Source organism: Streptomyces sp. ATexAB-D23 (assembly GCF_000373645.1).
GTDB classification, from domain to species: Bacteria; Actinomycetota; Actinomycetes; order Streptomycetales; family Streptomycetaceae; genus Streptomyces; species Streptomyces castrisilvae.
The window spans coordinates 1-57,671 of sequence record NZ_KB892006.1; the positions used below are offsets into that span (position 1 = coordinate 1).

At 72.1% G+C, this 57,671-nt stretch carries 46 protein-coding genes (1 of these 46 running past the window's edge); 23 read left to right on the forward strand and 23 right to left on the reverse strand.

Translation table 11 applies throughout. The annotated features are described in order from the left end of the window. From B082_RS39785 to ptsP, 3 genes are all read left to right on the forward strand, one after another. Positions 1–326, forward strand: a 326-nt coding sequence (locus B082_RS39785; RefSeq protein ID WP_234018128.1) for a hypothetical protein, incomplete at its 5' end; no start/stop codon positions are given. A 278-nt stretch (positions 327–604) separates the two neighbouring features. Next, on the forward strand, positions 605–1,054 hold the full coding sequence (locus B082_RS0107825; RefSeq protein WP_026249538.1) for a PTS sugar transporter subunit IIA: 450 nt from the start codon (positions 605–607) through the stop codon (positions 1,052–1,054). A 79-nt stretch (positions 1,055–1,133) separates the two neighbouring features. Continuing rightward, positions 1,134–2,804 (forward strand): phosphoenolpyruvate--protein phosphotransferase, encoded by a 1,671-nt coding sequence (gene ptsP / locus B082_RS0107830; protein ID WP_026249539.1) that lies wholly within the window; start codon positions 1,134–1,136, stop codon positions 2,802–2,804. 83 nt (positions 2,805–2,887) lie between these two features. Here the strand turns inward: ptsP and B082_RS0107835 are convergent, their stop codons facing one another. Together B082_RS0107835 and B082_RS0107840 are read right to left on the reverse strand one after the other, a co-directional pair. Next, the gene (locus B082_RS0107835; protein WP_018551261.1) at positions 2,888–3,832 is read right to left on the reverse strand and encodes a hypothetical protein; all 945 of its coding nucleotides are present in this window, start codon (positions 3,830–3,832) and stop codon (positions 2,888–2,890) included. A gap of 40 nt (positions 3,833–3,872) precedes the next feature. After that, entirely contained in the window at positions 3,873–5,849 is a 1,977-nt protein-coding gene (locus B082_RS0107840) for an acetoacetate--CoA ligase (RefSeq protein ID WP_018551262.1), read from the reverse strand. A gap of 255 nt (positions 5,850–6,104) precedes the next feature. Here B082_RS0107840 and B082_RS0107845 point away from each other — a divergent pair, with 255 nt between their 5' ends. Further along, entirely contained in the window at positions 6,105–8,456 is a 2,352-nt protein-coding gene (locus tag B082_RS0107845) for a glycoside hydrolase family 31 protein (RefSeq protein ID WP_026249540.1), read from the forward strand. A 6-nt stretch (positions 8,457–8,462) separates the two neighbouring features. Here B082_RS0107845 and B082_RS0107850 read toward each other — a convergent pair whose 3' ends face one another. After that, positions 8,463–8,972 (reverse strand): NUDIX domain-containing protein, encoded by a 510-nt coding sequence (locus tag B082_RS0107850; RefSeq protein ID WP_018551264.1) that lies wholly within the window; start codon positions 8,970–8,972, stop codon positions 8,463–8,465. Between the two features lie 157 nt (positions 8,973–9,129). Between B082_RS0107850 and B082_RS0107855 the strand changes: the two genes are divergently transcribed. Together B082_RS0107855 and B082_RS0107860 are read left to right on the forward strand one after the other, a co-directional pair. Beyond that, positions 9,130–9,936, forward strand: a complete 807-nt coding sequence (locus tag B082_RS0107855; protein WP_018551265.1) for a M15 family metallopeptidase — start codon at positions 9,130–9,132, stop codon at positions 9,934–9,936. A gap of 119 nt (positions 9,937–10,055) precedes the next feature. After that, positions 10,056–10,436 carry a DUF962 domain-containing protein gene (locus B082_RS0107860; RefSeq protein ID WP_018551266.1) on the forward strand — a complete coding sequence of 127 codons (381 nt, stop codon included), beginning with the start codon at positions 10,056–10,058 and terminating at the stop codon, positions 10,434–10,436. 31 nt (positions 10,437–10,467) lie between these two features. On the opposite strand, the gene B082_RS0107865 is transcribed toward B082_RS0107860, so the two are convergent. From B082_RS0107865 to B082_RS0107880, 4 genes are read right to left on the reverse strand one after another with little or no spacing between them, the layout of a single operon-like run. Further along, positions 10,468–11,082 (reverse strand): GTP-binding protein, encoded by a 615-nt coding sequence (locus B082_RS0107865; RefSeq protein ID WP_026249541.1) that lies wholly within the window; start codon positions 11,080–11,082, stop codon positions 10,468–10,470. Continuing rightward, positions 11,063–11,485 (reverse strand): DUF742 domain-containing protein, encoded by a 423-nt coding sequence (locus tag B082_RS0107870; protein ID WP_018551268.1) that lies wholly within the window; start codon positions 11,483–11,485, stop codon positions 11,063–11,065. Before B082_RS0107870 ends, B082_RS0107865 begins: the two co-directional genes overlap by 20 nt. A gap of 9 nt (positions 11,486–11,494) precedes the next feature. Continuing rightward, on the reverse strand, positions 11,495–11,938 hold the full coding sequence (locus B082_RS0107875) for a roadblock/LC7 domain-containing protein (protein ID WP_018551269.1): 444 nt from the start codon (positions 11,936–11,938) through the stop codon (positions 11,495–11,497). Beyond that, on the reverse strand, positions 11,935–14,739 hold the full coding sequence (locus B082_RS0107880) for a nitrate- and nitrite sensing domain-containing protein (RefSeq protein WP_051094595.1): 2,805 nt from the start codon (positions 14,737–14,739) through the stop codon (positions 11,935–11,937). Before B082_RS0107880 ends, B082_RS0107875 begins: the two co-directional genes overlap by 4 nt. Positions 14,740–15,139: 400 nt before the next feature. Here B082_RS0107880 and B082_RS0107885 point away from each other — a divergent pair, with 400 nt between their 5' ends. Then, the gene (locus tag B082_RS0107885; RefSeq protein ID WP_078622526.1) at positions 15,140–15,610 is read left to right on the forward strand and encodes a hypothetical protein; all 471 of its coding nucleotides are present in this window, start codon (positions 15,140–15,142) and stop codon (positions 15,608–15,610) included. A gap of 21 nt (positions 15,611–15,631) precedes the next feature. Here B082_RS0107885 and B082_RS0107890 read toward each other — a convergent pair whose 3' ends face one another. From B082_RS0107890 to B082_RS0107915, 6 genes are all read right to left on the reverse strand, one after another. Continuing rightward, positions 15,632–20,443: a hypothetical protein gene (locus tag B082_RS0107890; protein WP_018551272.1), complete on the reverse strand. Its 4,812-nt coding sequence runs from the start codon at positions 20,441–20,443 to the stop codon at positions 15,632–15,634. Between the two features lie 72 nt (positions 20,444–20,515). Further along, entirely contained in the window at positions 20,516–21,436 is a 921-nt protein-coding gene (locus B082_RS0107895) for a hypothetical protein (protein ID WP_018551273.1), read from the reverse strand. A 109-nt stretch (positions 21,437–21,545) separates the two neighbouring features. After that, positions 21,546–23,072 carry a hypothetical protein gene (locus tag B082_RS0107900; RefSeq protein ID WP_018551274.1) on the reverse strand — a complete coding sequence of 509 codons (1,527 nt, stop codon included), beginning with the start codon at positions 23,070–23,072 and terminating at the stop codon, positions 21,546–21,548. Between the two features lie 145 nt (positions 23,073–23,217). Beyond that, positions 23,218–26,847 (reverse strand): hydantoinase B/oxoprolinase family protein, encoded by a 3,630-nt coding sequence (locus B082_RS0107905; protein ID WP_018551275.1) that lies wholly within the window; start codon positions 26,845–26,847, stop codon positions 23,218–23,220. Between the two features lie 100 nt (positions 26,848–26,947). Next, positions 26,948–28,369, reverse strand: a complete 1,422-nt coding sequence (locus B082_RS0107910) for a hypothetical protein (RefSeq protein WP_018551276.1) — start codon at positions 28,367–28,369, stop codon at positions 26,948–26,950. A gap of 218 nt (positions 28,370–28,587) precedes the next feature. Further along, positions 28,588–28,980, reverse strand: a complete 393-nt coding sequence (locus tag B082_RS0107915) for an ankyrin repeat domain-containing protein (protein WP_018551277.1) — start codon at positions 28,978–28,980, stop codon at positions 28,588–28,590. Between the two features lie 310 nt (positions 28,981–29,290). Between B082_RS0107915 and B082_RS0107920 the strand changes: the two genes are divergently transcribed. Both B082_RS0107920 and B082_RS0107925 read left to right on the forward strand, forming a co-directional pair. Beyond that, on the forward strand, positions 29,291–29,485 hold the full coding sequence (locus B082_RS0107920) for a hypothetical protein (protein WP_018103962.1): 195 nt from the start codon (positions 29,291–29,293) through the stop codon (positions 29,483–29,485). Positions 29,486–29,520: 35 nt separating this feature from the next. Further along, positions 29,521–31,122, forward strand: a complete 1,602-nt coding sequence (locus tag B082_RS0107925) for an ATP-binding protein (protein WP_018551278.1) — start codon at positions 29,521–29,523, stop codon at positions 31,120–31,122. Positions 31,123–31,176: 54 nt separating this feature from the next. On the opposite strand, the gene B082_RS0107930 is transcribed toward B082_RS0107925, so the two are convergent. Further along, positions 31,177–32,676, reverse strand: coding sequence for a PLP-dependent aminotransferase family protein (locus tag B082_RS0107930; RefSeq protein WP_018551279.1), 1,500 nt, complete (start codon positions 32,674–32,676; stop codon positions 31,177–31,179). 100 nt (positions 32,677–32,776) lie between these two features. Between B082_RS0107930 and B082_RS0107935 the strand changes: the two genes are divergently transcribed. From B082_RS0107935 to B082_RS0107950, 4 genes are all read left to right on the forward strand, one after another. Then, positions 32,777–33,439, forward strand: coding sequence for a YczE/YyaS/YitT family protein (locus B082_RS0107935; RefSeq protein ID WP_018551280.1), 663 nt, complete (start codon positions 32,777–32,779; stop codon positions 33,437–33,439). Further along, complete coding sequence (locus B082_RS0107940) at positions 33,436–34,215, forward strand: glycerophosphodiester phosphodiesterase family protein (protein WP_018551281.1); 780 nt, start codon at positions 33,436–33,438, stop codon at positions 34,213–34,215. Before B082_RS0107935 ends, B082_RS0107940 begins: the two co-directional genes overlap by 4 nt. 32 nt (positions 34,216–34,247) lie before the next feature. Continuing rightward, positions 34,248–35,621: an MFS transporter gene (locus B082_RS0107945; protein WP_018551282.1), complete on the forward strand. Its 1,374-nt coding sequence runs from the start codon at positions 34,248–34,250 to the stop codon at positions 35,619–35,621. A gap of 275 nt (positions 35,622–35,896) precedes the next feature. Next, entirely contained in the window at positions 35,897–36,271 is a 375-nt protein-coding gene (locus B082_RS0107950) for an RNA polymerase-binding protein RbpA (protein ID WP_003959706.1), read from the forward strand. A 147-nt stretch (positions 36,272–36,418) separates the two neighbouring features. Here B082_RS0107950 and fxsA read toward each other — a convergent pair whose 3' ends face one another. From fxsA to B082_RS0107970, 4 genes are all read right to left on the reverse strand, one after another. Then, positions 36,419–37,009, reverse strand: a complete 591-nt coding sequence (fxsA, locus tag B082_RS0107955; RefSeq protein WP_018551283.1) for an FxsA family membrane protein — start codon at positions 37,007–37,009, stop codon at positions 36,419–36,421. 71 nt (positions 37,010–37,080) lie between these two features. Next, on the reverse strand, positions 37,081–37,848 hold the full coding sequence (locus B082_RS0107960) for a polyprenol monophosphomannose synthase (RefSeq protein WP_018551284.1): 768 nt from the start codon (positions 37,846–37,848) through the stop codon (positions 37,081–37,083). Between the two features lie 527 nt (positions 37,849–38,375). After that, on the reverse strand, positions 38,376–40,016 hold the full coding sequence (locus B082_RS0107965) for an amidohydrolase (protein ID WP_018551285.1): 1,641 nt from the start codon (positions 40,014–40,016) through the stop codon (positions 38,376–38,378). 73 nt (positions 40,017–40,089) lie between these two features. Next, on the reverse strand, positions 40,090–40,530 hold the full coding sequence (locus tag B082_RS0107970) for an Lrp/AsnC family transcriptional regulator (protein ID WP_018103953.1): 441 nt from the start codon (positions 40,528–40,530) through the stop codon (positions 40,090–40,092). Positions 40,531–40,732: 202 nt separating this feature from the next. Between B082_RS0107970 and B082_RS0107975 the strand changes: the two genes are divergently transcribed. After that, the gene (locus tag B082_RS0107975; protein ID WP_018551286.1) at positions 40,733–41,134 is read left to right on the forward strand and encodes a hypothetical protein; all 402 of its coding nucleotides are present in this window, start codon (positions 40,733–40,735) and stop codon (positions 41,132–41,134) included. A gap of 391 nt (positions 41,135–41,525) precedes the next feature. Here the strand turns inward: B082_RS0107975 and B082_RS0107980 are convergent, their stop codons facing one another. Next, complete coding sequence (locus B082_RS0107980; protein WP_018551287.1) at positions 41,526–42,698, reverse strand: acyl-CoA dehydrogenase family protein; 1,173 nt, start codon at positions 42,696–42,698, stop codon at positions 41,526–41,528. Between the two features lie 383 nt (positions 42,699–43,081). Here B082_RS0107980 and B082_RS0107985 point away from each other — a divergent pair, with 383 nt between their 5' ends. Then, the gene (locus B082_RS0107985; protein ID WP_018551288.1) at positions 43,082–44,356 is read left to right on the forward strand and encodes a glycoside hydrolase family 18 protein; all 1,275 of its coding nucleotides are present in this window, start codon (positions 43,082–43,084) and stop codon (positions 44,354–44,356) included. Positions 44,357–44,464: 108 nt separating this feature from the next. On the opposite strand, the gene B082_RS38820 is transcribed toward B082_RS0107985, so the two are convergent. Together B082_RS38820 and B082_RS0107995 are read right to left on the reverse strand one after the other, a co-directional pair. Further along, positions 44,465–44,614, reverse strand: coding sequence for an SCO1431 family membrane protein (locus B082_RS38820; RefSeq protein ID WP_018551289.1), 150 nt, complete (start codon positions 44,612–44,614; stop codon positions 44,465–44,467). A 114-nt stretch (positions 44,615–44,728) separates the two neighbouring features. After that, positions 44,729–44,974 (reverse strand): hypothetical protein, encoded by a 246-nt coding sequence (locus tag B082_RS0107995; protein WP_018551290.1) that lies wholly within the window; start codon positions 44,972–44,974, stop codon positions 44,729–44,731. A gap of 538 nt (positions 44,975–45,512) precedes the next feature. Here B082_RS0107995 and B082_RS0108000 point away from each other — a divergent pair. Together B082_RS0108000 and B082_RS0108005 are read left to right on the forward strand one after the other, a co-directional pair. After that, positions 45,513–47,393: an FAD/NAD(P)-binding protein gene (locus B082_RS0108000; RefSeq protein ID WP_026249543.1), complete on the forward strand. Its 1,881-nt coding sequence runs from the start codon at positions 45,513–45,515 to the stop codon at positions 47,391–47,393. 66 nt (positions 47,394–47,459) lie between these two features. Continuing rightward, entirely contained in the window at positions 47,460–48,629 is a 1,170-nt protein-coding gene (locus tag B082_RS0108005; protein ID WP_078622528.1) for a putative PEP-binding protein, read from the forward strand. 245 nt (positions 48,630–48,874) lie between these two features. Here the strand turns inward: B082_RS0108005 and B082_RS35800 are convergent, their stop codons facing one another. Both B082_RS35800 and B082_RS0108015 read right to left on the reverse strand, forming a co-directional pair. Further along, a complete protein-coding gene (locus B082_RS35800; RefSeq protein ID WP_078622529.1) occupies positions 48,875–49,753 on the reverse strand; it encodes a helix-turn-helix transcriptional regulator in 879 nt (292 codons plus the stop codon). A gap of 1,103 nt (positions 49,754–50,856) precedes the next feature. Then, entirely contained in the window at positions 50,857–51,630 is a 774-nt protein-coding gene (locus tag B082_RS0108015; RefSeq protein ID WP_037709687.1) for a DUF6008 family protein, read from the reverse strand. A gap of 484 nt (positions 51,631–52,114) precedes the next feature. On the opposite strand from B082_RS0108015, the gene B082_RS0108020 reads away from it, so the two are divergent. From B082_RS0108020 to B082_RS0108045, 6 genes are all read left to right on the forward strand, one after another. Further along, on the forward strand, positions 52,115–52,939 hold the full coding sequence (locus B082_RS0108020; protein ID WP_018551295.1) for a p-hydroxycinnamoyl CoA hydratase/lyase: 825 nt from the start codon (positions 52,115–52,117) through the stop codon (positions 52,937–52,939). Beyond that, positions 52,936–54,486, forward strand: coding sequence for an AMP-binding protein (locus B082_RS0108025; RefSeq protein ID WP_018551296.1), 1,551 nt, complete (start codon positions 52,936–52,938; stop codon positions 54,484–54,486). The genes B082_RS0108020 and B082_RS0108025 overlap by 4 nt, the downstream gene beginning before the upstream one ends. 36 nt (positions 54,487–54,522) lie before the next feature. Continuing rightward, positions 54,523–55,221, forward strand: coding sequence for a DUF899 domain-containing protein (locus B082_RS35805; RefSeq protein ID WP_018551297.1), 699 nt, complete (start codon positions 54,523–54,525; stop codon positions 55,219–55,221). 140 nt (positions 55,222–55,361) lie between these two features. After that, positions 55,362–56,108, forward strand: coding sequence for an SDR family NAD(P)-dependent oxidoreductase (locus B082_RS0108035; protein WP_018551298.1), 747 nt, complete (start codon positions 55,362–55,364; stop codon positions 56,106–56,108). A gap of 273 nt (positions 56,109–56,381) precedes the next feature. Next, complete coding sequence (locus B082_RS0108040) at positions 56,382–57,335, forward strand: alpha/beta fold hydrolase (RefSeq protein ID WP_018551299.1); 954 nt, start codon at positions 56,382–56,384, stop codon at positions 57,333–57,335. A gap of 26 nt (positions 57,336–57,361) precedes the next feature. Beyond that, positions 57,362–57,671, forward strand: partial view of an acyl-CoA dehydrogenase family protein gene (locus tag B082_RS0108045; protein WP_018551300.1) — the 5' portion only. It continues 875 nt past the right edge of the window; 310 of the gene's 1,185 nt are visible here — the first part of the coding sequence; the start codon lies at positions 57,362–57,364; its stop codon lies beyond the right edge, outside the window.

The following is a 57,671-nucleotide window of genomic DNA, read 5'->3' on the forward strand; positions in this document are numbered from 1 at the left end:
CCTACCAGGTCAGTGACCTCGTAGGACTTTTCAAAGGAACCACCAACCTGCCGAAGCAGGCCGGGGTATCAACATATCTGGCGTTGACTTTTGGCACGCTGTTGAGTTCTCAAGGAACGGACGCTTCCTTTGTACTCACCCGCAGAACACTTTCTGGGGCTTTCCTCCGGGCGCTTCCCTTCGGTCTTGCGTTTCCGACTCTATCAGACTCTTTCGTGTCCGATTCCCGGTCGAAGCGGGCCGTGCTTTTCCGCTTTCCAGTTCTTCGCTTTCGCGTTTCCCTTTTCGGCGATTCAGACTCTATCAAACCTTTCCGCTCCCCCTGACCGGCCCCCCGCAGACATGCGGGTGCCCGATTTCGGGTTAGGGTTTGGGCTCAATAGCCGCCGCCGACCCCCGACTCAAAGTCGCGTTGGGGCCAGGCAGGAGTACGACAGTACAGGCTGCCGGGAGTCGAGGCAAATCGTTTCCGGTGCGCCCCTAGGTCCTCGAACCGCCAGGACTCGGGCGGAACCGGGACTTCCTATGACTTAGTCTGCTGAGCAGTACGCCGTCCTCCAATCAAGCCGCGGCGGCACCTTCGAAGCTCCACTGGGAGGCCCCCATGACCACTGTGACGTCCCCTCTTGCCGGACGCGCCATTGGGCTCGCTGACGTACCCGACCCAGTCTTCGCCGGGGCGATGGTCGGTCCCGGCACCGCCATCGACCCCGTGCGCGAGCCCTCCGAGGCCATCGCACCCGTCGACGGGATCGTCGTCTCCCTGCACCCGCACGCTTTTGTAGTGGTCGACAGCGAGGGGCACGGTGTGCTGACGCACCTCGGCATCGACACGGTCCAGCTCAACGGCGAGGGCTTCGAGCTGCTCGTGAGCAAGGGCGACACCGTCGCCCGCGGCCAGGCCGTCGTCCGGTGGAACCCGGCCGCCGTCGAGGCGGCCGGCAAGTCGCCGGTGTGCCCGGTCGTGGCGCTGGAGGCGACCGCCGATTCCCTCGGCGCCGTCGTGGAGAGCGGCGAAGTGGCGGCCGGCGACGCACTGTTCAGCTGGCAGTAACGCGATCGGCGCAGTGACAGCCGACTGGATATCCACCACCGCGGAGGCAACGGCCACCGCACGACCGGAGACGGGTGAAATGGAGACAACGCTGCGGGGCGTAGGCGTGAGCCACGGTGTGGCGATCGGCGAGGTACGGCACATGGGCACCGCGGTGCTCGAACCGCCGGCCAAGCAAATCCCTGCCGAGGAGGCGGAGCGCGAGCAGGGCCGGGCCCGGCAGGCCGTGGAGGCTGTGGCCGCCGACCTCATCGCGCGCGGCAACCTGGCCGGTGGTGAGGCCCAGCACGTGCTGGAGGCCCAGGCCATGATGGCCCAGGATCCCGAACTCATCGCCGATGTCGAACGGCGCATCGCCGTCGGGAGCACCGCCGAGCGCGGTGTGTACGACGCGTTCGCCTCGTACCGGGCGCTGCTGGCGGGCGCCGGCGAATACCTGGCCGGCCGGGTCGCCGACCTGGACGACGTGCGCAACCGGATCGTGGCCCGTCTGCTCGGCGTGCCGATGCCCGGTGTGCCGGACAGCGACGAGCCGTACGTCCTCATCGCGCGTGACCTCGCGCCCGCCGACACGGCACTGCTGGACCCGGCGCTGGTACTCGGCTTCGTGACCGAGGAGGGCGGGCCGACCAGCCACAGCGCGATTCTGGCGCGGGCGCTCGGTGTGCCCGCAGTCGTGGCGCTGCCCGGAGCCGGCGAGCTGGCCGAGGGCACGCTGATCGCCGTGGACGGCAGCACCGGCGAGATCTTCGTCGAGCCGAGCGCAGCGAAGCGTGCGGAGATGGAGAGCGCCGCCGCCGCGCGCAAGGCCGCGCTGTCGGCGTCGACCGGTCCCGGCGCCACGTCGGACGGGCACAAGGTGCCGCTGCTCGCCAACGTCGGCGGTCCCGGTGACGTGCCGGCGGCCGTCGAGGCGGGTGCGGAGGGCGTGGGCCTGTTCCGTACCGAGTTCCTCTTCCTGGACGACAGCACGCAGGCGCCGTCCGAGGAGAAGCAGATCGCCGCGTACCGCGCGGTGCTGGAGGCCTTCCCCGAGGGCCGGGTCGTCGTGCGGGTGCTGGACGCCGGGGCGGACAAGCCGCTCGACTTCCTCACGCCGGCGGACGAGCCGAACCCGGCGCTCGGTGTGCGCGGGCTGCGCAGCCTCCTGGACCACCCGGACGTGCTGCGTACCCAGCTGACCGCGCTGTCCAAGGCGGCCGAGGGGCTTCCCGTCTACCTTGAGGTCATGGCGCCGATGGTCGCCGACCGTGCCGACGCCAAGGCCTTCGCCGACGCGTGCCGTGCGGCCGGGCTGAACGCGAAGTTCGGTGCGATGGTCGAGATCCCGTCCGCGGCGCTGCGGGCGCGCTCGGTGCTGCAGGAGGTCGAGTTCCTGTCGCTGGGCACCAACGACCTGGCGCAGTACACCTTCGCCGCCGACCGTCAGGTGGGTGCGGTGTCCCGGCTCCAGGACCCCTGGCAGCCCGCGCTGCTGGATCTGGTCGCGATGTCGGCCGAGGCGGCCAAGGCCGAGGGGAAGAGCTGCGGTGTGTGCGGTGAGGCGGCCTCCGATCCGCTGCTCGCCTGTGTGCTGACCGGTCTCGGTGTGACGTCGCTGTCGATGGGCGCGGCCTCCATTCCTTATGTGCGCACCACGCTGGCCAAGTACACGCTCGCCCAGTGCGAGCGGGCCGCGTCGGCCGCGCGTGCGGCGGAATCCGCCGAGGAAGCGCGCATCGCGGCGCAGGCGGTGCTGTCGGGCGAGTAGGTCCGCGCCGGCGGCGCGAGAGCCGGCAGAACGAGAGGGGAAGGGGCTTCCCGCCGGGAGAGGCGGGAAGCCCCTTCGGCGTGTCAGCGGTGCTGTTCCGGCTCGTCGGCCCCGATGTCGAAGCCCGCGCAGTACTCCACGCCGGACTCCGGGGCGACCGGTTCACCGGTGTCGGCGTCGGTGCAGTAGGCGCTGAAGACCTCGCCGGCGGTCAGCGGGGCGAGGCAGCCTCCATCGAGCCGCCAGCCGTGTACCCGGTCCGGGGCGCCGGGCGCGCTGGTCCGCAGGACGACTCCGCCGTGGCTCTCCAGGGCGATACCGACGGCCAGCACGCTGACGAATTCGGCGCCCTCCGCGGAGTCGAGGCAGGCCGGGCCCGTGCCGTCCCGGTCGGTGTGCAGGGCGGCGAGCAACTGCTCGTGCCGCGTGGGTGTGCTGCACACCAGGTGATGGGTGCCGGGACCGGCCGCCGCCAGGGTGCGCTCCAGGAGGTGGGAGGCGCGGTCGAAAGCCGCGCGCCCGATGTCCTGGCCGCAGTCGGCGCACTCGCCGAGGCCGGCCAGCAGCATGGTGGCGTACTCCCAGGTGGCCCGGCGGACCGCCCGGCCGACGAGGGCCGGGATCAGGGCGTCCATCGGCTGGCCCGCGTAGGCGACGGTGGCTCCGCAGGCGGCGATCTCCGCGATGAAGCGGCTGCGGCCGGCCGGGGTGTCGGGGGCGATTCCCGCCTCCGCGCAGTACTCCGCGTACTCCTGCGGGTCGAAGAGGGCGACCGTAGTGTGCACGCCCTGGGCGGTGAGGGTCCTGAGGAGGCCTTCCACCTGCTTCAGGTAGACGCCGTGGTCCTCGAAGGTGAAGGTGCGGTAGCGCCGCATCGCCGCGAAGTCCTGTTCATCGGTCAGCAGGCCGATGGTGGTCGGTGCTTCGCGGCGCAGCGTGCGTCGCATGGTGGTGCCGGTCCGTCCGTGGACGGTGGTCCGCTTGTTCCTGGTGTGCGCCATGACTTCCCCCAGTGCGCTGTCGAACATTGCTCACTCAGAGTAGCCATGGGTACTGACAGTGGCGGGTTCAGCGGCGTTCGCGGGCGAGCTTCTCGTAGAAGTGGAGGAGTTCCAGGTTGTCGATCGAGCCGGGGTTGACGGCCTTTTCCAGGGCCGTTCCCTGGAGCAGACGCTTGACCGGAACCTCGATGCGTTTGCCGGTGAGGGTGTGCGGGATGCCGGGGACCTCGATGACCTCGTCGGGGACGTGGCGGGGCGAGAGGTTCTCGCGGATGGTGCGCTTGATGCTGTCGCGGAGGGCGTCGTCCAGGGTGGCGCCTTCGGCGAGGTGGACGAAGAGCGGCATCCAGTAGCCGCCGTTCGGTTCCTCCAGGCCGATGACGAGGGATTCGCGGATCTCGGGGAGGCGTTCGACCGCCTCGTAGATGTCGGCGGAGCCCATGCGGACGCCCTGCCGGTTGAGGGTGGAGTCGGAGCGGCCGTGGATGACGACGGCGCCGCGCTCGGTGATGGTGATCCAGTCGCCGTGGCGCCAGACGCCGGGGTACACGTCGAAGTAGCTGTCGTGGTAGCGGCTGCCGTCGGGGTCGTTCCAGAAGCGGACCGGCATGGAGGGCATCGGCTGGGTGACGACGAGCTCGCCGACCTCGCCGGTCAGGGGTTCGCCCGCCGGGTCCCAGGAATGAAGGTCCACGCCGAGGCTGGCTGCCTGGAGCTCGCCGATGTGGACGGGGAGGGTGGGCACCGCGCCGGCGAAGCAGCTGCACACGTCGGTGCCGCCGCTGACGGAGGCGATCCAGAGGTCGTCGGCGACCTCGTCGTGGAGCCAGCGGAAGCCGTCCGGCGGGAGCGGGGAGCCGGTGGTGGCTACGCACTGGACGCGGGAGAGGTCGAAGTCGCGTCCCGGGTGGATGCCGGCCTTGCGGCAGGCCATGACGTAGGCGGCGGAGGTGCCGTAGAGGGTGGCGCCGGTCTGTTCGGCGACGCGCCACTGGGCGCTGACGTCCGGGTAACCCGGGCTTCCGTCGTACAGCACGACAGTGGCGCCGGTGAGGAGGCCGGAGACGAGGAAGTTCCACATCATCCAGCCGGTGGAGGTGTACCAGAAGAAGCGGTCCTCGGGGCCGAGGTCGCAGTGGAGGCCGAGCTGCTTGAGGTGTTCGACCAGGATGCCGCCCTGGGACTGGACGATGGCCTTGGGCAGGCCGGTCGTGCCCGAGGAGTAGAGGACCCAGAGCGGGTGGTCGAACGCGACCTGCTCGAAGACGGGCTCGGTGTCGGCCGCGACGAGGGCGGCCCAGTCGAGGGCGCCTTCCGGGGCCTCGGTGCCCAGCAGCGGGATGTGCACGACGGCGCGCAGGGTGGGCAGTTCGCGGCGGAGCTCGGCGACGGTGTCGGCGCGGTGGTGTTCCTTGCCGCCGTAGCGGTAGCCGTCGACGGTGAACAGGACGACGGGTTCGACCTGCTGGAAGCGGTCGAGGACGCTGCGGGCGCCGAAGTCGGGGGCGCAGGAGGTCCAGACGCCGCCGACGGACGCGGTGGCGAGGAAGGCGACGACGGCCTGCGGGATGTTGGGAAGGTAGCCGCTGACGCGGTCGCCGGGGGTCACGCCGAGTGCGCGGAGTTCGGCGGCGAGCGAGCCGACCTGGCGGCGCAGCTCGGACCAGGAGGTCGGGGCCTGGGTGTGGCTCTCGTCCACGTGGAGCAGGGCGGGCGCGTCGGCGCGCAGGGGGTCCTCGGCGGCGCGCAGCGCGTGCTCGGCGTAGTTGAGGGTGGCGCCGGCGAACCAGGTGGCGCCGGGCATCGTGCGGTCACCGATGACCTGCTCGTACGGGGTGGAGAAGCGCACGTCGAACCATTCGGCGACGGCCTTCCAGAAGCTGTCGAGGTGGTCGACGGACCAGCGGTGCAGACTGGCGTAGCCGCCCTCGGCGGGGGCGCCGTGGTGTTCGGCGGCCCAGCTCTGGAAGCGGGTGACGGCTGCGGCCGCGATGCGGTCGGGGCCGGGCTGCCACAGGGGGGCTTCGTCGGCTGCTGAGGTCATGGGGCGGCTCCCTGGCTGTAGCGGGTACGCGGTGTGTGCGCAGGTCGCGCGCACGGGCTGGGGTGTGCGCGTGAGGCGACGCCACGGACGATGCCATGTGATCGTCTCTCGCACCAGGGTTGCCCGTACATGCTCTCGTGTCCCGGTATGTGGTCCGGGCACGTACGGGCGCGGGTCGGTCGGTCGCGGTCCGGCGCGGGTGAACGGAAGTTGAACGGGGCCTGTTCGCGCCCTCGCGGGTGGCAGGGTGACCGCATGAACGGTCGTGACCTGGTGCGCTCGGTGAAGCTGGTCGGTTCGAAGCGGGGGCTGCGTACGGTGCGCTCGGCGTGGCGCCGGGTGCGTGCGGACGCGCGGGCGTTGCCCTCGCGCGGTCCCGAGCGGGCGCGGGTGCCGGGGCCCGTGACGGGGGCGGAGCCTGGGCCGGCGGGCGGTGTGGTGAGGTTCGCCCGTTCGGAGCTGCGGATCCGGGTGGCGGTGGGCGGTGCGGTGTTCTGGGGGTGGGACGGGGCGGAGCCGCTGCCGTCGTACGCGTTGCCCGGGGAGGCGCCCGGCGCCGATCCGAGGGCGGTGCTGGAGCCGGGTACGGACGGTGGCTGGCAGGTGGTGTCGGAGCGGCTGACGGTCGCGGTGTCCCGGCACGGGGCGGTGGAGCTGCGGACGCCGGGCGGGGTGGTGCTGCGCCGGGAGCTGCCGCCGAGGTGGTGGGAGCCGGTGGGCGGCGGGGACGCGCGGTGGGTGCAGCGCTCGGAGGTGCCGGCGGACGCGCGGTTCTTCGGGCTCGGCGGGCGGGCTTCGGGGCCGCGGCTGCGGGACGGGTCGTACGGGTTGTGGAACACGGATCCGGGCGGGCGGTTCGGTCCGGGGGACGATCCGCTGTATCTGACGATGCCGGTGCAGGTGGTCGTCTCGGACGCGGGGACGCATCTGGTGTTCCACGACAACTCCTGGTCGGGCCGGGTGTCGTTGCGGGAGGGGAAGGAGGGGGCGGGGTCCGGGCACGACCGGCCGGGGATGTCGGAGGTGCGGATGGACGGGGGGCCGCTGCGCTGCTGGGTGGTGGCGGGCACGCCGGCCCGGGTGCTGGCAGGTTGGTCGGCGCTGACGGGGGCGGCCGCTGTGCCGCCGTCCTGGGCGCTGGGGCCGCAGCACGCGCGGTGGGGGTTCGGGAGCGAGCGGGAGGTGCGGCGGATCGCGGCGGGGTACCGGGAGCGGGGGCTCGCGCTGTCGGCGCTGCATCTGGACATCGACCACTTCGACGGGCACCGGGTGTTCACGGTGGACCGGGAGCGTTTCCCCGATCTGCCCGGCCTGGCGAAGGAGTTGCGGGAGGACGGGGTGCGGCTGGTGTCGATCGTGGACCCGGCGGTCGCGGCGGTGGCGGGGGACGAGGTCCACGACTCGGGCCGGGCGGTGGGCGCCGCGGGCGCGTTCGTCCGGGATGCCCGGGGGCGGGTGGTGCGCGGGGAGGTGTGGCCGGGTACGTGCGTCTATCCGGACTTCACCGATCCGGACGTGCGCGCGTGGTGGGGCGGGCTGTACGAGGAGCGTCTGGCGCGGGGTTTCTCCGGGGTGTGGCACGACATGAACGAGCCGGTGTCGTTCACGCCGTTCGGCGATCCGTCGCTCCCCCGCTCGGCGCGGCACGCGCTGGAGGGACGCGGCGGCGATCACCGCGAGGCGCACAACGTATACGGCCTGGCGATGGCGCGTGCCGGGTACGAGGGGCTGGCCCGGCTTCGGCCGGACGAGCGGCCGTTCCTGTTCTCGCGCTCCGGCTGGGCGGGGATGCAGCGTTACGGGGGCACCTGGTCCGGTGATGTGGCGACGGGCTGGCCGGGGCTGCGGGCATCGCTGGCGCTGGTGCTGGGTCTCGGTCTGTGCGGGGTGCCGTACTCGGGTCCCGACGTGGGCGGGTTCGACGGGTCGCCGTCGCCCGAGCTGTATCTGCGGTGGTTCCAGCTGGGGGCGTACCTTCCGCTGTTCCGTACGCACGCGGCGATCGACGCGGGCCGCCGGGAGCCGTGGGAGTTCGGGCCCGTGGTGCTGGCCGGTGCGCGGGAGGTGCTGGAGGAGCGGGAGCGGCTGCGCCCGTACTGGGTGACGCTGGCGCGGCTGGCCCGGCTGACGGGGGCGCCGTATGTCCGTCCGCTGTGGTGGTCGTCCCCAGGGGACCGGGCGCTGCGCGACTGCGAGGACGCGTATCTGCTGGGTGACGCGTTGCTGGTGGCTCCGGTGCTGGAGCCGGGGGTTTCCGAGCGGGCGGTGCGGCTGCCGCCGGGGCGCTGGTACGACACGGTGAGCGGGGCGGTGTACGAGGGGCCGGGGCAGGTGGTGGTCCAGGCGCCGCTGTCGCGGGTACCGGTGCTCGCGCGGGCCGGGGCGGTGATTCCGGTGCGGGGCGCGGACGGCGGGGTGGAGCTGGAGGTGTGGGCCCCGGTCGTGGGGCGAGGCGGTGGCGGGACGGTGGTCGGGGACGCGGGTGACGGCTGGGAGCCGGTGGAGGTCGAGCGGTACACGACGCGGCTGGTGGACGGGCGGGTCGTGGTGGAGCGTGACGGTGAGGAGGGCCTCGTGGAACGGCCGGTGCGGGTGCGGGGGGTGTGAGCGGGCTCAGTGGTAGCGGCCGGCGAACCAGGCGTCGGCGGCCTCGGTGTGGAGGGGGAAGGCGAGTGGGGCGGGGGCGCGCAGGAGGGTGTAGCCGGTCGTCTCGTCGGTCGGTGCGGACGGCGGGAGGGCGGTGGCCGGCCGTTCGGGGAGCAGTCCGAACAGGAGGAGGTGCCCGTCGGGTGAGCTGAGGGCGTCGGCGAGGCGGACGTCGTCGGGGCGGGCCTCGATGCCGGTCTCCTCGCGCAGTTCGCGTACGACCGCGTGTTTCCAGTCCTCGGTGTGGTCGATGAAGCCGCCGGGGAGCGCGAGGCCGCCGAGGGCGGGTTCGATGGTGCGGGTGATGACGACCAGGCCGGTGGTGTTCCCGTCGGTGACGGGGAGCAGGGCGACGGCGACCGGGAGCGGGTTGCGGTAGGCGGTGTCACCGCAGGCGGCGCAGGTGCGGGGCCAGTGGTCGGGGGACGCGAGGCCGGTGTACGGGGCTCCGCAGTCGCCGCAGTGGGAGTGCTTCACGGGGTTCTCCGTTTCTCGTGCCGGCCGGGCCCCGCCGTACGCGCACCGGCCGGGTGTCTCCCGCAATCGTGGTGGCCGGGCGCAAAGACGGTGGCGGACACGCGCGGACTGTATCGGATCGGCCTCCCGGCGGGACCGGCCGTTGGAGGATGTGCTCATGACAGGTATCGCGACCGTATTCCGTACCCTGGCAGCCGCTGCCGCCGCCCTGCTCGCCGTGACCGTCACCGCCCCGGTGGCGCAGGCGCGGCCCGAGCCGAAGGCGCCCGGGGAGTTCGTCTCGCTGCGTTCGGTGGACCCCACGATCATCCAGGAGATGCGCTACCCGACCGCCCACGACTTCATGGGCGAGCCCGTGGACGGCTACCGCCAGTCCCTCTGCATCCTGACCCGGCCGGCCGCCGAGGCCCTGCACCGCGCCCAGCTCCGGCTGCTGCGGCAGGGGTACTCGCTGAAGGTGTACGACTGCTACCGCCCGCAGCGGGCCGTCGACCACTTCGTGCGGTGGGCGAAGGACCTCGACGACCAGAAGATGAAGGCCGAGTTCTATCCGCGGGTCGACAAGACCCGGCTGTTCGCGGACGGCTACATCGCGGAGAAGTCCGGACACAGCCGGGGCAGCACGGTGGACCTGACCCTGGTCCGGCTGCCCGCGCTGCCGACCAGGCCGTACCGGCCGGGCGAGAAGCTCGCACCCTGTTACGCGCCGCGGGCGGAGCGTTTCCCCGACAACTCGGTCGACATGGGCACCGGCTTCGACTGCTTCGACACGCTCTCGCACACGGACGACCCGCGCGTCCAGGGTGTCCAGCGCGCCAACCGGCAGTTCCTCAAGGAGACGCTCACCGAGGCCGGTTTCGTGAACCTGGCCGAGGAATGGTGGCACTACACCTTCCAGCCCGAGCTGTTCCCCGACACCTATTTCGACTTCCCGGTGACGCGGAGGTCCGTCGCCGGACACTGAGGCGCCGGGGCAGTGGAAAAGGCGGCCGGGACCACCCCCGTGGGTTCCGGCCGCCCTTTCTTCCTTTCGGACGCAGCCGGGCCGTTTCCGGTTGCCGGTCCAGCCATTACGGTTCCCGTATGTCACAGCAGACGTTCGAGTCGTACGAAGAGTTCTGGCCGTACTACGTCGCGATGCACTCCCGGGCCGCGACCCGCTGGGTCCATCTCACCGGCACGCTGACCGGCCTCGCCGTGACCGCGTACGGGCTGGCGCGCGGCCGCAAGCGGTACGCGGCCGCGCTGCCGCTGATCGGCTACGGGACGGCCTGGCCCGCCCATTTCCTGATCGAGAAGAACAACCCGGCCACCTTCGGCCACCCCGCCTGGTCGCTGCGCGGCGATGTGCAGATGATCCGGATGATGCTCGCCGGACGCGACCACGAGCTGGCGCGGACCGCCGCGAAGTGGCTCGCCGAGAACGGCCGGGAAGCCCAGACGGTCACGGAACCCGAGTCGTAACGGAGCCCGGGTCGTAACGGAACCCGGGCCGTCACGGAGCCTGGGTCGTCACGGGCTCGCGCCCCCGGCCCGCGCGGGACAGCGCGTGCTCGACGACGGCCACCAGCACGTCCCGCGCCGACGGGCGGTCCCGCGCGTCGCACGTGAGGAGCGGCACCTCCGGGTCCAGGTCGAGCGCCTCCCGTACGGTCGCCTGCGGGAAGCGGTCCGTGCCCTCGAAGCAGTTGACCGCGACCGCGAACGGGATCTTGCGCCGCTCGAAGTAGTCGATCGCCGCGAAGCAGTCCCCCAGGCGCCGGGTGTCCGCCAGGACGACCGCGCCCAGCGCGCCCTGGGCCAGCTCGTCCCACAGGAACCAGAAGCGGTCCTGCCCCGGCGTGCCGAAGAGGTACAGCACCAGGTCCTCGCGGAGCGTGATCCGCCCGAAGTCCATGGCCACCGTCGTCGTGGTCTTCGCCTCGACGCCGTCCAGGTCGTCCACCGGACGCCCCGCCTCGGTCAGCCTCTCCTCCGTGCGCAGCGGCCTGATCTCGCTGACCGCGCCCACCAGCGTCGTCTTGCCCACGCCGAAGCCGCCCGCCACCAGGATCTTGAGGGTGACGGGCTCCACGGACCGCCTGCTGCGGCTAGAGCGCCCGAAGGCCATTGATCACCTCACGGAGAATGTTCACGTCCGGCAGCTCGGCCGGCGGAACGGGACGGGTCACATGCACCAGTTCGTCCTCGACGAGGTCCCCGATCAGGACCCGGACCACCCCCACGGGGAGGTCCAGGGCCGAGGCGAGTTCGGCGATCGACTGGGGCAGCTCACTGCAGAGTTCGACGATCTCCACATGCTCCGGCGAGAGCATCTGGTCCCTGCCCGGGTCCTCGGCCGCGGGTTCGGGCACGACGATCGCGATCAGGTCGAGACGGTGGCGGGACGCGCTGCTGGTACGCCCGCGGGTCATCGCGTAGGGGCGGACGACCGGCCCCGCGTCGGCGTCGTACCAGCGCGGGGCCCGCGGCCTTGCCGGGGTCTCCGGGGAGCCGGGCGATTCGGCGCTCATGCCGTCCGCTCACCCCCCGGAGGGATGACCGGTCGTCCGGGGCGCGTTGGCCAGGTGGGCGCCCACGCGCTTGACCATCAGCGTCATCTCGTACGCCACCTGCCCCACGTCCGACTCGGACTCGGCCAGCACGGCGAGACAGCTGCCGTCGCCGGCCGCCGTGACGAACAGGAACGCCTCGTCCAGTTCGACCACGGTCTGACGGACCCGGCCCGCGTCGAAGTGCCGGCCCACGCCCTTGGCCAGGCTGTGGAAGCCCGAGGCCACGGCGGCCAGGTGCTCGCTGTCCTCGCGCGTCAGGTCCTTGGACGCGCCGGTGGCCAGGCCGTCGCTGGAGAGCACCAGCGCCTTGCGGATGCTGGCGACGCGCTCGACGAGTTCGTCGAGGAGCCAGTTCAGTTCGCCGGACCCCTGGCGTGCGGAGTCGGGTGCTGCGGCGTTCGGTGCGGTCATGGACCGTCCCCTCCCGGAGTGGTTCCTTGTGCTGTGTCACCGTGGCCGGTCACGTCCTCGGCGTTCTGCTGGCGGCCCCGCTGCCAGCCGCGCTGGAGCGAGGCCATACGGCTGCGTACCTCTTCCGCGTCCCGCTCGATGTCGTCGGGGGCCGCCACCGGGTCCGGTCCGGCCGTGCGGCCGTCCGGTCCCTCGCGCAGCTGAGCGACGAGGCTGGCCTGCCGGACGCGGCGGGGCAGTCCGCCCACCGTGTCCGCGGCGGGCCGGGGCGAACGGGGTGCGGGCACCGCGGGTTCGGCGGGCTCTGCGGATTCGCGGAAGCCGGTGGGCTGCCGGGGCTCGGCGGCGCGGCGCCGGTCCGCCGGCGGAACCGGGCGGACCGCTTCGGGATCGTCGGCGCCTGGGTGCGCCCGGCCTGACTCGTCGACCCGGCGGCCCCGGTCCGCGACCAGCGTCGGCGGCCTGCGGCGACGGGGCAGCGGCCGGATGCCCTCGGGACGCAGCGCCCGGACGCCGTCGGAGTCCGCGAGGTGGTCGGCTGCCTGCTGGTGCTGCTCGCGGTCGCCGTCGCGGCGCAGTTCGCGGGCGCGGAAGATGCCGCCGCGCTCGCTCTCGGTGTCCTCCAGGTCGGACACTCCGTCGAGTACGGGGTCGAGCCCGGGTCCGGCCACCGCTTCGAGGACCGGGTCGCGGGTGAAGTCCAGGGGTCCCTCGGGGCCTTCGAGCTCGACGGGCCCGTCCAGCAGGGCCGGGTCGACCAGTCCTGTCGGGACCGGGGACAGGCCGCCGGGGCGGCCCGGCACGGGTCCGGATCCGGGCTCGTGGAGCGCGGCTTCGCCGCCCGCCCTGCCGGCGATGGCCTTCTCGGACCTGCGGTCCAGGCGGAAGCCGGTGCCGTGCGATTCGGGGGCGTCCGTGAGGAGTGCGGCGGGGATGAACACCACCGCGGTGGTGCCTCCGTACGGGGACGTCTGGAGGGAGACCCTGACGTTCTGGCGCTGGGCGAGCCGGCTGACCACGAAGAGGCCGAGGCGGTCGGTGTCGGAGAGCTCGAACTCGGGGGTCTCGGCGAGCCGGAGGTTGGCGTCCAGGAGGACGTCGGGGGGCATGCCGAGCCCCCGGTCGTGGATTTCCAGGGTGAAGCCGTTGGCGACCCGCTCGCCGAGCACCTGTACGGCGGTGTGCGGGGGCGAGAACACCGTGGCGTTCTCCAGGAGTTCGGCGATCAGGTGGGTGAGGTCGGCGACGGCCGGGCCGCCCACCCCGATGCGGGGCAGTCGGCGGACCTCGATCCGTTCGTAGTCCTCGACCTCGGCGACGGCTGCCCGCACCACGTCCATCAGCTGGATGGGCTTGCGCCACTGCCGCGACGGGGCCGCCCCGGAGAGGATCACCAGGCCCTCGGCGTGGCGGCGCATGCGGGTGGTGAGGTGGTCGAGGCGGAAGAGGTCGGCGAGCTCTTCGGTGTCCTCCGTGCGCCGCTCCATCGTGTCCAGGAGCGTGAGTTGGCGGTGCAGCAGGACCTGGTTGCGCCGGGCGAGGTTGACGAAGACCTCCGAGACGCCCCGCCGCATGTCGGCCTGCTTGACCGCGGCTTCGACGGCGGCGCGTTGCAGGGTGTTGAGGGCCTGGCCGACCTGGCCGATCTCGTCGCGCTCGTACTGGAGGTGCGGGGACTCGGTCTCCACATCGACGTGCTCGCCCGCGGCGAGCCGGCGCATCACGCTCGGCAGGCGTACCCCGGAGACCTCATGGGCGTCCTTGCGCAGCCGGGAGAGGTCGCGGACGAGCTCGCGGCCGATGCGTACCGAGACGAAGACGGAGACGAGGAGGGCCAGGAAGCCGAGGACGCCGGCGATGCCCGCCTTGATCAGGACTCCGTAGCCGGCGGGTTTGCCGCGGTCCTGGAAGCGGTTGTTCATCTCGGTCGAGTCGTTGGCCAGCCGTTCCAGGGCGGGCGGGGCGACTTCCTGCCAGCGTGCGGCGTCGACGGCGCGCGGGCTGGTGGTGGGGCCCTGGCTGATGATCTTGTCCTCGGCGGAGCGCAGCGGCTCGCTGTCCGGGCCCTGCCAGTACTGCTGGACGCGCCGGCGTTCGGAGGCGGGGAGCAGGTCGAGGTTGATCTCGTTCAGCAGTTGGCGCTGGGCGACGAGATCGGAGATCTGCCGGAGTTCGGGGGCTGTGAGGCGGCCCGCCAGCAGGCCCGACGCGATCAGGGCGTCTTCCCTGGAAAGCATCTCGCGGGCGCGGGACAGTCCGGTCAGCGCCCGGACCTGCTGGTCCATGGTGACGTTCTCCATGGTGTGCAGGCCGGTCAGGAAGCGGTAGCAGGGGTCGATGAGGCGGTTGTAGTAGGCCATCGCCTTGAGCCGGCCGATGGTGCGTTCGTCGACGGAGTCGCGCAGGGCGTCCAGTCCCTCGACGGCGCCGAGTATCGAGGCGAGCTGGGTCTCGGCGCTCGGGCCGAGCGCGTCGCGGATGTCCTTCTGCTCGGCGCTGCGGCTGACCTCGGCGACGACCCGGTCGGTGGCGGCGCGCCGGTTGCGCAGCAGGGGCAGGGCGTCGGAGGCGCGCGGGTCCGCGAGGAAGACGAGGGTCTGGCGGCGCTCGCTCTGGATGACCCGGACGGTGTCCTCCAGGGGGTGGCCCACCTTCTCCACGATGGCGCTCGCACTGAGCAGTTTCCCGGCCTCGCGCCCCGTGAGGTAAGTGGCGAAACCCCACAGCGCGGTGAGGGAGACGAGCGGCACGAGCAGCAACGCCACGATCTTCCTGCGGATGGACTTTCCGCGAAAGCGCATGGCCTCCCCCAGCTCGCCCCCGCGGGGCGGGGATGGTGTTTCGTCAACAAACGGCGCGAGCCTACTACCGACACACAGACAACTCGAAGGCACGTCCGGACGATTTTCGGCCGCCTTACCTGGAGTTGACCATGACTTGTCCTGGTATTCCTGGAGATGAAATTCACGAAAGAGACGGAAGAGGCCCGGGGGACCGGCACGTTCCTTCCCGTCCCGGTTGGCTGGAATTCTTCGTTTCGTGACGGCTGGGAGGAATCTTCACCGCGGGCCACTCGTCCATCAGTACGGGGGTAGGGGGACTGCGGGGGCACGCTCGGCAGGACGGGACGGACCGTCCGCGTAGAAAGGGTGTATGCCGGGCAGCAACCCTGAAGTCGGACAGCGGTGGGAGTGAAGGGCCTTGGACACACAGGAACGTCGTGACGCGGCGGAGGCCGGGGCGGCAGAGGGCGTGGGCGAGTGGGAGGGGGCGGCTGTTCCGCGCCAGCCGCTCTGGGTCGAGGAGCCGGCGCTGCGGCGGCGGATGCCGGACCCGGTGCGCACGGCGGCGGTCCGGGCGGTGCTCATCATGTCGTTGACGATGATTCTGGCGATGGTCGCCTTCCTGACCGCGCTGGCCGGGTCCTGGCTGTCCTTCCCGATGGTGCTGAGCGGGGTGGCGAGCACGGTGGTCGCGACCTGGTCGGTGCTGGACGTCTGGGTCACCCGCCAGGTGTGGAACCAGCGCAACGGCGTCGTCTCCATGCCCAGCAGCTCGGCCCGGCAGCTGCGCCGCGAACGCCGCAGGGCGCGACGGGCGGCCCGTGCCGCGCAGCGGGATGCCTCCCGGATACGCCGCGGGAGCGCCGACAGCCGTCTCTCCCGCGCCTGACGCTCCCCGCTACCCCGGAAGCTACCGCGCCGTGCGGGTCTCCTCGGCGGGCTCGGAGGCGGCCTGCGCCGGCAGCGTCCGCGGGGCCGGAGCGCCGCGCTTGAACATGCGGGTGGCGGTGATTTCGCCGTGCACGGTCTCGCTGCCCGGGTCCTGCTGCGGCAGTCCGGGGCGCAGGTGTTCCTCGACACTGATGTATTTCAGGCCCGCCCGCAGGTCCGCGTCATTGCGCAGCCTGATCACGAGCGGGAATTCCGCGAGGGCCGTCGTGTCGAACAGCCCGGTGGTGTACAGCAGTTGTACGCCCAGCGCGTCGGAAACCGCGCGCTGGAGCTCCAGCAGATAAGCGGCGTTGGCGCGGCCGATCGGATTGTCCAGGAAGAGCGTGCCCGCGTGGCGGTGCTGGGCGCGGTCGCGTCCCCGGTCGTTGCTGCGCAGGGCGGCCATCGTGCAGTACAGGGCGATGGCCGCGGTGAGGAGCTGGCCGCCGGAGAAGACGTCGCCCATCTGTCCGACCGGTACGCGCTCGGCGCGCAGGACGGCGTCCGGCTTGAGGATCTCCACCGCGATGCCCCTGGGCTCCAGGGCCGCCCCGACACCGCGCAGGAGCAGGGACATCCCGTCCCGGCGCAGGTCGGAGTTCTTCTTGAGGGCCGCCTTCGTCGCCTCGTCGATGACCTCTCCGAGCCGTTCGGTCAGGGTGGCCTGGTCGGGTTCCTCGAAGCGGATGCGGAGGAATTCCTGCCCGGACCACTCCCCCAGGCCCTCGGGGAGCCGGGAGAGCCGCTGGGCGGAGCGGAGCGTGGTGAGCGCGGACTCCACGAGGCCGCGCAGCCGGTCGACGATGGAGTCGCGGTTGCGTTCCAGCTGGGCCAGCTCGTCGGTGAGGACCCGCAGCCGGGGCGCGAAGGCGGTGGCCCACTTCTCCGCGTGCTCGGGGAGCGCCGCCGCGGGCAGCTCGCGGATCTGCTGGCGGGCGGGGGTGCGGACCTGTTCGTAGCGGGTGGAGTTGGCGTGCCGTACGAGGACGTCGCTCGCCTCCCGTACGGCCGCTTCGGCGGCGGACAGGTCGGCGGCGCAGCCGCGCAGGGAGCGGCGGGCCTCGGCGGCGGACTGCCGGGCCTCCTCCAGGCTGCCGGGGTACGGCTCGGGGCTCTCCGGGTCGTCATCGGCGCCGTGGTCCCTGAGCAGGTCGCGCAGCAGGGCGGCGGTCTCGTCGAAGCCGCCCGCCGAGTCCTCGGCGGTGCGGTGGGCGTGGAGCAGCTCGGTGTGCGCGGCGCGGGCGGTGTCCAGTGCGGCGGTCGCGGAGGCCAGCTCGGCGGTGGCGGTGCGCAGGAGGGCCTGGGCCTGTTCGGCGTCGGCGGGCACCTGCTCGGCGGGCAGTTCGGTGTGCAGGCTCTCGCCGTCGGCGGGCGCCAGGCGTTCGGCCTCTCCGCGCAGCCGGCCGAGCTGCTCGCTGGCCGTGGAGGCGCGGGTCTCCAGGAGCTGGACGAGGGACTCGGCGCGGGCGGCGGCGGCCTGCCGGGACGGGCCGTCGGCGCCGTCGGTGCCCTCCAGGAGCTGGGCGGCCCGGGTGCGGACCTTGTTGGTGAGCCGGTCCAGCTCGGCGAGCGCGGCGCTCTCGTCGCTCTCGGCGCGGGCCTGTTCGGCGCGCAGGTCGGCGCCGACGCCGACCTTCTCGTAGAGCTGGGAGGCCGCGCGGTAGGCCTCGCGCAGGGCGGGCAGGGCCTGGCGCGGGGCGTCGTCGCCGAGGTCCGGGATCGTTTCGGGAGCGCCGGCGATCTCGGCCCGTTCGGCGCGCAGGGCGCGGGCGGTGCGGCGGGCGTCGTCGGCGGCGCGCTGGGCGGCCCGGCGGTCCTCGTCGGCGACCCGGGCCCGCTCCAGGAACACGGTGGCGCGGGCCTCGGACTCCGCCGCCTCGTCGGTCAGTTCGCGCAGCTTGGCCTGCCAGCCCGCCCGTTCGCGGAGCCGGAAGGCGAGTCCGGCGAGCGCGTCGGCGGCCCGGCGGGCGCGCTGGGCGGCCTCCTGGCGCTCCTCCCGGACGCGGGCGGTGTCGGCGGCGGCCTCGTCGGCCTCGGCCCGGACCGTACGCGCCTCGGCGAGGGCGGCCTCGGCCGTCTCGGCTGCCGTGCGGGCGGCGTCGGCGGCTTCGGCGAGCTCGGCGAGCATGCCGGGCGGGCAGTCGGCACGCCAGGAGCCGATGCGGGCGGCGAGCGCGCGGTCGGCGCCGAGACGGGCGGCGAGCACCCGGATGTCCTCGTCGCGGGCGGCGGCCCGGCTCCGCAGGGCGTGGCGTTCCTCGTCGGCGGCGTGCTCGTCGTGCATGGCCGGGTTCGGCGGTACGAGGAAGACCCCGTCGCCGTCGGCGTAGGGGCCGGTGCCCGGGTCCGGCACGGGGGCGAGCAGGGCGGCCGCGGTGCCGACGGCGACGGCGGAGCGCGGCAGCAGGGCCGCGGCGCCGAGGACCTCGCGGGCGCGGGCGTGCGCGTCGGGGTCGGTGATGACGACGCCGTCGACGAGCTCGGGCCGGGCGGCGAGGACGGCCGCGTGGTCGGCGGGGTCGACGGCCTGGGCGAGGTAGCGCCAGCCGGGCAGGGCGGGGATGCCCTGCTCGCCGAGGTATTCCACGGTGGCGAGCACGTCGGGTCCAGGTGGCAGGAGGCCGCCGTCGCCGAGGGCGCCCAGGATGCGTGAGTCGTCGGCCGCCGCGGTGCGCAGTTCGAACAGGCGTCGTTCGGCGGCGCCGACGCCCTGGTCGAGCAGGTCGCGCAGCTCATCCGCGCTGCGGTCGAACTCGTCGGCGGTGAGGGCCTGTTCGGCAGTCCGTGCGGCGGTGGCGGTGGGCGTGCCGTGCGGGGCGGGATCGGCTCCGTCCGGGGCGGCAGGTCCGGAGCCGGGGCCCTCGTCGTGCCGGTGCTGGTTGTCGGCGCTCTGCCCGGTCCCGGGGGCGGCTGCCTGCCGGGGCCTGGGCACCCCGCCGGCCCGGTCGGCGGGCAGCCCGAGCAGTTCGGCGAGGCGGGGCTCGGCGGCGATCGACTCGGCGGCCCTCAGCTCGGCCTCGTAGGCCTGTTCGGCGGCTCGGGCGCCGTCGGCGGCGCGCGCCGCCGCCAGTTCGGCGCGGCTCTCGTCGGCGGTGGCCTGCCTGGCCAGGTCCGCGGCGGCGCCGGCTGCCTCGCGGGCGGTGTCCCAGGCGGCCACGGCGGCCTGTTCGGCGTCGTTGGCGGCGAGGGCTGCCCTGGCCGGGTCGGCGTGGGGTGCGGTGTCGTCCAGCCAGCCGGCCCGGACGGCCTCGGCGGTCTCCTGCTCCACCTCGGCCAGGCGCTGGCGCAGATGGCCGGCCTCGCTGCGGGCACGCTGGGCCTCGGTGGCGGCGGTGGTGGCGTCGCGGTGGGCGGCCTCGCCGGCACTCTGGAGGGTGTCGGAGCGCTCCTCCTCCTCGTTGGCCCGGCTCTCGCCCGCTTCGGCGGCGGTGTGCAGGGCCCGTACGAGGTCGGCCGCCGCACTGGCACGGGCGGCGAGCGCGGGGGCGGCGTCGCGCTCGGCCTCCCGGATCGCCACGGCGACGCGCGCGGAGCGGTCGGCGGCGGCGCGGTGGCGCAGGACGGCTTCGGCGGCCTGCCAGGCGGAGTGCAGGGTGCGGGCGTCGCCCAGCTCGCGGCGCCCGGCGGCGGCGCTCTTCTCGGCGGCGGTCAGGGCCAGCGACGCGTGCCGGTAGGCGAGTTCGGCGGCGATCAGGGCGAGGCGGCCGCGGGTCTCCTCGGCGCCCGTGACGGTGTGGGCGGCGGCGGTGACCTGCTGGGCGAGCTCGGCCGCCCGGCCGCGTTCCTCGCCGGCGCGGGCGGAGAGCCTGCGGGCCAGGGTGCGGGTGCGGCGCTCGGCGCCGGCGTGGATGTCGCGGGTGCGGGCACGGGTCCCGGCGGCCTCGACGATGCGGCCGAGCAGGTCGACGGAGCCGGCGGTGAAGTCGCGTTCCGCGGTGAGTTCGGCGCGGCGGCCCAGTTTGTTCCCGAAGCCGCTGACCAGATCGGCGAGGCCGTCCGTGTCGCGGGTGTCGGTGACGGCGCGCAGCAGCAGGTCGGTGAAGTCGGAGTCCTTCTTCACCGCGAAGAGGCCGGCCGCCTCGCCCTCGTCGGCGTTCATCTCGCGCTGGTAGCGGAAGAGTTCGGGGTCCAGGCCGAGTTCGCCGAGGTGTTCGTTCCAGCGGTCGTGGATCTCTTCCCAGTGCACGTCGAGGTGCTGGTAGAACTTGCCGGCCTCGGTGAGCGCGTCCCGGAAGCCCTTCATGGTGCGGCGCCTGCCCCGGGCGCCGGAGACGCCCTCGGCGGGGCGGCCGACGGCGGTGGACTCCGCGACGGGCAGCGAATCGAGGCCGAGCCCGGGTCCTGGCCGGAAGGAGTACCAGGCCTCGGCGAACTTCCGCGGGTCGTTGGAGACCTGGCGTCCGCGCCACTCGCTGACCTTGCCGACGACGACGCACTCGCCGGTCAGCGTGTGCTGCCACTCCAGCGCGACATGGCCGCAGTCGTCGGCGAGCAGGAATTTGCGCAGGACGCCGGAGCTGGCGCCGCCCAGGGTGTTGCGGTGGCCCGGCAGCATCACCGAGAAGATCAGCTTCAGCAGGACGGACTTGCCGCCGCCGTTCTCCAGGAAGAGCACGCCGGCCGGGGCGGGCCTGCGCGGCGGGCCGACCGGCTCCTCCTCGAAGAACTCCGCCTGCGCCGGGGCGGGGTGGGGCACGGGCTCGCCCACTCCGCGCAGGTCGAGCACGGTGTCGGCGTAGCGTGCGCCGGCAGGTCCGATGGAGTAGAGGCGGACCCGGGACAGCTCGTACATGGCGGCGGACTCTCGTCGTTCGGGAAGCGGGGGGGGAAGGACGTCGGGGCGGGGCGGACGGCCCGGCGGTGGTCAGCCGTGGAAGGGCAGGCCCGCGTCGGCCGCCAGTTCCAGGTCGTCGGGGTCCGGGGGCGGCAGCAGGGTGGCGCTGCCGTCGGTGACGGGGACGACGCCCAGCTCCAGGAGTTCGGCCATGGCGGCACTGCCCGCCATGTCGCGGACCTGGAGCTGGTAGCGGGCGGTGGTGCGGTAGGTACCTCCGGCGTCGTCTCCGGTGCGCTGGAGGAAGCCGGAGTCGGTGAGGAAGGCGACGGCCTTTCCGATGATGCCGGTGGTGGAACCGGCGAGCCGGCGGGCGTCCTTGGTCGCGCCGGTGGCGCTGCGCCGGGCGTAGACGCGCCAGCCGGCCTCCAGGCCCGGGGCCTCGCTGACCGGGTCGGTGTTGTCGCCCTGCTCCTCGGCGCGCTCCTCCAGGCGGTTGCACGCCTGGCGGACGAAGGCGTCGACGCCGTTGACCGTGATCCGGCCGATGTACGCGTCGTCGGCGAGGTCCTCGGGGCGCGGGAAGGCCATGGCGGCGACGGCGAGGTGGGCGAGGCCGTGCAGGAAGCGGTCCGCGGAGTCCGATGAGGCGCGGCGGGCGTAGTCGCCCATGCGGACGGCGAAGACCGAGTCCTCGCCCGCCGTGACGGCCATGCCGGCCCGGGGGGAGACCTCCAGGACGATGAGGCCGAGACCGGTGGCCACGGCGTCGGCGAGCCGGGCGAAGGCGGTGTCGTCCCGGTAGCGGCGCAGCAGTTCGGCGTACTCGGCGTCGCGGGCGGGCAGCAGCTTGGGCTGGAGGCCGAAGGCGACGAGCCGGGCGGCGTCGGCCGCGTCCGCCGGGGTGACGGCGGCCGGTGCGGGCGTGGCCCGGTCGGGCTCGTAAGCGGAGGCGGGCCGGTCGGCGGGCTCGCTCCACGCGTCGGTGTGCTCTGCGCGGTGGTCGCTCACGACACTCGCTCCTTGCTGCGGAAAGTCCGGTGAAAAATGCTGCGGAGGGGCCCGGGGCAGGACCTGTGGAGGGTTCTGCGGGCGGGCCCGGGAAGGGGTGGGCGGGAGGTCATGACGCCTCCGAGCGGTCCGCCGCCATGCCGGCCGCGTCGAGCAGTGCGGTGCCCACGATCAGGTCGGCGCCGCCGAACTCGTCGTCGTCCAGCGGGGTGCCGTCGTCCACGGAGAAGAGCAGACGGCGCTCGCCCTGGCGGTAGGCGGTGCCGACCGGGGGGCTCGCGGCGTGCACCGCGAGCAGGGCGACCAGGTAGGGCAGGTCAGGATCGCTCCGACGGGCGTCGGCCAGGAGCCCGGACAGGCGGCGCGGCGCGTCGTGCTCCAGATCGAGCAGTTCCATCGCGGCGGCCAACTGCTCCTCGCTGAACCGGCTGTCGTCCGGGGTGGCGATCAGGTCCGGCTCGGGCATCTCGGCGCCGAGGTGTTCGCGGGCCGGGGGCGGGCTCAGGAGCAGGTCGACCAGGTCGCCCACCCGGACGGAGACCGGGGTGCGCAGGCCCGTGCCACGGGCGAAGAAGGCGTCGGTGGCCCGGGTCGCCTGTTCGACGGGGAGCGGCAGCAGCGGGGCCAGGAGCTGCCCGTACAGATCGAGGCCGGTGCGGGCGGCGGGCGCGGCGAAGGCCTGCCGGTCCTGTTCGGCGCGGAAGAGGGGGCCGGCCTCCAGCAGCCGGGACTGGAGCTGGGTGTGGCGGCGGATGCAGTCCTTGACGATGTCGACCAGCTCGGCGGCGCGGCGCTTGTGCTCGGGGTCCTCGGCCTCGTCGCGGGCCTTGCGGATGTTGGTGAGGATCGCGTTCTCGTGGCGGTAGCGGTCGGCTACGTGGTCGAGCGCCTCGGCGATCATGTCGGGCACGGTGTTGAGCCAGTCGACCGCGCGGACGTTGCGCCGGGTGGCGTCGAGCGTCCTGCGGAGGGTCTCCGCGTACTGCACGGTCCGGTAGCGGGCCTGCTCGGCGGCGAGCTGGGCGTCGGCCAGCCTGCCCCGGCTGATCAGGACCTCCAGCTTCACCTCGGCGGCGATCTGGGCGCTGGTGACGTCCGTGTCGAGGGCTCCGACCAGGACGTTGACCGCTTCGTCGGTGGCCCTGAGGTAGACGCTGCCGCCGTGCCCCGGGACCTCCTCGATGAGCTTGAAGTCGTAGTCGCGGCGGACGTAGACGCCGTCGGGCCCGAACGTGCCGTAGACGGCGCGGAATCCACGGTCCACGCTGCCGACGTTGATCAGGTTCTCCAGGACCCAGCGGGCGACCCGTTCGTGTTCGGCGGCCGGGCGGCCGGGGGCCTGGGCGGCGACGCGCGGAAGGAGCCTGGTCACTATCTGGTCGTGGTCGGCGCCGGTGTCGAAGTCCATGTTGAGCGTGACGTGGTCGATGGCCGCGAGGGCGACCTCGGCCATGGCGTAGCCGCTGTACTCACCGGCGAGGTTCGCCTTGCGGACGTCCAGGTCGTGCAGCGGCGCCGTGCAGGCGAGCGCGCGCAGCCGACGCGAGAGCCCCTCGTCGGCGGCCGGGCCCGGTGCGGGCCGGGGCCCCGCGCTGAGCTGGGGCGCAGCGTTGTCCGTGTAGGCAGGCGAAGTCACGCTGCACAGATTAGGTCCTCGGACTGACAACGGTCGAAACGGCGCAGAAGGGCCCGCCTGCCCCGGAGTCGGTCATGCCCCGCCGCCCGCTGCCCGGAGTCGGTCACGCCCCGCCGCCCGCCCGTGCCGCCCGGCCGTCCGGCGCTCAGCCGCCCCCGGCGTCCTCGGCCGGCTCCCCGTATCCGCCGCCTCCGGGGGTGCGCAGGACGAGCACGTCCCCGGCGCCGGTGTCCGCGCTGTCGCAGCCCTTGAGCGGGGTGCGGCTGCCGTCGGGGTGTTCGATGTGCTGGCTGCCCAGTGCGCCGGGTGCGCCGCCCGCCATGCCGTACGGCGGGACGCGCCGGTGTCCGGTGAGCAGGGCCACCGTGACCGGTTCGAGGAAGCGGATGCGGCGTTCCACCCCGCGGCCGCCGTGGTGGCGGCCCGCGCCGCCGCTGCCTTCCCGTACCCGGAAGCTCTCCAGCAGGACCGGGTAGCGCCACTCCAGGATCTCGGGGTCGGTGAGGCGGGAGTTGGTCATGTGGGTCTGTACCGCGTCGGTGCCGTCGAAGTCCTCGCCCGCGCCCGATCCGCTGGCCACCGTCTCGTAGTACTGCACCCGGTCGTTGCCGAAGGTGAGGTTGTTCATGGTGCCGGAGCCCTCTGCCTGGACGCCGAGGGCGGCGTAGAGGGCACCGGTCACGGCCTGCGAGGTCTCGACGTTGCCGGCGACCGTGGCGGCGGGCGGGGCGGGCGCCAGCATGGAGCCCTCGGGCACCCTGATCTCCAGCGGGGTGAGGCAGCCGCTGTTGAGCGGGATGTCCTCGGCGACCAGGGTGCGGAAGACGTAGAGGACGGCGGCCATGACGACCGAGGTGGGGGCGTTGAAGTTGCCCGGCTGCTGCGGGGAGGTGCCGGTGAAGTCGATCACCGCGCCGCGGGCCTCGCGGTCGACGGTGAGCGTCACCTCGATCACGGCGCCGTTGTCGGTCTCGTACCGGTAGCGGCCGTCGTGCAGCCCGGCGATGATGCGGCGTACCGACTCCTCGGCGTTGTCCTGCACATGGCCCATGTAGGCGTCCACGGCTTCGGGGCCGAACTGCTCGACCATGGCGCGCAGTTCGGCGATGCCCTTCTCGTTGGCGGCGATCTGGGCGCGGAGGTCGGCGAGGTTGGTCGCGGGGTCGCGGGAGGGGTACGCGGCGGTGGTGAGGAGTTGCCTGGTGGCGTCCTCGCGCAGGGTGCCGTCCCGCACCAGGAGCCAGTTGTCGAAGAGGACGCCCTCCTCCTCGACGGTGCGGCTGAAGGCGGGCATGGAGCCGGGGGTGATGCCGCCGATCTCGGCGTGATGGCCGCGCGAGGCCACCAGGAACTTCAGCACCGGGGTGCCGCCGGACTCGTCGAACACGGGCGTCACGACGGTGACATCGGGCAGGTGGGTCCCACCGTGGTACGGGTCGTTGATGGCGTACACGTCGCCGGGGCGCATGGTTTCGGCGTTGCGGTGGAGCACCTCCTTGATGGACTCCCCCATGGAGCCGAGGTGCACCGGGATGTGCGGGGCGTTGGCGATCAGGTTGCCGTGCGCGTCGAACAGCGCGCAGGAGAAGTCGAGCCGTTCCTTGATGTTGACGGAGCGGGCCGTGTTCTCCAGGGTCACGCCCATCTGCTCGGCGATCGACATGAAGAGGTTGTTGAAGACCTCCAGCATGACCGGGTCGACGCGGGTGCCGACGGCCTGCCGGGCGGGGCGCGGGCGGGCCCGGGTGAGGATCAGGTGTCCGGTGGCGGCGAGTTCGGCCTGCCAGCCCGGGTCCACGACGGTGGTGGCGTCGGCCTCGGCGATGACGGCGGGGCCGGTGACGGTGTCGGTGGCCCTGAGGCGGGTCCTGAGGTGGAGCGGGGCCTCCTGCCACCGGCCGTCCGCGAACATCCGCGCGGTGTCGTGCGGGCGGGGCGTGGTGGGGGCGCCCTCGTCCCGCTCGGCCGGCCGGATCTCGGCGTGCGCGCCGGCCGTTCCGGTGGCCTCGACGGAGACCGTCTCCACGATGAGCCGCCGGTCCGCCGTGAAGCCGTAGCGGGAGCGGTGCTCGTGCGTGAACGCCTCGGTCATGGCCGCCGCCGTGTCCAGGGCGACGGGGAGGCTCGCGTCGGTGCCCTCGTACCGCAGCAGGACCCGGGCCCGGGTGCTGATCGCTTCGTCGGGGACGCCGTCGGCGCGCAGGTCGGCCCGGGTGCGGGCGGCGAGCTCGTCGCAGAGTTCCCGTACCCGGGTCACCGCCCCGCCTTCCAGGGCGGCTTCGAAGGACTGCTCGCGCATGGCGGTGGCGTCGGCGAGGCCGATGCCGTACGCGGACAGCACACCGGCCAGCGGGGGTACGAGGACCGTGTCGATGCCGAGCGCGTCGGCGACGGCGCAGACGTGCTGGCCGCCGGCCCCGCCGAAGCCGGTGAGGGCGTAGCGGGTGATGTCGTGTCCGCGCTGCACGGAGATCTTCTTGACCGCGCCCGCCATGGCGAGCACGGCGATCTCCAGGAACCCGGCGGCGGTCTCGGCCGCGGTGCGCTTGGTGCCGGTGGCCCGCGCGACGTCCTCGGCGAGTTCCTCGAAGCGTTCGCGCACGATGTCCGCGTCGAGGGGCTGGTCGCCGTCCGGCCCGAAGACGGCGGGGAAGTGCGCGGGCCGGATGCGGCCCAGCATGACCTGGGCGTCGGTGACGGTCAGCGGCCCGCCCCTGCGGTAGCAGGCGGGACCCGGGACCGCCCCGGCCGAGTCTGGGCCGACCCGGTAGCGCCGGCCGTCGAAGTGCAGGACCGAGCCGCCGCCGGCCGCGACGGTGTGGATGTTCATCATGGGGACGCGCATCCGCGCGCCCGCGACCTCGGTGCCCAGTTCGCGTTCGAACTCGCCCGCGAAGTGCGAGACGTCGGTGGAGGTGCCGCCCATGTCGAAACCGATGACCCGGTCGTGGCCGGCCTGCCCCGAGGTGCGGACCATGCCGACGACCCCGCCCGCGGGTCCGGAGAGCACCGCGTCCTTGCCCCGGAAGTGTGCTGCCTCGCGCAGGCCGCCGTTGGACTGCATGAACATCAGCCGGATGCCGGGCAGTTCCGCGGCGACCGAGTCGACGTACCGGCGCAGGATCGGTGAGAGATAGGCGTCCACGACGGTGGTGTCCCCGCGCGGGACGAGCTTGATCAGCGGGCTGACCTCGTGGGAGCAGCTGATCTGGGTGAATCCGGCGGCCCTGGCCTCGGCGGCGACGGCCTGCTCGTGGGCCGGGTGGCGGTAGCCGTGCATCAGGACGACGGCCGCGCTGCTCAGCCCGTCCTCCCGGGCGGCGCGCAACCGCCCGGCCACGGCCTCCCGGTCCAGCGGCGTGACGGTCCGGCCGTGGGCGTCGATGCGCTCGGGGACCTCGATGACCCGGTCGTACACGGCTTCCGGGAGCAGGATGCGACGGTCGAAGAGGCGGGGGCGGTTCTGGTACGCGATGCGCAGGGCGTCCCGGAAGCCTTCGGTGATGACCAGGACGGTCGGTTCGCCGCGCCGCTCCAGCAGGGCGTTGGTGGCGACGGTGGTGCCCATCTTCACGGCGTCGACCCGGTCGGCGGGGACCGGGTCGTCCGGTCCGAGCCCCAGCATGAGCCGGATTCCGGCCACGGCGGCGTCCCGGTAGCGGTCCGGGTCGTGCGAGAGGAGCTTGCGGGTGACGAGTTGCCCGTCGGGGCGCCGTCCCACCACATCGGTGAACGTGCCGCCACGGTCGATCCAGAATTCCCAGCGCCCGGTCATGCCCCCATCTTGGCCCGCTGCCGGGTGATCACGGAACAGGCCACGGCGCCGGTCGCGGAATGTGCGCCGGCGCCCGTCCCGCGCAACGGCTCGCGGCGTTTCAGACCGCCGGGGCGTCCGGACCGATCCTGCTGCGTACCGCCGACTGGACCTCGGCCTCCTCCGCGGGGTCGGCGGCCAGTCTGCGCAGTCGCTCGGCCACCCTCAGGTCGCCGGTCTCGGCGTGCAGCGCGGCGACCTCGCGGGTCGTCTCCTCGCAGTCCCACAGGCACTCGACGGCGAATCCGGTGGCGAAGGACGGGTCGGTGGCGGCCAGTGCCCGAGCGGCCCTGCCGCGCAGCTGGGAGGAGGACGTCTCGCGGTAGACGTGGCGCAGCACGGGGGCGGCGCAGGCGATGCCGAGGCGGCCGGCGCCGTCGACCAGGGCCCACAGCCGGGGCGCGTCCGGTCCGTCGCCGCGTACGGCTGACCGCAGGGCGCCGAGCACCGAGGGGGCGTCCTGCGGTCCTCCGCGGCCGGCGAGCACACCGGCCGCGGAGGCGCCGAGCGCGTCGGGCCTGCGGGCCCAGCGCCGGGCGCGGTCCACGGCCTGCTCGCCGCACATCCGCTCGAAGGCGGCGACGGCGGCATCGGCGACAGGGCCCCGGGGGCCCGCGGCGGCGGCCTCGATCAGGTCGAGGACGACGGGGTCGCGGACCTCGGCGGCGAGATAGTGGAGCGAGGCGCAGCGGGCGGCTTCCGGGCCGCCGCGGGCGGCCTCGACGATCACGGGCCGGTCCTCGGCGCCCGCGACGGCGGCGAGGCAGCGGGCGGCCGGCACATGCAGGGCGCTGCCCCGGTCGAGCCCTTGCTGGGCCCAGTCGAAGACGGCCTGGACGCTCCACCCGGGGCGGGGGCCGCCGGGGCGCATCTGGCGCTGCCAGCGGTCGAAGGAGCCCTGTTCGGAGGCGGCCCGGACCCGGGCGCCGACCGCTTCGCGCGGGTCTTCGGCCCACAGGCGCCAGGGCCGGGGCTCGTAGGCGTCGCGCACGGTCGCGGCCAGCTCGGCGCGGCCGTCGGCGTCGTCGGGGAAGCGGGCGAGCACGGGCACGGCGAGGGAGCGGAGCCCCGCGTCGTCGTCACGCAGGGCCAGTTCGTCGAGGGCCCAGGCCCAGTTGGAGCCGGTCGCGGCGTAGCGGCGCAGGAGGACGAGGGCGTCGTCCCGTCCGTAGGAGGCGAGGTGGCCGAGGACGGCCAGGGCCAGGCCGGTACGCGAGTCGTCCGTGTCGAGGTGGTCCTCGGGGTCGGACAGGTGCCGCTCGATCTCCTCGATGCCGCCGTCGAGATCGAGATAGAGGCGCGCGTAGTACAGGGAGCGGTTCTCCACCTGCCAGTCGTGGCGGGGGTCACTGAGTACGCAGTGGTTGAGAGCCGCCAGGGCCTCGGAGCGCGGTGCGGCGAGCGCGTGGAGCGTGCCGTCGCCGCGACCTCTCTGCAGCAGGCCGAGCAGGGTGCCGCTCGGCGCTATGAACGGATCAAACATGGGAAAGCCTCACATCAAGCTGTCGACGCAACCGGGACTGTGCAGTTCCACGTGCTGGGTGAGCACTAGGCCGCGCAGCAACAGGATTCGCCGACCGCCGTCTTCTGCCTGGTGTAGAGCATCTTCCTCTGCCTCTCGTCGGGTGGCCCGAATCGGACCCTCGACGTCATGATGACCCAGCCATTTCGCCACCGCGACCACATTTATGGCGATCCCGTTCAGCGGGCGCCGAAGAGTTCCAGCAGGTCGGCCTTGCCGAACATGCGTGCGGTGTCCAGTGCGGAGGGTGTTCCGGCGGCGGGATCGGCACCGGCGTCGAGCAGGGCCCGGACCACGGTTTCCTCGCCCTTGAAGACGGCTCCGGCGAGCGGGGTCTGGCCCCGGTCGTTCGCCCGGTCCGGGTCGGCGCCGCGGGCGGCGAGGGCGGTTACGGCCGCGGCGTGCCCGTGGTAGGCGGCGAGCATCAGCAGGGTGTCGCCCCGGTCGTTGGTGAGGTTGGCGGGCACCCCGGCGTCCACATAGGCCGCCAGCGTGTCCGCGTCGCCGCCGCGCGCCAGGTCGAAGACCTTGGACGCCAGCTCCACCACCTCGGGATCGGGGGTTTCGCTCATCGGGTGGACCGCCTTCCATAACCGTTCGTGCCGCTGCCGGCCTGCCGGGACACACACGGCGGGGGCCGTGCGAGTGAACCGACAGGGTACTGCCGCTGACGGGCCCGTGGCCCTCCCCGCCGGGGGCGGGGAATCACACCGGGTGGCGCCGGACCGATACGGCCCCGGGACCCCTGTCCACCCACCCTCTTGTCCGCTGTTCAAGTGAATAATCCGCCTTTTCACCCGATTACGCCTTTTATCCTATGGATACTTGGGGTGAGCCTGGAAGGACTCATGGTGACTGTCCCCCCGACCAGGAGAACCACTCATGATCCTTTCCATGTCAGGCGTCGTCATCCTCGGCATCATCGTCTTCCTGTTCTTCAGGAAGGACGGCCTCAAGGCGTCGCACGCCCTCGTCACCGCCCTGTTCGGCTTCTACCTGGCCGGCACCGCCATCGCACCGAGCATCACCGCGGGCGGAGCGAGCCTGGCCGGACTCCTGGGCGGGATCAAGTTCTGACCCTCCGCCCCCGCACCGACCTTCAGGAGACAGACGTGGCCCGGCGACCACTCCCCCGCATTCTGAGCAGCGGCAGCGCTTCGATCACTCGCAGTCGCGAGTTCGCGCGCACGGCCGCCGACAGCGCCACCGACGTGCTCCATCCGCTGATCACGCTCACGCGCGGTCTGCGGCTGCTGGCCGGCGCAGGACGGCACAAGTGGGCCGCGACGCCCAAGGACCGGCGTGGTCCCACGCTGTTCCTCGTCGCGGCCTGCGTACTCGTGGTCGCGCTCATCCCGTACGGGCCGCTGCTGGCCCTCGTCGCGGTGATGGGCGCAGCCGCATGGAAGGGACGGGGCCGCACCCCCGTCAAGACCGGCCCCGACGAGGCGGAGACCGCCCGCCTGCGGGCCCTGTACGAGGCCCTGGTCCCCTACTTCTCCGTGGCCGAGGACCCCGGCCCGCTGTTCACCCACGGCGGCGAGTGGGACAAGGTCTTCAGCGGTTACGAGTTCGACGGCGACGGCCGCGTCTCGCGGCTCCACATCAGCTACCCCGCGTACTTCACCGACTCCGAGCCCGAGTCCCGGGCCCGGATCGAACAGTTGCTGCACGCCAAGTCGGGCCGCGGGCGGGAGTACCACTTCGGCTGGGACGAGGAGGGAAACCGCCTCGTGATGAGCGTGCTCGACTCCCTGCCCACCTCCCTGACCGCGCAGCGCTTCGTCACCGCCCCCGGCGAGACCGTCCTCGGCTTCACGGACGAGGACGCGGTGCGGCGCACGGTGCCGGTGAACGACGGCACCACCACGCGCGACGCCCCCGGCGTCGTCTGGCGCACGGGCGCCCGCTCCACCGAGCCGCACCTGCTCGTCGCGGGACAGCCCGGCAGCGGCACCACCTCCCTGCTGCGGTCCATCGCCCTCCAGGCGCTCCAGCAGGGCGACATCCTGATCATCGAAGGCAGCGGCACCGGCGAGTACGCGTGCTTCACCGGGCGCGAAGGCGTCCTGGCCGTGGAGTGCGGGCCGGCCGGCGCGCTGTCCACCCTGGAGTGGGCGGCCAACGAGACGGAACGCCGGCTGATCGAGGCGAACCGGGCCCGGCAGGCCGGCGACCCCGTCCCCGAGGACGTGACGCGACCGCTCTGGATTCTGCTGGACCGTCCGAGCGCGCTGCGCCGCCCGCCCGGCGACAGCGGACCGGGCCCGCAGGAGCTGCTCCAGGTGCCGCTGCGGCACGGCAGGGCCGCCAACGTGATCGTGGTCCTCGCGGAGGTGTTCGACAGCCTGGACGGCCTCGGCGAGACCGTCCGCACCCACACCCGGGCCCGGGTGGTGCTCGGCCAGTGCTCCGCCGGCCAGATCGAGTCCGTGCTCGGCACGGGGCCGCACACCACCCCGCCCCCGGACGTCCCGCCCGGCCGCGGCTACGCCCGCTTCGGCACCGGCCCGGTCCTGCGCATCCAGGTGCCGGCCACGCCCGACCCCTACGACGACGCCACCAGCGAGGCGCAGCGCAGGGCGGTGCTCGGCCTGCTGCCGGAGCGGCGCCAGGCGGTCGAGGCGGGTGTGCCGGAGCCGGTGGAGGTGGAGGTGGAGGTGGGGAGCGTGGCCGTCGGCGCCGGGGTGGAGAGCATGGCTGTCGGCGACTGAGGCGTGCGACCGATGAAGGAGGGCCCGGCCATGGAGCGGGCCCTCCTTCGCCGTTCAGGCCACGAACGTACGCGGGGACTCGGCTCCGGCCCCCGCACCCGCGCCGACCAGCCGGGCGGCCGCCGCGAGCCGCTGGGCCGCCTCGTCCGCCACCGGCCCGCCGACCGTGAACGGCAGCCGTACGTACCCCTCGAAGGCGCCGTCGACCCCGAACCTGGGCCCGGACGGCACCCGTACGCCGACCCCTTCACCGGCCACCGCGAGCCGGGAGCCGGACAGGTCGCCGGTGCGCACCCAGAGGGTGAGCCCGCCGCCCGGTACGGAGAACTCCCACCCCGGCAGCTCGCGGCGCACGGCCGCGACGAGCGCGTCGCGGTTGTCCCGGGCCTGCTCCCGGCGCAGGCGCACGGCCTGTGCCCAGCCCCCGGTGCGCATCAGCCAGTTGATCGCCAGCTGTTCGAGGACCGGGGTCCCCATGTCGGCGTAGGCGCGGGCGGCGACCAGGCTGCGGATGACGTCCGGCGCGGCCCGCACCCAGCCGATCCGCATGCCGGCCCAGAACGCCTTGCTGGCCGACCCGACGGTCAGGACGGTGCTGCCGGCCGGGTCGAACGCGCAGACCGGGCGCGGCATCCGCACGTCGTCGTCGAGGTGCAGCTCCCTCATCGTCTCGTCGACGACCAGGACCGTGCCGGCCGAGCGGGCGGCGTCCACCAGCGCCCTGCGCCGGTCCTCGCCGGCCAGCGCCCCGGTGGGGTTGTGGAAGTCCGCGACGACGTACGCGAGCCGGGGCGCCGCGTCCCGCAGGACCTGGCGCCACCGGTTCAGGTCCCAGCCGCCGAGCCCCTCCTCCATGGCCACCGGCACCAGCCGGGCGCCCGCCTCCCGCATCAGCTGGAGGATGTTGGCGTAGCTCGGGGACTCCACCGCGATCCGCTCGCCGCGGCCGGCGAAGAGGTGGCAGATGGCGTCGATCGCGCCCATCGCGCCGGTGGTGACCATGATCTGTTCGGGCATGGTCGGGATGCCGTCGCCGGTGTAGCGGTCGGCGATCATCTGCCGCAGGGCGGGCAGCCCGGCCGGGTAGTCGCCGTGCGTGTGCGCGTACGGGGGCAGTTCCTCCAGCGCGCCCTGGACGGCCCGGGTCAGCCAGGGCTCGGGGGCGGGCAGCGAGGCGCATCCCAGGTCGATCATGGAGCCCAGCGCCTCGGGCGGCAGCGGCTCCAGGCCGCGGGCCGGGAGCGGGTTGCCCGCGGGCACCGCCGTCCAGCTGCCGGCCCCGCGCCGGGACTCCAGGAAACCCTCGGCCCGCAGCGCCTCGTAGGCGGCGGCGACCGTGGTGCGGCTGACGGAGAGGGCGAGGGCCAGCTCCCGTTCGGCCGGGAGCCGGGCCGCGACGGCGACCCTGCCCTCCAGGACGAGCAGCCGGATGCCGTCGGCGAGCGCGCGGTAGGCCGGCGGCCTGCGACTGCCGGGGCCGGCCGGGCGGGTCTGCTGGGCGTGGAGCTGGCGGGCCAGCTGGGCCGCCCCGACCGCCGAAGTCCACTGCGCCATGATAATCAGTCCACCTTCCTCGGATTGGCCATGGTTGGCGGCCAATCCCCTGCCACAGAGTGACACGAAGCAGCCACACCACCACATCAGGGGGCACCACTTGTCCATCACCCCGGTCCCGCAAGGGGCGCACCTCACCCGCCGGCTGGTCCAGCTGTACGCGGGGCTCGCGCTGTACGGGGCGAGTTCGGCGCTGCTGGTCGCCGCCGGGCTCGGCCTGGAGCCGTGGGGTGTGCTGCACCAGGGGCTCGCCGAGCGCACCGGGATCAGCATCGGCGTGGTCTCGATCATCATCGGCGCGATCGTGCTGCTGCTGTGGATTCCGCTGCGGCAGCGGCCGGGGCTCGGCACCGTCTCGAATGTGTTCGTGGTGGGGCTGGCGATGGACGGCACGCTCGCGCTCGTCCCCGAGGTGAACGGGCTGGTGGCCCGGTCCGGGGTGATGGCCGCCGGGATCGTGCTCAACGGTGTGGCGACGGGGCTCTACATCACCGCCCGGTTCGGCCCCGGCCCCCGGGACGGCCTGATGACCGGGCTGCACCGGCGGTCCGGCCGCTCGATCCGGCTGGTCCGCACGGCGATCGAGGTCGCGGTCGTGGTCACCGGGTTCCTGCTCGGCGGCTCCCTCGGCGTGGGTACGGTCCTGTACGCCCTGGCCATCGGCCCGCTCGCCCAGGTCTTCCTGCGCGTCTTCGCGCTCCCGGGCGGCGAGGGCACCTCGGCCGACGCGCCGGCGTCCCGGCGGTCCATACTGCGGCGGTGACTTCCGAACCCCACCCCTATCTGGACCATCCCGGCCCGCTCGCCTTCGCCCACCGGGGCGGCGCAGCGGACGGGATCGAGAACACCGCTGCCGCCTTCCGCCGGGCCGCCGACGCCGGTTACCGCTACTTCGAGACCGATGTGCACGCCTCGGCGGACGGCCGCCTGGTGGCCTTCCACGACGCCACGCTGGACCGGGTGACGGACGCGGCGGGCCGGCTGGCGGAGCTGCCGTGGAGCGAGATAAGCCGGGCCCGGGTCGCCGGGCGCGAGCCGTTGCCGCTGTTCGAGGAGCTGCTGGAGGCGTTTCCCGGGGCCCGGTGGAACGTGGACATCAAGGCGGAGGCCGCACTGGAGCCGCTCATGGAGCTGATCCGCGCGACGGACGCCTACGACCGGGTGTGCGTGGGTTCGTTCTCCGAGGCGCGGGTCGCCAGGGCACACCGCCTGGGCGGCCCGCGCCTCGCCACGTCGTACGGCGTGCGCGGCGTCCTCGGGCTGCGGCTGCGTTCGTACGGCATCCCGGCGGCGCTGCGGGCGGGCGCGGTGTGCGCGCAGGTCCCCGAGCGCCAGGGCCGCGTACGCGTCGTCGACCGGCGCTTCGTCCGCGAGGCGCACGCGCGCGGGCTCCAGGTGCACGTCTGGACGGTGAACGAACCGGAGCGGATGGCCGCGCTCCTGGACCTGGGTGTGGATGGCATCATGACCGATCACATCGAGACGCTGCGCACGGTGCTGAGCGACCGGGGGGCCTGGGCCCGGCCGCCGGCCGGGTGACGTCTCCACGGGGAGACTTCGAGGGGGGCGCCATGACCGCCGAGACCGCAGACACCGCCGAACCGGCGGGCGGGGCGACGGGCCCCGACGGCCCGGCCGAGCGGCGCCGGGAGCAGCGCGGCTGGTACTTCTACGACTTCGCCTGTTCCGTCTACTCCACGAGCGTCATCACGGTCTTCCTCGGGCCGTATCTGACGTCGGTCGCCAAGGCGGCGGCCGACGCCGACGGCTTCGTCCACCCGCTCGGCATCCCGGTGCGCGCCGGGTCGCTGTTCGCGTACTCGGTCTCGGCCTCGCTGGTTCTCGCGGTCGTCCTGATGCCGATCGTGGGCGCCGCGGCCGACCGTACGGGCCGCAAGAAGCCGCTGCTCGCGGCCGCGGCCTACACCGGGGCCGCCGCGACGACCGCGATGTTCTTCCTGGACGGCCACCGCTATCTGCTCGGCGCCTTCCTGCTCATCGTGGCGAACGCGGCGACGGCGATCGCGATGATGCTGTACAACGCCTTTCTGCCGCAGATCGCGGAGCCCGACGAGCGGGACGCGGTCTCCTCCCGGGGCTGGGCGTTCGGCTACACCTCCGGGGCACTGGTCCTCGTCCTCAACCTGATCCTGTACTCGGGCCACGACTCCTTCGGCCTCTCCGAGTCCGAGGCCGTGCGGATCTGCCTGGCGTCGGCGGGCGTGTGGTGGGGCGTCTTCACCGTCGTACCGCTGCTCCGGCTGCGCGACCGCGGGGTCCCGAGGGCCGGCCGGGGGGCGACGGGCTCCGGATGGCGGCAGCTGAGGGCGACCCTGTCCGACATGCGGCGCCACCCGCTGACCCTGTCCTTCCTCCTCGCCTACCTCGTCTACAACGACGGCGTGCAGACGGTGATCTCACAGGCTTCGGTGTACGGCTCCGAGGAGCTGGGCCTCGGCCAGACGACGCTGATCACGGCGGTGCTGCTGGTGCAGGTGCTGGCGGTCGCGGGGGCACTGGCGATGGGGCGGATGGCCCGGGTGTACGGCGCGAAGCGCACGATCCTCGGCTCGCTGGTCATCTGGACGCTGATCCTGGTCGCCGGCTACTTCCTGCCCGCCGGTTCGCCCGTCTTCTTCTATCTGCTGGCCGCGGCGATCGGCCTGGTGCTCGGCGGCAGCCAGGCGCTGTCGCGCTCCCTGTTCTCGCATCTGGTGCCGCGCGGCAAGGAGGCCGAGTACTTCTCGGCGTACGAGATGAGCGACCGCGGACTGAGCTGGCTGGGGCCTCTGGTGTTCGGCCTCGCGTACCAGCTGACCGGCAGCTACCGGGACGCGATCGGCTCGTTGGTGATCTTCTTCGTCATCGGTTCGGTACTGCTCGCGCGGGTGCCGGTGAGACAGGCGGTGGCGGCCGCGGGAAACCCCGTACCCGAGCGGATTTAGACGTTGAAGTAAAAGGGCGGTAGTGTACGCCTTTGGCCTGCCCCGGGCGACCGTTACTACGAGTGGAAGTCTCCGCACCGTTGGGTGACAACTTCCACCAAAGGTGACAAACCGGGTATGGGTGGGTACCTGAACCCTGGGAAACCTGAAAATCAGCGGCACGACGGGCGACGCATGACCGGCAACGGGAATCTTTGCCATCGACCGGACGTTGACCGATTGACGACGACAGCGACACCTTGTCCTGTGGGCGACAAGCCCGGGAGGCACGATTCATGAGTGAGCGAGCTCTCCGCGGCACGCGACTCGTGGTTACCAGCTACGAGACGGACCGCGGCATCGATCTGGCCCCGCGCCAGGCGGTGGAGTACGCATGCCAGAACGGACATCGATTCGAGATGCCGTTCTCGGTAGAGGCGGAAATTCCGCCGGAGTGGGAGTGCAAGGCGTGTGGCGCCCAGGCACTCCTGGTGGACGGGGATGGCCCCGAGGAGAAGAAGGGCAAGCCTGCGCGTACGCACTGGGACATGCTCATGGAGCGGCGCACGCGTGAGGAACTGGAAGAGGTCCTGGCCGAGCGGCTGGCGGTCCTGCGCTCCGGAGCGATGAACATCGCCGTGCATCCCCGGGACAGCAGGAAGTCTGCCTGACCCGGTAGCACCGCGCCGAAACAGAGCCGCGGGCCGCGACACCTCGTGTGTCGCGGCCCGCGGCTCTTTGCCGTGGGACGGGCCGTCGTGGGACGGGCCGTCGTGGGACGGGCCGTCGTGGGACGGGCCGTCGTGGGAGGGGCCGGGTTACGGCGTCAGCGGCGGGCGGGGCTCGTCGTCCGGTCGGGCGTCCCGCGGCGAGGGTTCGTCGCGGATGACCTCGCCCTGGACGACCTTGCCGTCCGGGCGGTGGATACGGGCCTGCTGGAAGGCGTCCGAGAAGCCGCCGGGGGCCGCCACGCGCATGCGCCGTTCCAGTGACTTCTCCGCGTACCTGCTGAGCGCCGAGCGGACCGGCGGGACGAGCAGCAGCAGCCCGGCCACGTCCGAGACCATGCCCGGAATCATGATCAGCAGTCCGCCGAGCATCAGGAAGCCGTTGCCCCGGCCGCTCGGAGGGACGGGAGAAGAGGAGCCGTCGGCGCCCGGCTGCCCCGGCATCTGCTGGAGCGTCTCGGTGAGATTGCGGAAGGCGCGGCGGCCGGCCCGCTTGATCACGGCGGCGCCGAGGACGATCCCGGCGGCCAGCAGGATCACGACGGTCAGCCCGCCCGCGACGTCCGCCACCAGGATGAGCAGCCAGATCTCCAGCACCGCCCAGGCGGCGACGGCGAGGGGTACGAGGGTCCGGGCGCGGGAGCGCCTGCGGGCGGTCGGGGGCGGTGTGCCGGTCGTCATGCCCCCAGTGTGCCTGGCCGCGCGTCCGTACGCCGTAAGGGGGGCCGGACGCGGGACGGGTGGCAGGGGGGTCAGGGTGTGCGGCGGCCGAGAGCCCGGTTGGTACGGCTGGTGACGCCCCACGCCGTCACGCGCCAGAGCGCCTCGACGAGGATGTCCCGGCTCATCTTGGAGTCGCCGACCTCGCGGTCCACGAAGGTGATCGGCACCTCGACCACATGGAAGCCGGCCTCGACCGCGCGGCGGGCCAGGTCGACCTGGAAGCAGTAGCCCTGCGAGGCGACCTCGTCCAGTCCGATGCCCTTGAGGGTCCCGGTGCGGAAGGCCCGGTAGCCGCCGGTGACGTCCCGCGTGCGCAGCCCCAGCATCAGCCGGGAGTAGGTGCTGCCACCGCGGGAGATGATCTCGCGGGACTTGGGCCAGTTGACCACCCGGCCGCCGGGCACCCAGCGGGAGCCGAGGACCAGGTCCGCGCCCTTGAGCGCGGTGAGCAGCCGGGGCAGTTCCTCGGGCTGGTGGGAGCCGTCCGCGTCCATCTCGACCAGGACGCCGTACTCGTGTTCCATGCCCCACCGGAAGCCGGCGAGGTAGGCCGCGCCGAGCCCTTCCTTGCCCTTGCGGTGCAGGACGTGGACCTGGCCGTCGGCGGCTGCCAGCTCGTCGGCGAGCTTGCCGGTGCCGTCGGGGCTGTTGTCGTCGGCGACCAGGATGTCGGCCTCCGGCACGGCCGCGCGCACCCGGCTGACGATCGGCTTGATGTTCTCGGCCTCGTTGTAGGTCGGAATGATCACCAAGACACTGCCGAGCGGGCCGAATTGCCGCTGACCGCCGTCGTTCACTTACTGCCCCTCACGTCCGTACACAGGTGCACACCATATCGAGCGCGGCGGCCCGGATCGCCGACCCGGTCGGGGTGGCGCGGGAGTCGCGGCGGACAGAAGAGCGGAAGTAGGGACAGAAGTGCGGATCGGGGCCCGGAGTCCTTCGGGCCGACCTGGGACCCGCTGGCTGCGGGTCGACCTAGAGCCGTTGTCTACTGAACGTCCGGGCCCCACCCGGGTCGCACCCTCCGTCCGGCTGAAGCCTTCCCTCGCCCCCGAGGCGCGGGCGCTGAACCTGGCTGTCAGTGGTGGTGCGCCGGTGCGGCACACCACCCCGTGACCCAGCGGCGTTCGACGACTGCGTGGAGGTTTAACCGGTCGGACGTCCTGTGGTGGACTCGGCCGAACCTACCGGCCGATGGCCGCATTCTGTCAATAGTTGCCTGACCTGCGTCGTTTACCGAACTTGCCTGGTCAGTCCTGAAGATCCCCAGGTAGCGGGAGAGCTGAGCCACCTTCGATCGGCGGTACGAAATGTCCGCACGTCACTCGTTCGGCCTTACGTAGACAGTTTGTCCGAACACCACCGTGCGCAGGCACACCGGGAGGTCGGCCCCGGGGCTCAGGTCCGGCAGCCCCGGCGTCCCCGACCTGGGATCCGTCGACCAGCGCGCGACGCGGTCGTCCGGCGCCTGGACCACCAGCTCGTCGGTGCGCCAGACCGCGTAGTCGGCCGGGGCGCCGGGCACCAGGGTCCCCGCGTCGTCGCGGCCGACGGCACGCCAGCCGCCCCGGGTGTGGGCGGTGAACCCGGCCCGCACGGAGACGCGGTGTTCGAGGGTCCGGTGGAAGGCGGCGGCCCGCACGGTCCCCCACGGGTCCAACGGGGTCACCGGGCTGTCGGAGCCGAAGGCGAGGGGCACACCGGCCCGCAGGAGGGCCGCGTACGGGTTCAGGGTCCTCGCCCGCCCGGCACCCAGCCGCTGGGCGTACATGCCCTCTTCACCGCCCCAGGCGGCGTCGAAGGCGGGCTGGACGGAGGCGGTCAGCCCCAGTTCCGCGAAGGCGGCGACGGTCTCGGGGGTCAGCATCTCCGCGTGTTCGACGCGGTGCCGGGCGGCCCGCACCCGGCCGAGGCCCACCTGCCCGGCGGCGGCCCTGACCCCGGCGACGACCGCCGAGAGCGCCGCGTCCCCGATGGCGTGGAAACCCGCCTGGAGCCCCGCCTCGGTGCAGGCGGCGACGTGGGCGGCGATCTGCGCGGCGTCCAGGTGGGCGGTGCCGCGGTGCGGGGCGTCGGCGTACGGCTCGTGCAGGCAGGCGGTGTGCGAGCCGAGCGACCCGTCCACGAAGAGATCGCCGGCCGCCCCGACCGCGCCCAGCTCGCGGATGCGCAGGGCGTCCTTCTCGTTGCCCACCTGCTCGGCCCAGTAGCCGAAGACCCGGGGCCCCGGCTGCCCGGCGGCGAGCTTCAGCAGCCCGGTGAAGTCGTCCTCGTCGGAGATGTCCGGGCCGCCGCACTCGTGGACCGTGCCGATACCGAGGGACGCGGCGCGGCGCAGTGCTGCACGCTGGGCGTCGGCGCGCTGCCGCGGCGATACGGCGGCGTGGGCGGCCGCGCGCACCGCGTGGTGGGCGGCTGCGGTCAGCGGGCCTTCGGGGTGGTATCCGGCCATCGCGGTGACGCCGGGGACGAGGTCCAGCAGTGCGGTGGTGACGGCCGCGGAGTGCACGTCGACGCGGGGCAGGTAGACGGGCCGGCCGCCTGCCGCCTCGTCCAGTTCGGCGCGCGAGGGCGGGCGCTGCTCGGGCCAGCGGGTGGCGTCCCAGCCGTGCCCCAGGACGACCCGGTCGCCGGGGTGCGAGCCGATGTGGGCGCGGACCAGGGCGAGGGCCTCGCCGAGGGTGCGGGCGCCGGAGAGGTCGAGGCCGGTGAGGGCCAGTCCGGTGGATGTGGTGTGGACGTGGGCGTCGGTGAACGCGGGAGTGACCAGGGCCCCTTCGAGGTCGATCACTTCGTCGACGCCGCTCGCGAAGGCGTCGGCCGCCCCCTCCGAGCCGACCCAGGCGACATGGCCCCGTTCGACCACCATGGCGGTGGCGAAGGGGTCGGCGGGGCTGTGGACGTCTCCACCGCGCAGCAGCACGGTGCGGTGTTCGCTCTGGGGGGCGGTGCTCTCGGTCATGGGGACCAGTCTCCCGCCTGCCGGGGCCGGCCCTGTGCGCGACCCCCTGAAGGAGGTGTCCGGCGCATCCCGTTCAGATCTGCGGCGGGCGCGCCTCGTAGGGGGTCGAGAGGACGACCGTGGTGCGGGTGGAGACCCCGGCGAGCGAGCGGATGCGCGTCAGCAGGTTCTCCAGCTCCAGCGGGGTCGCGACCCGGACCTTGAGGATGTAGTTCTCGTCACCCGCGACGCTGTGGCACGCCTCCAGCTCGGGGACGCCGGCGAGCCGTTCGGCGATGTCGTCCGGGGCGCTCGGGTCGAAGGGCTTGACCGAGATGAACGCGGTCAGGGGCAGGCCGACCGCCTCGGGGTCGACGACCGCGGCGTAGCCCCGGATCACCCCGCGCTGCTCCAGCCTGCGGACGCGCTGATGAACCGCCGAGGTGGACAGGCCGGTGGCCTTGCCCAGGTCGGTGTAGCTCATCCGCCCGTCCTTGACGAGCAACTCCACGATGTGACGGTCCAGCTCCTCCATATGGATCAATCTATGGCCAGGAGTCCTCCTTGGCACAGCTGCCCAGCCCTTGGGACGGCACCTGCGCCGGGCATGTGACCAACGCCACAGGTTTACGGACCGGTAGTCGGACACGGAATGGTTACAGCCGATCGGCGGCGGGAAGTGCTTGCTGTGGCCGAGGCCACGGCGCCATGTCGGCCCACCCGAGGGGGGATTTCCCATGCAGAGCCTGAAGCTCACCGGACGTATCGAACCGGAGCCCGTCGATCCGTTCGAGGACGCCGCCGCCGACACGTACGACACATTCGAGATGTACCGGGTCCTCTGCCCGGACTGCGCGCAGCCCATCGCGCTGCTGGCCGATGAGGACGTGCTGCCGGAGCACGCGCTGTGCCCGTCGCCGTGGAATCCGTTCGTGCTCACCGTGTGCGCCGGTACGGGGCGCTCGGCGTCCGGGGCGCGGCCCGCGGACGAGACGGCCGGGTCCCAGGAGCAGGAGACGGCCCTGCTGCTGACGCTCCCCCAGGGGCTGGACTGGAGGATGCAGCCGTTCTCGCACGCCGGTGGCGCCAGCTCCCGCCCGATCAGGGTGCCGGCGCAGCCGCGGCGCGAGGCCGCCTGAGACACCGCCCGTCCGGCCGGGGTGCGCGAGCGGCCCGGCCACCGCGGAGAACCGGGTGAACATGCGCCCGAATCGAACAGCCAGTGACCCGGCCGCCTCCGGCGGCGTTGGCCCGGTATGACCCCGCTGCATCCCACGGCCGGCCCAGGTCGCCGCCGACTCTCCGTTCCGGCCCCCGAAGAATCGGTTCCGCAGTCCGGTTCCGTACCGGCGTCGCGGTCCGAGCCGCCCCGTTCCGCGCCGCGCCCGGTGCCCCAGTCGAGCGATCCGCCGATCTACCGGGCACTGCTGCGGCACTGGGAGAGCACCGGACGGACCCTGCCGGGCCGTCATGACCAGGACTGGAACCGGATCATGACGACGCCCGTGTGGGCGGAGCGGCCGCTCGGGGTCAGCGGGACTCAGGGCCCGCAAGGTGGCGGGCGATGACCATCCGCTGGATCTGATTGGTGCCCTCGACGATCTGGAGCACCTTGGCCTCGCGCATGAGGCGTTCGACGGGGAAGTCCTGCGTGTAGCCGTAACCGCCGAGCACCTGGACGGCGTCGACGGTCACCTGCATCGCGGCGTCCGTGCAGAAGAGCTTGGCCATGGCGGCCTGGCGGGAGAAGGGACGGCCCGCGTCCCGCAGCCGGGCGGCCTCCAGGTAGAGCGCCCGGCCCGCCTCGATCCGGGTCGCCATGTCGGCCAGCATGAACCGCAGCCCCTGGAAGTCGGCGATGGGGCGGCCGAACTGTTCGCGCCCGGTGGCGTAGCCGAGCGCCTCGTTCAGCGCGGCCTGGGCCACGCCGATGGCGCAGGCGGCGATGCCGAGCCGGCCGGAGTCGAGGGCGGACAGGGCGATCGCGAAGCCCTGGCCCTCCTCACCGATCCGGTTCACGTCCGGGACGCGCACCCCGTCGAAGTGGAGCTGGGCGGTGGGCGAGCCCTTCATACCCATCTTCTTCTCGGGGACGGCGGCGCTCAGTCCGGCGGCGTCGCCGGGGACGAGGAAGGCGGTGATGCCGCGCGGGCCCTCGACGCCGGTACGGGCCAGCACGGTGTAGAAGTCCGCGACGCCGCCGTGTGTGATCCACGCCTTGGTGCCGGTGATGACCCAGTCGTCGCCGTCCCGTACGGCCTTGGTGCGCAGTGAGGCGGCGTCGGAGCCGGAGGCGGGCTCGGAGAGGCAGTAGGCGCCCAGCAGGCCACCCGAGAGCATCGCGGGGAGGTGTTCGGTCTGCTGGTCCTTGGTGCCGTAGCCGGCGAGGGCGTGACAGGCCAGGGAGTGGACGCTGACGCCGAGGCCGACGGTGAGACGGGCGGCGCTGAGCTCTTCGAGGACCTGGAGGTAGACCTCGTAGGGCTGGTCGCCTCCGCCGTGGGCGGATTCGTAGGGCAGGCCGAGCAGCCCGGACTCGGAGAGCAGGGTGAAGACCTCGCGGGGGAAGTGGCCCGCTTCCTCCTCCTCGGCGGCCCGCGGCATGATCTCCCGCTGGGCGATGTCGCGGACGAGTGCGATGAGCTGGCTGGACTCCTCGGTGGGCAGACGGCGTTCGACCCACTGCGGGGCACGGTCGGACATGACGGCGCTCTCCTCCCTGTCGGGCGTTGCGGCGGTCACGCGCGCGGGGTGTGAGCGGCGCCGCCGGGGGATCTCCGGGCGATGCCCGAAATCACTGTTCCCCAGCCGATGTTGCCCTCCCGGATTACGAGAGGTGCAGGCAGGCGGCTGTGGCGGGTCGAGTATGCCCGATCGGACGGCATCCGTCACCGGTTGACCGCACGTGCGGATCAACAGCTGCGGACAGCCCGGCGATCACGGAGATTGGTCCGAACCATTGACCCGACTGGTCTAGTCCATCTACGGTTCCCAGCGAACCGGCTTTCCGCGTTCATGCCAAGTTTGTGCGAGCGCCGAAAGCCGGTCGTCCACCGGCACGTCCCCTCCCCCACGAGGAGCAACCAATGACCGGACTGCACCGCCCGGGAGCCCGCCTGCGGGCTGTCGCCGCCGCCGCGTGCACCGCTGCCCTGGGCGCCGCCCTGCTGGGCGTCGCGGGCACCGGCTCCGCCGGCGCGGCCCCCGCCGCACCCCGGGCCGCCGCACCGGCAGCAGCGCCCGCCGCCCCCACAGCGGCCGGCGACAAGGTGGTCGGATACTTCACCGAATGGGGTGTCTACGACCGCAATTACCACGTCAAGAACATCGAGACCTCCGGCTCGGCCGACAAGCTGACGCACATCAACTACGCCTTCGGCAACGTCCAGGGCGGCAAGTGCACGGTCGGCGACTCCTACGCCGACTACGAGAAGACCTACACCGCCGACCAGTCCGTCGACGGGGTCGCGGACACCTGGGACCAGGACCTGGCCGGCAACTTCAACCAGCTGCGCAAGCTGAAGAAGCTGCACCCCGACCTCAAGGTGCTCTGGTCGTTCGGCGGCTGGACCTGGTCGGGCGGCTTCGGTGAGGCGGCCCAGAACCCGGCCGCGTTCGCCGAGTCCTGCTACAACCTGGTCGAGGACCCGCGCTGGGCCGATGTCTTCGACGGCATCGACATCGACTGGGAGTACCCCAACGACTGCGGCCTGACCTGTGACACCAGCGGGCGCGACGCCTACGGCAACCTGCTGTCGGCGCTCCGCTCGAAGTTCGGCACGGACAACCTGGTCACCGCGGCGATCAGCGCGGACGGCTCGGAGGGCGGCAAGCTCGACTCCGTCGACTACGGCGGCGCGGCGCAGTACCTCGACTGGTACAACCCGATGACGTACGACTTCTTCGGCGCCTGGGACGCGCAGGGCCCGACGGCCCCGCACTCCCCGCTCACCTCCTACACGGGCATCCCCAAGGAGGGCTTCAACAGCGAGGCGGCCATCGAGAAGCTGAAGGCCCAGGGCGTCCCGGCATCGAAGCTGCTGCTCGGCATCGGCTTCTACGGCCGCGGCTGGACCGGCGTCACCCAGGACGAGCCGGGCGGTACGGCGACGGGCGCGGCCCCGGGCACGTACGAGGCGGGCATCGAGGACTACAAGGTCCTGAAGAACAGCTGCCCTGCCACCGGCACGGTCGCCGGCACGGCGTACGCGCACTGCGGCAGCAACTGGTGGAGCTACGACACCCCGGCCACCATCGGCACCAAGATGGAGTACAAGAACCAGCAGGGGCTGGGCGGCACCTTCTTCTGGGAGCTCAGCGGTGACACCACCGACGGCGAGCTGATCAAGGCGATCAGCTGACGCCGACGCACGGAACACGAGGGGCGGGGAGCCGGGCGGGCTCCTCGCCCCCTGTCGTGTCCCGGCGGGCCCCCAAGGGCTGTCCCGCAATTCCTGGCGGGACAGCCCTTAGAGCAGGTGGAGCTGGGTGATGAGCATGGCGACGACGACCACGAGCGTCCAGCCCATGACGTGCTCAAGCAGCTTGGGGCCGTCGTCGGGGCCGCCCGTCCGGTTGCGGCGGCGGGCGGCGGTGAGGTTGGCGGCAGTCGCGCTCATGGCATCTCGTTCGGTCGGCCGGCAGTAGACGTACCCAGCACCCTGCCGGGACCCGACCACAGTGCCAGCCCGAACGGCCTCCGGGGTAGAGATGTCGGTCACTCCCCCGGGGCCTCACGGCAGCTCCGGCAGTCGCCCGAGCCCGCGCTGAGCTGGGGCGGAACGCGCGGGCGGCACGGACCGCGGGGCGCCGCCTGTGCCGCAGGCCACAGCCGTGACCGTCATCGCGTCGGGCAGCGCCTCGCCCACGTCGCGCAGGTTTCTGGAGGTGCGGACAGCCAGGGCACCGAAGCCGTGATGCCGCCCGGCGCAGTGGTCGAGCTCATGGCACAGGATGGCGGGCAGCTCCTCGCGGTCCACGCCCGCCGCCGGCGGCGGCGCACCGAGATACAGGGTCTTGCTCCGGGGCCCAGCAGCGGCGGACCCTCACCTCGGCATGCGCGTAGGGCGCGAGGCCGGGACGACCACCCCGCTCCTCCGTCTGCCCGCAGACCCGTCCACTCGCGGGTCGACAACGGTCCGCTGACGGAGCGGCCGCTCCCGCAGCGCCCGGAGCACTTCACGGGTCTCGACGCCGAGTTGCGGGTCGGACCGGGGGCCGGGGCCGGCCGGCGATCGAACGGCGCGCGGCTCCGGCAGGTCCCTCCCGCCCCGGCCGGGCGGCGCATCGTCGCGGCAGTCCGAGCGCCCTCGGAACCCGGCCCCGGCCCGATAGAGTGCTTCACCCGGGAAGCGCCTCGGACGATGACAGGAACAAGGCCTTCCATAATCCTTGTCATCGCTGGTCAAGGCACTTTCCGCTTCGCTGCCCGACTGCCGGAACGCCCGCTTCGTGAAAGCCCGGGGCTGGTGTGAGTCGGCAGAGCCGCATTCCCATCCTCTTCGGGGAGGTTTCACCATACTTCGAACAGGTTTATGCCCAAGAGTGCTCATTGTCGGATCGGGTCTGGCCGGCGCCGCCACCGCTATGCGACTGCTCCGTTTCGCGCGCGACCCCCTGGAAATCGTTCTGCTGGAGCGGCGTTCCGACTACCGGTGCGCAGGTGTCGCCTACCACCGCGACGGCAACCCCTGGGGTCATGTGTTCAACATCCAGGCAGGTCGGATGTCGGCCTTCCGCGAGGACGTCCACGACTTCATCCGCTGGGCCAACTCCGAGGCCGACCGCGGGGACTGGCCTGCCCCCTGGGCCGGGATGACGTTCACCGAAGAGGGACCGGCACCCCGGCGGATCTTCCAGGACTACCTGATCGACCGGCTGGCCGAGGCCAGGCGGGACGCCTGTCCCGGTGTCGTGCTCGTCGAGGCGGACGGCGAGGCGGTCGACCTGGAAGTCCGTCCGGCCGGCGTTGATGTGACGGTGCGTCACTTCTCCCCGGACGGCGCGGGGAAGGGTTCCGGAGACGGGCAGGGCCGGGAGACAACGGTGCTCTTCGCCGACCGCGTCATCCTCGCGACCGGCCTGGAGCTCAGGGAGCCGCCGTTCGCCGCGGAGGTGCTCGATCACGACTCCTTCGTGCGTAACCCGTACTCCGCGGCCGGCGTCCGGAAACTGACGACGCTCCCGCCCGGGGCGACCGTGGCGATCGTCGGGTCCGTGCTGAGCGCGTACGACTCGGCGGGCCTGCTGTTGCGCCACGGCCACACGGGGAAGATCCATCTGGTGTCCAGGACCGGGACGGTGTTCCGTACGTACCCCGCGGGCCATGAACACGAAGTGGTGCGGCTGCCCTGCCCGAAGACGCTGCTGGAGCCCTACCTCAATCGTGAGGAGTTCCTGGCCCGGGTCCGGAGCGAGTGGCAGGCCGCGTGCTCGACGGTCCTGCGCGAGCACCCCGGCATCCATCCGACCGTGGTCGCGGAGCGGGTGGCCAAGGCGTGGGAGCCGCATCTGCCGAGGGCCATCGAGCGGATCCCCTCCGCGGAACTACGGGGGCTGCTCGACGAGTTCAGTACCGCGATCGCCGCCTTCCGGGTGGGCGCGGTGGCGTACACGATGGAGATCATCGAGCACGCGATGCACCCGTCGGACGGGACGGTGCAACTGGTGGTCGGCAAGGTGGCCGGGATCAAGCCGACGGAGTCCGGGCGACTGGCCGTCTCCGTCGACGCCAGGAACGGGAACCGGTCCATCGAGGCGGACCTGGTGATTTCCAACTTCGGCAGGGAGTCGGACTACGGCAGGGTCGGCCGGCCGCTCTGGAAGAACCTCCTGCGCCGGGGGACGGCGGTCCCCCACGAGCGCACCGGGCGCGGTCTGGAGGTCGACGAACGGGGGGCGCTGCTGGGCCCCGGCGGGGAGGCGGTCGGGCCCGTCTTCGCGGTCGGTGTGCTCAGGGAAGGCGACGAGATGGTCCGGAACGGCCGGACCGGTGCGTTCACCTTCAATCTCGCGGCCATCAAGAACCACTCGATCGCGGTTGCCGCGCATGTCATCGAGAGGCTGGAACCGGGCGACGACGTTTTGGCCGAGAGCTTGGCCAAATACTATGCCCGTTCCAGCAATATCAAGGAAGTGGACCGGGCCGAATTCGAGGAAGCTGTGACTCTGGAGGTGAGGAGGCTGGCCACACGTACTCGAAGTGAGCGGGAAATCATCGATTCCCGTTTGGATTCCCGCATTCGGGCCGTGGGGGAACCGCCTGGCCTTTCGGTGGATGCCTCCCGGCGCGACCGCCTGATGAGGGTTGTCGTCAACCGGGCAGCCGTCGAACGGCTCACCGACGTCTCGGTCACGCCGAAGGAACTGCGCAGACAACTCGGGATAGCGAACTCCTAGGACGCGGAGGACCAGTTGAGCGGGCGACGAATTCAAGGGTTCCTGTTGAGCGACGGAACAGAGAAGGTGTTGCGAGGCACGTGTAACCGCACAAGAAGTCCACTCCAGGGATCCATCCTCGTCGCCAGTTCCCTCGAAGCGGGCCTTTACGACGCAATGGTGGCGTCACGTGCGGTCGTCTGCGGCGCGGGCGGGCTGACCGGACACATGCAGTCCATCTGCCGTGGCAGGGGGATACCCGTGCTCCGTGTCGACGAGAGCGATCTCGCCGGCGTCACTGGCGAGGTGACGCTGCATCTGGAGAGCCAGTCGATCGTCGTCGAGTCCGGCACGGTGGCCCCGGAGGCGAGCCCGGCGGCGGACCCCTCGCTGGACGATCTGGGCTCGGCCTGCGCGGTCATCGCGGACCTCCAGGACATCGCCACGATCAACGCGTGCGGTCCGGACGCGAAGCGGGTCGACTCCTTCTTCATCCGGGAGGAGTTCCTCTGCCTGGCGGCGGGCCTGCGTCCGCTGGACGCGGTGGGCGGCGGCCCGGCCGACATCACGGCGTACGGGCAGGCGGTCGCGGACCGGCTGTGCAGGTTCGTGGAGGCCCTCCTGCCCGAGCAACGGCTCGTCCTGCGGCTGCTCGACCTCCGCTCCGACCACGCTGCCCGGGTCACCGAACTGGCTCAGGTCGCGGTCGAACCCAACCCCGAACTGGGCCTGCACGGCGCCCGCTGGCTGCTGGGTTCGGACGCCTACCGGGACGCGCTGCACGCGGTGCTCGGATCCCTGCGCAAGCGGCTCGGTGACGAGGTGGGCCGGGTACACCTCTCGGTCCCCTTCGTCAACGACGCGGAGGAGTTCGCCACGCTGAGCAGGCACCTGGAGCTGCCGGCCGACGTGCCGGTGTCCGCGTTCATCGAGACGCCCGCGGCGGTGCACGCCACCGCGGAGATCTGCGCCTCGGGCGCCAGCGAGCTGTTCGTCGGCACGAAGGACCTGGTGCAGTTCTACCTCGCGGCGGACCGGGGCAACCACCTGGTGGCCGGGTCCTATCAGACCCGGCACCCGGCGGTCATCGACGGCATACGGAAGGTGGTGGAGTCCGCGCGCGCCGCGGGCACCCCGGTGAGGGTGTTCGCGCTGGGGGCGGACCTCGGCCACTACCTGGAGCAGCTGCCGACCCCGGACGGCTACATGATGTGCACGGCCGAGCTCCAGCAGGTGATCCTCCGGTCGCAGCCCTGACGGGGTGAGCGCCCGGTACGGCGGTGGACGCGGCGGCCCCGCCGCACCGGGAGCCGGCTGCGCGGACGGAGGGGCGCACGGCGTCAGGCGCGTCCCCGAGTTCTCGGCTTCGGTCGAACAGGGGCGACCCCACTCCTCGGCGTGCCGGCCCCGGACCCTCGTACTGGACGTACTCGGGTCCGGGGCCGGTGCGGCTGGAGTGCGCGCATGGCGCCGGCCGGCGGACGGGAACGTGACGACGGGCCCTAGGGTGACACCTCCGGCACGGCCCTCAGCCGATGCGCTCCGGCCCGGTCCCACGGATCCGCCTGCCAGTCCCCCGCACAGGGAGCCCGCCCGAACCCGCTGTCGGCGAACCCGGCCTCATCGGACGGGACGGCGTGCAGCGGCCGGTGGTACGGGCCGTCCAGTTCCGGAAGGGCCAGCAGGATCGGCAGGTCGAGCTGGGTGGCCTCCCGTAATTGCACATCGGCGTTGTACATTCGTCCTCCGCGGGCCCGGACCGCCCACCCCGAGCCGATCAGCCTCGGCAGGCGGACCTGCGGGCCCGGTGCGCCGTCGTGCAGCATCACGGCCGCCGCCCGGATGAACCACAGCCCGTCGGGGACGTTCAGGCGGAACGGACGGCACTCGTCCAGAATGTCGCAGGAGCGCGGCAGTCCCTCCATGATCGGGGTGCTGAACGCGCCCACATAGACCCGGACCGGTCCGACATCGGCCGGGAAGTGCAGCCTTCCGGCCACGGTGGACAACCCGTGGCCGGCCTGGGCGGCCGGCAGGGTGAGCGGTGGCATGCCGCAGCGGGCCAGGAAGCGGTACCTGGTCGGTGCGATGCCGACACTGCGGGTGAAGCGGCTAGTGAACGTGCCCAGGCTGTTGTATCCCACTCGGTAGGTGATGTCCGAGACGCTGGCCGCGGTCTCCAGCAGGTGCCGCTTGGCCATGAACAGTCTGATCGCGGCGAGGAACCGGCCCGGCGACGTCCCGGTCACCTCGTTGAACATCCGCGAATAGTGGAACTTGCTGTAAAAGGCAGTGTCCGCCAGTTGTCCCAGGGAGAGCGGGTCGGCGTGGTGATTCCACATAGCTTTTATACTGCGCTCGATCGCTGCCTCTGTGGCCATCCGTATCCCCCGGCTTTGGATGCTGAGAATGCATTTGCATGTGCACGGAAGTACCAATTGCCTGTCGGGAACTTCGGGATCCCCGATCAGAATCGTTCCGGTGAGCGGTCGCAGCGCGGCCCGGCCCACCGGCACGTTCGTTACAGCGAGTTACCCTGCGGGTCAGCGGGTCCGTCTCGGGTTGCCCGATCGTTCTGTACCGGTCGCGCGGTGGCTCCCTCATGTGGCGGTACACCTTCCCCGAACGTGTCGAACTCGGCCGATGCCGTGGCGGCCGAGTCTGGCGGAGGAATATCGTTTAACTGTTCGAAACCGTTCGCATCTTCAAAATTGCGGTTTGAGCAGGACGTTGAGAGAAGATGGCCGAAAATCGCGTTTACGGTACCGCGTCCGTTGAACGCGTTCAGCGCGATGCGGATTAAATCTCTGCCCCGGAACGGGTTTCATCTGCTTCACTCGCTGGTGGAGCCGGGGGACCCGAAGCGGTGTTCGAGGCAGCCCGGCGCAACCGGGACGCGTCGACGCGTCCCCGCCTCCAAGCGCCACCTCGTCGTCGTGGCCGTGATGGAGCAGTTCCTCAAGTCTGGGGTTCCTGCCGAACTTGCGGACCGGACGTCCCGCCGGCACCGGGACGTCACGGTGCGGTGGCCTGTCTCCGCCGCTGTTCGACACAGCCACGCCGGGGCTCTGCCCGACGCCGCACGCTTCGGCCGGCGGTTCCCGTGGTCCCGCCCGCCTTCCACGGCACCTGCCCGCGCTCATCGAGCACGGCTTCGTGGTGCTTGCGCACGGCCCTCGCGCGACGCCGAGAATGACGACGCCGGGAATGCGCGGCACAAAATCACTGCGGTGCTCGAACCACCAGGGCTGCTGCTTTCACGGGCCAGGACCCGGACCGCGCCCATGAGTGAGCAATTCGCGGTGGCCACCGATGGGATGAGGCGCCGGAGGCACAACGCACGAGGCGCCCGTGCGCCGAGGAGACATGCGAAGTCTCAACTCGTCAGCACGGGCGCCTCAGCCGAGTCGCGCCGCGAGGGGCTCGGCAAGGAACGGGCCCGGTCACACGCTCCGCGCGATGACCGGGCCCGAGCCGACGCCCCTCAGTGGCGCCCCAGCGGTTCGAACGCGCTCGCGGAGCCCTCCTCCGAGCCGGCCGGGGCAGCCGCGACGTCCACGTCCACCGGGAGACCGAAGCTCTCCTTGACCGCCCGCTTCTCCTTCCAGAGGTGGTAGACGGCGATACCAAGGATGACCGTGCCCACCGCGTTGGCCACGAAGTGCCACCAGACCCGGTACGTCACCAGTGCCGGGCCCGGTTCGATGGCGCCGAACCAGGTGGACAGGCCGATGGCCCGGCTCGCGCCCAGCGCCACGGAAGCCGTCAGCACGATGTGCTCGATGCCGTGGATGCCCTGCATCCAGACGCCCATCCTGGCCCACTTGCGCGCCTTCAGCTGTCCGGCGACCCGGTGCGTGATCTGCACGATGCCGACCAGTCCGGCGAGGAAGATGAAGTTGCCCACCAGGTGCAGGATCTCCATCCCGAGTGCGGGCTTGCCGGCGTCGACCTGACCCATCCCACGGGCGAAGCTGTCAGCCCATGGAGTCATCCACGCGGGGGCGTAGGGATGGGCGATCCAGTAGCCGGCCTGCGTGACGTGTTCCTGGAAGTGACCGACCTGGCCCACCACGCCCACGCCCACGAGCCCCACGGCGACCTTGTACAGCCACGGTTTCACCTCCCTCCGGTTCCCGACCGCGAGCACGGCGACGGCGGCCCACATCGCGACGGCCCAGCCGATGAAGAGAACAGCGCCCACGGTGTCCACCGTCGAAACGGTGGGTGCCATCCCAGGCATGCCGGAGTGATCCATACGAAGTTCCTCCCTGGTTGTCTCTCAACTGTGCGGAAAGATCGCAGAAACAGCTGCCGGAGTCCGACACCCTCTGAGGTGGTTGCCGGAATCCGAGACCAGCGAGAAAGCACGTCCCTGGGTTCCCCCGGCACGCGCAGAACCAGCACCCTCCCGCTGCTCACGATGGCGAACTGGCCTGCCTACGTGCCTCCCGCACAACAGACTGCCCTCTGTCCGCCGGGTTCGCCTCTTCCAAATTGCTCTCTTTTCCGATCTCGGCGAGGTGGGACTGGACCTCGCCGGCGGCGAGGTTCTTCGTCGCGTGCAACCCCCGCCGCCGGCGCCGCCTCGGACCGCTCCGGACCGATTCCCGGCAAAGCACATTGGGAGAAGCCGACCCGATACAGCCAATGTGATGCTCATATCCGTGGCCGGAGCCACGGACGGTGGATTGGTGAATTGCTGTGCGCGTGCGCACTTCGTCTGGAGAAGAGGCCAAAAAATGATCACGCTGGACACGGTGAACGTCGAGATCGACGGACCGAAGGCCACCATTTACCTGAACCGGCCGGGCAAGAAGAACGCGATGAATCCGCAGATGCACCTGGATATGAACGAGGCCCTGGACGCGATCGAGGCGGCCGGAACCGTAAAGGCGGTCGTCGTGACCGGCTCCGGTGACAGTTTCAGCTCCGGGATGGACCTCGAAGAGTGCTTCCTGCGGCCTTTCGACGACCCGCAGTTGTTCTACCGGACCAATCTGGTGGCGCTCAACTGGTTCAAGCGGTTGAAGGCCTTCCCCGCGGTGACCATCGCCAAGGTGAACGGGTACGCCTTCGGCGGTGGGTTCCTGGTGGCGGGGATCTGCGATCTGGCCATCACGTCGGAGACCGCGAAGTTCGGACTCTCCGAGATCAACTTCGGCATCTTCCCGGCGGGTGGAGCCACCTGGGCGGCCACCCACAACCTGCCGCGCAAGCAGGCGCTGTACTACATCCTCACCGGCGACACGCTCACCGGGCGGCAGGCGGAGGCGTACGGGCTGGTGAACAAGGCCGTCCCGGCGGATCAACTGGACGCGGAGACCGACCGGATCGTCGGCAGGATCGTCAACAAGAACCCGATCACCCTGGAACTGGCGAAGCAGGTCTATGAGCGCACCACGACCATGGACCTCCCGGCGTCGATCGACTACGACCAGGCGAAGCTCTGGGAGCTCTCCCGTCTCAGCGGCAACGAGTGGATCAACGTGGCGCTCAAGCAGTTCGAGAAGCGCGACTACCAGCCCGGCCTCAGCACGTACAGCCGGGTGGACGCCGCGTCATGATATTCACCGGCCCACGTCCGCGCGTCCACGTCCCCGAGACCACGTTCACCTCCTTCATCCTGCGGCAGGCGGAGCAGTACCCGGACCGGCTGGCGACGGTCGACGTGGACGGGGAGAACGGTCACACGTACGGGCAGCTCGCATCGGCGGTGCGCCGCGCCGCCACCGGGCTTGGTGCCCGCGGCTTCGGCAAGGGCGACGTGCTGGCCCTCCTCGCCCCGAACGTGCCCGCCTACCCGGTCGCGTACCACGCCGCCGCTCTGGCGGGCGGCACGGTGGTGGTGCTCAATCCCCTCGACACGGCGGACGATCTCACCGCCCACCTGAACGACACCGGCGCGCGCCTGCTGGTGACCGTGCCGTCCGAGGTGGCCAAGGCCACGGCGGTGACCGCGCGGACGAAGGTCGAAGAGGTCATCGTGTTCGGTGAGGCGGAGGGCGCTACGTCGTTCTCCGCACTGCTCGCCGACGGAGCGCCGCCCGAGCCGGCCATCGACCCGGCGCGGGACGTGGTGACCGTGCTCCACTCCAGCGGCAGCACCGGTTATCCCAAGGGGGTGCTGCTGACCCATCGGAACATGATCGCCAATGTGCTCCAGACCAGCCTGGTCGCGCCCCTCGACGAGGGCGAGACGGTGCTCGCCGTCCCGCCCTTCCACCACGCCTTCGGCCTGATCATGACGATGAACGCCAGTCTGCTCCAGGGCGCGACGCTGGTGACGATGCCGCGCTTCGACCCCGAGTCCTACCTCAAGGCGATCCAGGAGCACCGCGTCACGCGCCTCTACGTCGTACCGACCATCGCCGTCCTCCTCGCGAAGAGCCCGCTGGTGGACCGGTACGACCTCTCCTCGCTCCGCTCGATCGTCTCCGGCGGCGCCGCGCTCGACCCCGGCACCGCCGAGCTCTGCCGGCGGCGCCTGGGGGTGAGCATCGGCCAGGGATACGGCCTCACCGAGGCACTGGTCTCGTTCATGCAGCTCGCCGACCCGGTGGCCCCGGGGTCGGTCGGCCCCACCTCCCCCAACATCGAGTGCAAGATCCTCGACATCACCACCGGCGAGGAACTCGGGCACAACCAGGACGGCGAGGTCCTGATCCGCGGCCCGCACGTGATGAAGGGCTACCTCAACGCGCCGGAGGCCACCGCCAAGGTGCTCGAACCGGACGGTTTCCTGCACACCGGCGACCTCGGCCATGTCGACGAGAACGGAGAACTCTTCCTCGTCGACCGCATCAAGGAACTCATCAAGTACAAGGGCCAGCAGGTGTCCCCGGTCGAACTCGAAGCGGTCCTGATGTCGCACCCGAACGTCACTGACGCGGCGGTCATAGGCGTGCCGGACGAGGAGGCCAGCGAAATCCCGAAGGGATTCGTGGTGACCGGCGAGCCGGTCACGCCCGAGGAAATCATGGCCTTCGTCGCCGAAAGGGTCGCCCCCTACAAGAAGATCCGGCGGATCGAGTTCATCGATCAGATCCCCCGCACACCGGTCGGCAAGATCGAGCGCCGCAGTCTTCTGGCCCGCGAACAGACCGGCCGGTAATCGCAACTCCGAAGCAGACCACCCAGGGAGAACCCGATGAACCTTCCGAAGATAGTTTCCCGGTCGGAGTGGCTGGAGGCCCGCAGGGCGCTCCTGGAGAAGGAGAAGGAGGTCACCAACGCCCGTGACATGATCGCCGCGGAGCGCCGGAAACTGCCGATGGTCAAGGCGGAGAAGGAGTACCTCTTCGAAGGGCCGGACGGCACCGCGACGCTGCTCGACCTGTTCGAGGGCCGCCGTCAGCTCATCGTCCGGCACTTCATGTTCGGCCCGGACGACGAAGAGGGCTGCATCGGCTGCTCCATGCAGACGGACAGCGTCGGCGAGCTCGCCCACATGTGGGCGCGGGACACCAGCTTCGCCCTGGTCTCCCGGGCGCCGCTGGCGAAGCTGGAACCCTTCAAGGCCCGGATGGGCTGGAAGTACCCCTGGTACTCGTCGTTCGGCAGCGACTTCAACTACGACTACGAGGCCGCCACCGAGATGGGCGAGTCGCCCGGGGTGAGCGCGTTCATCCGTGACGGCGACGACGTCTTCCACACCTACTCGGTCTTCGACCGGGGCGGGGACATCTTCAAGAACTTCTACAACTACCTGGACATCACCGCCCTGGGCCGGCAGGAGGACGAGCTCGAACACCCGTGGGACTGGTGGCGCTACAAGGACAGCTACGACAGCAAGGACGCGGCCACGCCCGGCAACAACTGGTGGAATGGCACACGCTTCAAGTCGTAGCGAGTCGCCCTCCCCGCCCTCCGGCGACAGCCGGGGGCCCCTGACTCCGGCTCCGGGACCTGCTGCCTCCCCGCGACAGGTCCCGGGGCCGGAGTTCTCGACCGTCCGCGACCGGACACGCCCGTTACCTGGAGGACATCATGAGCGACCTGTCCGGCAAGACCACCATCGTCGTCGGCGCGAGCCGCGGCCTGGGCCATGGGATCGCCACGGCCTTCGCCGGGGCCGGTTCCCGGGTGGTCGCCGTCTCGCGCACCGCGGCGCCGTTCCCCGAGCCGGCCGCCGGCGCCGGCAGCACCGTGCCCGAACTCGCCGACGCCGGCGACCCCACAGTGGCGGGCAGCCTCCTCGACCGCTACCGGCCCGAGGTCGTCGTCCTGGCGGCGGGCGCGAGCCCGCACATGCGTCCGCTGCACCACCAGACCTGGGAGACCTTCTCGGTCAACTGGCAGACCGATGTCAGGATCGCGTTCCACTGGCTGCGGGAGGCCCTGCTCACCCCGTTGCGGCCCGGCAGCAGGGTGATCGTGGTCAGCAGCGGTGCCGCGATGGCGGGTTCGCCGCTCTCCGGGGGCTACGCCGGCGCCAAGGCCACCCAGCGCTTCATCACCGGATACGCCCAGGACGAGGCGAACCGCGCGGGACTGGACATCACGTTCTCCGCGGTGCTTCCCCGGATCACTCCGCTGACCGAGCTGGGCCGGTCGGCGGCCCGCGCGTACGCGGCTCGCGAGGGCCGGTCCGAGGAGGAGTACCTGAAGCAGATGGGGCCGCCGCTCACCCCGGAGATCGCCGGCTCGGCGATGGTCGAGCTGGTCCGGGCAAAGGCGGCCTCGGTCGCGCCCGGCTACCTCCTGACCGGGGCCGGGCTGAAGAAGCTGCCCTGACGCGGTCCACGTCATGAGTACGGGGCAGGGCCGCCGGTCGGCCCTGCCCCGTACGTCGTCGCGACTCCCGGATACGGCCTGGCAGGCATGGGAACCGGCCCGCCGAGCCGTTGCGCACGCATGCCCCGAACCCGGCGTCCGCCCCGCCCGGCGGGAGGGCACGTAGGAAGAGGCCGGTGGGATTCCCATCTTCGATGATGGCTGAGCAGCACCGAGCCCGTGGGCCGGTCCTTCGCATACCTGTTTCGGCCACGACCACGAGGAGTGGGAACAGTGACGACGAACAGCAGCAGCAAGAACACACCGGACACCGGCGGGGAGGCCCCGGGCGTCCCGACCGATGCGGAACTCGCGAACTCCCTGGACGGCGGCTTCCGCAGCGAATACGCCACCGTGAACGGTCTCCGCCTCCACTACGTCGCCGGCGGGGAGGGCACTCCGCTGGTCCTGCTGCCCGGCTGGCCGGAGACGTGGTGGGAGTTCCACAAGGTGATGCCCGCCCTCGCCGCGGCCGGCCGCAGGGTCATCGCGCTCGACCTCCCCGGCATGGGCGGCTCGGACAAGCCCGACACCGGGTACGACAAGAAGACGATGGCCGGGGTCGTCCACGGATTCGTCCGCTCACTCGGCTACGACCAGGTGGACATCGCGGGCCACGACGTCGGCGCCCAGGTCGCGTTCAGCTTCGCGGTCAACCACCCGGAGGCCACCCGCAGGGTCGCCCTGCTCGATGTGCTCCACCCGGACGCCTCGATGTACCAGATCCCCGTGCTGCCGGCCCCGGGCCTGCCCTTCTTCCCGTGGTGGTTCGCCTTCAACCAGGTCGTCGGCCTGCCCGAGCAACTGCTGGCCGGACGCGCCCACTTCCTCATCGACTGGGTCTTCGACAACTTCCTGCTGGACCAGGGCGCGGTGACCCCGGCGGACCGGGCCGTCTACACCCGGGCCTACGACACGGCGGACGCGATCCGCGGCGGCAACGGCTGGTACCAGACGTTCGGCCAGGACATCGCCGACCTCGGAACCTACGGGCAGGTGACCGCGCCCATGCTCGGCCTGGTCTCCAACCTCGCCGACGGCCTGTTCGCCAAGCAGATGGAGGCGACGCTGCCCACCCAGGGGAGCGACGTGCGGGTCGTGCTGGTGCCCGACGCGGGCCACTACTTCGTCGAGGAGGCGCCGCAGGCCGTCATCGACGCGTTCAACGAGTTCTTCGTCCGACCCTGATCCCACAAGCCCGTTGAGGAGAAGTCATGTCAACCTTCGTCATCCCGACCCGGGAACAGCTGGTGCGGCAGGTGTCCGCGATCGCGCCCGTGCTGCGGGCCAACACCGCGTGGTCGACGGAGAACCGCCGGCTGCACCCGGACTCGGTGGAGGCCCTGCGCGACGCGGGCGTCTTCCGGATGCGGATCCCGCTGCGCTACGGCGGGTACGAGAGCGACGCGCAGACCATGGTGGCGGTGGCCGAGGAGATAGCCAAGGCCGACGGGTCCGCCGCCTGGGTGGTGGCCAGCTCCTGGGTCGCCGGCTGGGGTGTGGGCCTGTACCCGGACGAGGTCC

Bases quoted from the DNA above. Each gene is read 5' to 3' on its own strand.
- B082_RS0107825 (WP_026249538.1), top strand. From the start codon at position 605: ATGACCACTGTGACGTCCCCTCTTGCCGGACGCGCCATTGGGCTCGCT.
- ptsP (WP_026249539.1), top strand. From the start codon at position 1,134: ATGGAGACAACGCTGCGGGGCGTAGGCGTGAGCCACGGTGTGGCGATC.
- B082_RS0107835 (WP_018551261.1), bottom strand. From the start codon at position 3,832: ATGTTCGACAGCGCACTGGGGGAAGTCATGGCGCACACCAGGAACAAG.
- B082_RS0107840 (WP_018551262.1), bottom strand. From the start codon at position 5,849: ATGACCTCAGCAGCCGACGAAGCCCCCCTGTGGCAGCCCGGCCCCGAC.
- B082_RS0107845 (WP_026249540.1), top strand. From the start codon at position 6,105: ATGAACGGTCGTGACCTGGTGCGCTCGGTGAAGCTGGTCGGTTCGAAG.
- B082_RS0107855 (WP_018551265.1), top strand. From the start codon at position 9,130: ATGACAGGTATCGCGACCGTATTCCGTACCCTGGCAGCCGCTGCCGCC.
- B082_RS0107860 (WP_018551266.1), top strand. From the start codon at position 10,056: ATGTCACAGCAGACGTTCGAGTCGTACGAAGAGTTCTGGCCGTACTAC.
- B082_RS0107865 (WP_026249541.1), bottom strand. From the start codon at position 11,082: ATGGCCTTCGGGCGCTCTAGCCGCAGCAGGCGGTCCGTGGAGCCCGTC.
- B082_RS0107870 (WP_018551268.1), bottom strand. From the start codon at position 11,485: ATGAGCGCCGAATCGCCCGGCTCCCCGGAGACCCCGGCAAGGCCGCGG.
- B082_RS0107875 (WP_018551269.1), bottom strand. From the start codon at position 11,938: ATGACCGCACCGAACGCCGCAGCACCCGACTCCGCACGCCAGGGGTCC.
- B082_RS0107880 (WP_051094595.1), bottom strand. From the start codon at position 14,739: ATGCGCTTTCGCGGAAAGTCCATCCGCAGGAAGATCGTGGCGTTGCTG.
- B082_RS0107890 (WP_018551272.1), bottom strand. From the start codon at position 20,443: ATGTACGAGCTGTCCCGGGTCCGCCTCTACTCCATCGGACCTGCCGGC.
- B082_RS0107905 (WP_018551275.1), bottom strand. From the start codon at position 26,847: ATGACCGGGCGCTGGGAATTCTGGATCGACCGTGGCGGCACGTTCACC.
- B082_RS0107910 (WP_018551276.1), bottom strand. From the start codon at position 28,369: ATGTTTGATCCGTTCATAGCGCCGAGCGGCACCCTGCTCGGCCTGCTG.
- B082_RS0107915 (WP_018551277.1), bottom strand. From the start codon at position 28,980: ATGAGCGAAACCCCCGATCCCGAGGTGGTGGAGCTGGCGTCCAAGGTC.
- B082_RS0107920 (WP_018103962.1), top strand. From the start codon at position 29,291: ATGATCCTTTCCATGTCAGGCGTCGTCATCCTCGGCATCATCGTCTTC.
- B082_RS0107930 (WP_018551279.1), bottom strand. From the start codon at position 32,676: ATGGCGCAGTGGACTTCGGCGGTCGGGGCGGCCCAGCTGGCCCGCCAG.
- B082_RS0107945 (WP_018551282.1), top strand. From the start codon at position 34,248: ATGACCGCCGAGACCGCAGACACCGCCGAACCGGCGGGCGGGGCGACG.
- B082_RS0107950 (WP_003959706.1), top strand. From the start codon at position 35,897: ATGAGTGAGCGAGCTCTCCGCGGCACGCGACTCGTGGTTACCAGCTAC.
- fxsA (WP_018551283.1), bottom strand. From the start codon at position 37,009: ATGACGACCGGCACACCGCCCCCGACCGCCCGCAGGCGCTCCCGCGCC.
- B082_RS0107965 (WP_018551285.1), bottom strand. From the start codon at position 40,016: ATGACCGAGAGCACCGCCCCCCAGAGCGAACACCGCACCGTGCTGCTG.
- B082_RS0107970 (WP_018103953.1), bottom strand. From the start codon at position 40,530: ATGGAGGAGCTGGACCGTCACATCGTGGAGTTGCTCGTCAAGGACGGG.
- B082_RS0107975 (WP_018551286.1), top strand. From the start codon at position 40,733: ATGCAGAGCCTGAAGCTCACCGGACGTATCGAACCGGAGCCCGTCGAT.
- B082_RS0107980 (WP_018551287.1), bottom strand. From the start codon at position 42,698: ATGTCCGACCGTGCCCCGCAGTGGGTCGAACGCCGTCTGCCCACCGAG.
- B082_RS0107985 (WP_018551288.1), top strand. From the start codon at position 43,082: ATGACCGGACTGCACCGCCCGGGAGCCCGCCTGCGGGCTGTCGCCGCC.
- B082_RS38820 (WP_018551289.1), bottom strand. From the start codon at position 44,614: ATGAGCGCGACTGCCGCCAACCTCACCGCCGCCCGCCGCCGCAACCGG.
- B082_RS35800 (WP_078622529.1), bottom strand. From the start codon at position 49,753: ATGGCCACAGAGGCAGCGATCGAGCGCAGTATAAAAGCTATGTGGAAT.
- B082_RS0108015 (WP_037709687.1), bottom strand. From the start codon at position 51,630: ATGGATCACTCCGGCATGCCTGGGATGGCACCCACCGTTTCGACGGTG.
- B082_RS0108020 (WP_018551295.1), top strand. From the start codon at position 52,115: ATGATCACGCTGGACACGGTGAACGTCGAGATCGACGGACCGAAGGCC.
- B082_RS0108025 (WP_018551296.1), top strand. From the start codon at position 52,936: ATGATATTCACCGGCCCACGTCCGCGCGTCCACGTCCCCGAGACCACG.
- B082_RS35805 (WP_018551297.1), top strand. From the start codon at position 54,523: ATGAACCTTCCGAAGATAGTTTCCCGGTCGGAGTGGCTGGAGGCCCGC.
- B082_RS0108035 (WP_018551298.1), top strand. From the start codon at position 55,362: ATGAGCGACCTGTCCGGCAAGACCACCATCGTCGTCGGCGCGAGCCGC.